This window comes from Acinetobacter higginsii (assembly GCF_000369845.1).
In the GTDB taxonomy this organism is placed as follows: domain Bacteria; phylum Pseudomonadota; class Gammaproteobacteria; order Pseudomonadales; family Moraxellaceae; genus Acinetobacter; species Acinetobacter higginsii.
The window spans coordinates 514,348-572,018 of sequence record NZ_KB850215.1 but is presented as its reverse complement, the minus strand read 5'-3'; the positions used below and the strand labels follow the sequence as shown (position 1 = coordinate 572,018).

Below are 57,671 nucleotides of genomic sequence, written 5' to 3'. Positions count from 1 at the left end.
AAGCACTTATCATCAATATCATGTAGTTTTATCATATTCTGTACTGACAAAATGTAGCAAATCATTGCACAATTTAGCTATCGTTTTTTTCACCAAATTTTTCATCAAAATTCTAACGGAATCCTTATGATCGGCGCGTTGATGCTAGATATTGCTGGCACAGAACTTACTCAAGAAGATATTGAACTATTACAAGCTCCGCAAGTCGGCGGCATGATTTTATTTGCACGAAATATTGAATCCCCTCAACAAGTCCGTGCCTTAACCGACCATATGCGTCAAATTCGTCCAGAGATTTTGATTGCCGTTGATCAGGAAGGTGGCCGAGTACAACGTTTAAGACAAGGTTTTACCTTACTTCCAGCGATGGGACGTCTAGGTGAACATTACCTGAGTCAGCCACAACAAGCGATTGAACTGGCTGAACAATGTGGCTGGTTAATGGCGATTGAAGTCCTCGCGGTCGGGATTGATTTTAGCTTTGCTCCTGTTTTGGATCTGAATGATGTCAGTGATGTGATCGGTGATCGTGGTTTTGCCAAAAATATGCAAGATATCGTGCCACTTGCCGATGCCTTTATGCGTGGTATGAAAAAAGCAGGTATGGCAACGACGGGCAAACATTTCCCTGGTCATGGTTCAGTCAAAGCGGATTCACATGTTGCAGCAGCAATTGACAGCCGCTCGTATCAAGAAATCTATGACAAAGACATGCAGAGCTTTATCAAGTTAATGCCTCAGCTTGATGCGCTCATGCCAGCCCATGTGATCTATGATCAAGTCGATCCAAATCCAGCAGGCTTCTCACCATTCTGGTTACAAAAAATCTTACGTCAGCAGCTTAAATTTGATGGCGTACTCTTCTCAGATGACTTGAGTATGCAAGCTGCGTGTGTTGCAGGTGGTGCGGACGCACGTATTCAAGCTGCTTTAAATGCGGGTTGTGATATGGGCTTAGTCTGTAATGACCGTGCAGCTGCGTGTACCGCATTAGATGGAATCCAAACGCTAGCATTACCAAACCAACAACGTTTAGAGCGTATGCGCGGTAAAATTCCGAATATTCAGGTTGGTACCACATTGACTTTAGACGATGAAAACTGGCACAGCGTCAGAAAAGTCATTGAAGAGTTTAAGAATTCGTTCTAACTTTACTTAGATTTTTGCATTATTTTATTAGCATGATGGAATCTTGCCGAGTGATCATCTGATTGAAGGATTTTGCCTTCGGCTCGACTTACTTTTCAGGGATGAAAAGTAAGCAAAAATCCTTTGTTAGGCTGAGGGTACATCCTTGTAACCCCAGCCCAACGGCGGCATCCATGCCGCCCCACGATAGTAAATAACAAACCTAAAATCGGATTTGGTGGAAAAATCTCAATTTAAAAAAAGAGATTAATTTTATATATCCCAATTAGGAAAAATAGAGTCTAGGACAGATGACACAACAACTTTCGAAACATCGCCACATTTCATTTACCGCACACTACACCGGCTACATCTGGTATCAAATGGGGATCTCACATCCAGCACTGGCAACAGCAAAAGGAAAAACGCTGGCAGCCTTAGTTCATCCAATTGAAAGCTGGGCAGAAAAATATGTCGGTGGCAGTATGCGCACCACACTAAAACAACGTCATAGTATGTTGGATAGCCATTTAAAAGAATTAATTGAACAACACCCTAATCTTCAAGTACTAGAAATTGCATGTGGCCTATCACCACGAGGCTGGTGGTTTAGACAACATTATCCAAATATCACTTACCGTGAATTGGATTTACCCGATATGGCAGCCACCAAACAAGCTGCACTACAACAAATTGAAAGCAACATAGATGAAGTTCTGTCTGTCGACTTATTTACCGATGCCTTTGCTGCTGCATTTGAGGTATTTGATCCGCAACGTCCCTTGGTGATTATTAGTGAAGGACTCATCAATTACTTTGAAAAACCAATGTTACAGCAACTCATTCAAGCCATTGCCAACTACGGTCAAAACTTTAAAGAGCTGCATTATTTAACAGACATCTATCCAGAACCTACCCAAAACAAACTGGCAACCATTATCTGGAACAGCAGCCGTTTACTAAAATGGATGTCACGCAGTGCATTTAGTTTTCATTTTAAAAACCCAGCCGAGGTCGAAAATTTCTTCCAAGAAGCAGGCTTTAATCAAGTTGAAGTCCTGCAGCCAAAGCAGTTTTTTGAACACACACATCTAGAAAACAAACAGCAACACTTAGGTGACTTGGTCTGGGTGATTCAGGCGAGCAATAAATAGGTAGCATAAAAAAAGGGAAATGGTCATTGACCACTTCCCTTTTCAAATCTTCGGTTCTCATTAAGCCTGTTTTTGACGCTCAATAAAACGCGTTAAACGATCAGCAATCTCAAAACTGCCATGTTTAAACAAGATGCGCAGTCCTTGCTCAGTTGCATCAAAGTTTAAACATTCAATTTTAAACTCACCTTCTTCATCAGCTAAATGTAGTGCTAAATCACGAGGATGTTGGCTAACAAAATCAAGCTGCTCAAGATCATTAAGTTTTAAATAAACGCCAAAGAAGGTGATATCGACAACGTTCACTGCTACTTCAGTCGCTAAATGACGGTGAGTCAATTTAGTCTGTGGTTGTAAAACAGCAATACGTTCCTCGCCCCGACGTTCAATTTTTTGCATTTGTTCACGCGTCATCGGGATAATACCATCCAGATTCTCGATAGATTCCCCTTTCAAAAATGAGGTAAACAAATTCATGGTTTCTTTACGGCGCTGCAATTGTGGCACATGATCTGCATTGGCAATTAAAGCAAACTGCATATCTTGGCATTGCAAAGCAAAATCAGCATTTTCGTGTGGCAAAGTAAAGCTGTCGTACTGCCCAGCAGCCACTAAAGTTTTACATTGTGGTACTGGTACGTCGCTTAAACGTAATAAACGATTGCAGTTAATTTCATAACGCTCACGTTCAGTTGCACTAAATTCTGCCATTTGCCTGAAGAATAAACGCTTTGCTGTTGGAGACATACGGGTTTTATCAAGCTTGGCATGATTCACTAAATATAGGATCACCGCTTGACCAAACTCATCCATGCGATCTTCGCGCATTAAATGCAATGATTCTTCTAGCAGCATCCGCCAGCTTTTACGCGTCTTCTGCATCACTCCCATCAATACCATACGGTCAATCAATTCGGGGCGTTGGTGTGCAAATGACGATGCAACCACCGATCCAAGTGACATCCCCATCATTGAAACTTTTTCAAGTCCAACAATATCGAGCCATTGACCAAGCATTTTAGACAGTTCAGGCAGTTCCAGGATTCCAGCAGATTCACCTGTATCAACATTACGAATCTGTTGATTCGCTCCCATTGACGGTAAATCAATGAGAATAACGGGACCACTCTCAAAGAGTTGCTCGACACAATACTTGTAAGAGTTAAAATTTTGAAATGCGCCCCCGACAATTACAATCGGCGTGTTGTAGATCGTTTTCGGATCTGCAATTGCCATATATTCAATTTTCCAACCATCGATCCACGTGGTACGCGCTGGCTGTTTAAAACTGTTTTTATTGTAAATGTCGAAAAAACCAAAGCCTGTGTAGGTATGATTTATATCCGAGTCCATTTGGATAATGGAATTCATGTCCTTCCTCCATCCTTGTTTATTTTTTTGTTGCAAGCATCTCATTTTCAGCGAATTCAACTTGCAAGTTAACAAATTTATAAAATTTGTATTACATTTATCCTATACTTTTTCATTCTATACATATGCACGTTTTATACGCAATCATTTCCTTAACCACTTATCTTGTTTAAAGCACTAATCTTTTGCAAAATATGTAATCTTGGCTTTATATTCAATATCTTCATCACACTAAAATAAAAACTTTTGTGCCAATTAACGCTTCATAATTTTTTGAATTGTCAGTTCAGCCTATTCATTGTTCAGCATTTGACTGTTACTATCTTTATAAATACATGCAAATATCAAAATGCTATGCAAGACTCTATTCAAGACTACATGCAACACGTTGGTACTCAAGCGCGTCAAGCGTCTCGTATTTTAACGAGTGCATCGACCCATTTGAAAAACCACGCCTTGTCTGCAATTTATACGGCTTTAGAAAATAATCAAGCACAAATTTTAGCAGCCAATCAAATCGATATGGACAGTGGCCGCCAACGTCAACTCGACAGTGCTTTACTCGATCGTTTAGAACTTACCCCTGCTCGTTTTAAAGGTATGCTGCAAGGTCTGAAAGATGTGATTGCCTTGGTTGATCCGATTGGAGAGATTACTGATCTTGCCTATCGCCCGTCAGGGATTCAACTTGGAAAAATGCGCGTGCCTTTAGGCGTGATTGGCATGATCTATGAATCAAGACCCAATGTGACTCTTGAAGCCGCATCATTGGCTTTAAAATCAGGCAACGCGATTATTTTACGTGGTGGATCAGAAGCACTTGAATCGAATAAAGCCATTGCTACAGCGATTCAGCATGGCCTACAAATTTCAGGCTTACCAGAACATGCAGTTCAAGTGATTGATACCCCTGATCGCGCCGCAGTGGGTCACCTGATTACCATGACTGAATTCGTGGATGTGATTGTGCCGCGTGGTGGTAAAAGCTTGATCGAACGAATCAGCAATGAAGCGCGTATTCCAGTTATTAAACATCTAGATGGCAACTGCCATGTATTTGTTGAAGCACAAGCGGATTTGCAAAAAGCTTTACCGATTGCACTTAATTCCAAAACGCATCGCTATGGTGTGTGTAATGCCATGGAAACGTTATTGGTCGATGAAGCGATTGCTGAGGAATTCTTGCCACGCATTGCCGAACTTTATGCTGAAAAACAGGTTGAATTGCGCGGTTGCGCGGAAACTCAACGTATTTTAGGTGTATCAGTGAAAACGGCGACAGAGGAAGATTGGTATACCGAATATCTCGGTCCAATTCTTGCGATTAAAGTAGTCACTGGCATGGATGAAGCGATTGAACATATCAATAAGTATGGTTCACACCACACTGATGCGATTATCACTGAAAACTTTAGTCTAGCCCGTGAATTTTTGGCGCGTGTGGATTCAAGTTCGGTGATGATCAATACTTCAACCCGCTTCGCTGATGGTTTTGAATATGGTTTAGGTGCAGAAATCGGTATTTCAACCGATAAAATCCATGCTCGTGGCCCAGTTGGCCTAGAAGGTTTAACTTCGCAAAAATGGATCGTTTTTGGTGACGGTCAAATCCGCCAATAACAAAATCGAGCATTCGAACACAGAAACACGATAAAGGCCATTCATTTGATCTTTATCGTGTTTTTATATATTTACATACAAAAAACAATGACAAAATCAACAGATCAATCAAAACAACTGCTTATTTCCTAACTATACTGAATAGGTTGATTTATAAACGGGTTGTATAGGCTAAAGTCTATCTTCGCCAAGATGACATCCCATGTTAAAACATTGCGCTTGATTCCACTGCCTCATGCGTTGCAGCAAGATCAAAGTGTTCATCATAAAATTTAAAATCTGTTAGGTGTTCAAACGTGGCTATATCTGTATTAGTAATTAACTGTGGTTCATCATCAATCAAGTACGCGCTTATCTCGGAACGCCGTGAAGACCGTATTTATGGTTTGGCAGAGAATTTAGGGGCAGCCGACGCCCGTATTAAAGGGGTCACACTGGGTGGCGAACCACTGGAACTTTCAATTCCGTATGCAGATCACGCCAAAGCACTTGAAACCTTGCTGGCACGTTTAGCTAATTATAACCCGCAAGCGATTGGACACCGTGTCGTTCACGGCGGCGACATCACCAAAGCAGAATTACTCACACCAGAGTTGGTTGAGCGTATTGAAGCCGCGACCCCTCTCGCCCCTCTACACAATCCAGCACATTTGATTGGGATCGAAGCAACCATGCGCTTGTTCCCACAATTACCACAAGTTGCTGTATTCGATACTGCCTTCCACCAAACCATGCCCGAACGCGCCTACCGTTATGCCTTGCCACAATTTTTATATACAGCACACCAAGTACGTCGCTATGGTTTTCATGGCACCAGCCATGCCTATGTGACCGAACGTGCTAGCGAATTGGCAGGTCATAAAAATGAAGGTGGCTGGCTTAGCGCACACTTGGGCAATGGTAGTTCGACTTGTGCAGTATGGAATGGTCATAGCGTCGATACGTCAATGGGCATGACGCCACTTGAAGGCGTGGTGATGGGAACCCGTAGTGGTGATGTCGATCCGAGTTTGCATTTATTCCTTGCCAGTAACCTCGGCTGGGATATCCAAAAAATTGACAGCATGTTAAATAAAGAAAGTGGCTTATTGGGCTTATCTGGTTTATCCAATGATATGCGCACCTTGGTTGAAGCTTCTGAAAATGGTCATGATGGTGCAACCCTTGCCATTGAAGTTTTCTGTTATCGCTTAGCCAAATCTTTATCGGCAATGAGTTGCGGTCTACCACGTCTGGATGGTTTAGTATTTACAGGTGGTATTGGTGAAAACTCGGCTTATGTCCGTGAAAAGACTTTAGGCTATCTGGCTCATTTCGGTTTTCAATTTAGCAAAGAGAAAAATGATGCCTTGGCTCGTGGCACAGAAGGTCGTATCGACGATGGTACAGGTCCTCAAATCTGGGTGATTCCGACTGATGAAGAAGGCCGTATTGCCAAAGAAACCCGTCAAGTACTTGAACCAACAGCTTAATCAACCTATTAAAAGAATTTAAGGTCACTATGAATACGATTTTACTCATTCCCACAGGTGAAGGTGTTGGCTTAACTTCAGCCTGCTTAGGTATGATCTACGCGCTGGATTGTAAAGGGATTAATGCGGGTTTCTTAAAACCTTATTCTCAAATTGCAGACACCACGGTTGACCGTACCACGACACTCTATCGCCATTTATTTCAGCATAAATCTGCCGAGCCAATCACCTATGAGCGACTGACACAACTGATTGCCTTGGGCGAAACAGATGAATTGCTTGAAGAAGCCGTTGCGCTACACCGTCAAATTTCAGCTGATCATGATGTGATTATCGTTGAAGGTTTGGTTCCGAATGGACAAGATCATTTTGTCAGTGAAATCAATGCCGCGCTTGCCCAAGCACTAGATGCGCAAGTGGTTTTGGTCAGCACCGCAGATTTAGCTGATCCACGTAAAACAGCAGAAAGAGTCGACGCGCATTTACGTCAATTTGGTGGCGCGGCCTCAGCACGCACGACAGGCGTGTTATTTATGCGAACCAAAGGCTTGCCTGAGGGCATGGCCGAAATCCCAGTCACACTTGATCCAAGTCTACGCCTAGACCAGCACATCGATGCGTTTGCCTTAGAGTTACAACGCTATAACCGCTTTATGGGAACTGATGAACTTCCGATTATTGGATTGGTGCCATTCAGCAATACCCTCAGTGTGCCACGTAGTTTAGATATCGCTTCGATCATCAATGGTACATGGTTGCATCAAGGTGAGGCTAAACAGCGTCGTATTCTGCATACCAGTTTAATTGCGTCCAATATCGAATCAGAATTGCATAAATTTGTTGCGGGCGAATTGATTATTAGCGCATCACAACGCACCGATGCTATCTTGGCAGCGAGCCTTGCCAGCAGCAATGGTACACCGCTGGCGGGTCTGGTTTTAACCGAACAAGCTGCGCCTGCAAGCAATGTACTCGAGTTTTGCCAAAGTGCGATTAAGCAAGGACTCCCGATCTTACACACGCCTTTAGATACCTTAGAAACGGCACAACTGCTGCATCGCTTTGGCAATGAAATTCCAATTGATGATACTGAGCGTGCCGAGCAAGTCACCCGTTTCGTATCCAGTCATTTGGATAGCAATTGGCTGGATCAACATACCCAGAACAACTTGCATCCTCGCCTGTCACCTTCAGCGTTCCGTTACGAGTTGGTACAGAAATCCATTGCTGCGAAAAAACGCATCGTCCTACCTGAGGGTGATGAGCCACGCACGGTACAAGCAGCTGTGATCTGTCAAACCCGTGGCATTGCACAGTGTATTTTATTGGCAAAACCTGAATCGGTTGCAGAAGTGGCTAAAGCACGCGGTATTCAGTTACCTGATGATTTACAAATCATTGATCCTGATACCATCCGTGATCAATACATCGAACCAATGGTGGAACTGCGTAAAGGTAAACTCGATGCACTACAAGCCAAAGCACAACTACAAGATACCGTAGTACTCGGCACCATGATGTTGGCACTCGATCAAGTTGATGGTCTGGTGTCAGGTGCGATTCATACCACTGCCAATACGGTACGCCCTGCATTTCAGTTGATTAAAACTGCACCGAACTATTCACTGGTATCATCAATCTTCTTTATGCTTTTGCCTGATGAAGTCTATGTTTACGGTGATTGTGCCATCAATCCAGATCCGAATGCAGAACAACTTGCCGAGATTGCGATTCAATCTGCCGATTCAGCCAAAGCCTTTGGTCTTGATCCACGCATCGCCATGATCAGTTATTCCACAGGAACTTCGGGCACGGGTGCAGATGTTGAGAAAGTGGCTGAAGCGACCAAAATCGCACAGCAGCGTCGTCCTGATTTATTGATTGATGGTCCATTGCAATACGATGCAGCTTCAGTTGAAAGCGTCGGTCGCCAAAAAGCGCCGGACTCGCAAGTGGCAGGACGTGCCAATGTATTTATTTTCCCTGATCTGAATACAGGTAATACTACCTATAAAGCGGTACAACGTGCTGCCAATGTGGTGAGTGTCGGCCCGATGCTACAAGGTTTAAATAAACCTGTGAATGACTTGTCTCGCGGCGCATTGGTGGATGATATTGTGTTTACTATTGCCTTAACCGCGATTCAGGCTAAGCAACAAGATTAAATCCACTATTCGATTGAAATTGAAAAAGCCCTTTACATTGAAAGGGCTTTTTCAATTGCAGTATTGAGCCAACCAGACCGTATGCCCCGTACATTCAACATCTTCAGCAATCATTTTAATCAGCTTAAACCCATTGTCTTGCAGCAAAGTCTGATATTCCTCCGCTGAGAGACTGGCATGGTAAAGTGGTTCTCCACATAACGAACCAATCGCCTCGCCCTGTGCAGGACCACTGCTAAACATTAAAGCTGTACCTGATTGTGCATATTCGGCAAAACATTTAAACATGTTTCTTTGATCATCTTGGGTTAAGTGGAAGAAACTATCCCACGCAATGATCCCCTGAAACTTTTGTTCAGGTAGATACTCCCGAAAATCCTGCTGTACCCAGACCTGTTCAGGGAAAGACTGCCGTGCCATTTCAATCATGTATTTCGAAGCATCTACCCCTGTTACCTGATATCCTTGAGCAATAAAATAGGCAGCAATAGGTTGAGCTGAACCACAACCTAAATCCAAAATGCCGGCCGAGCTTGGGAGCAACGTTAGAAAACGATCAAGCCAGACCTTCTCAGACAGAAGCTTTCCTCGTAATTCAATCCATTCACGCGCATGCTTCTGATAGAGTTCAATAATATGCTGTGCTAGATATTCCTGTACCATGTCATTGCCTATTATGAGTCATTGCTTTTTTAAAGCCATTGAGCAAAATCTTAACAAGATTCTGGCTTATTTAATGTCTGAATTTTCTTGGTTTGCGGCCCTTTTACAAAGAAAATCGCATTACCACATAGGATCAAAATCACCCCAATCACCGCATTCATTTGCCAGTGATAACCTTCCCATACAGTCGAAATCACTAAAGCGACCAAAGGAAATAACAAAGTACTATAGGCCGCCTTACCTGCACCAATACGTCCGACCAGATAGAAATAGGCAGTGAAACCAATCACCGAACCAAAGATCGCGAGATACAATAAAGCACTGATTGCACTGAATTGCATGCTCGGGAAAAAATTGTCCTGTTTAAACCATGAGATCACAGCCATCAATAATGAGCCATACAACATCCCGTAGGCATTGGTGGTAAAAATATCCAAGCCATGTTTTTGATGGCGCGTACTGATCATATTGCCCAAAGAGAAACCATAAGTGCCTAGGATACAGAGCCCAATACCAATCAATGTATTGCGATTTAAAGTGGTGCCCACCACGTCATGCCAAAACAAGGCAATAATCCCCAGTACACCTAATAATGCCGCAGGATAAAAGCGTGTTGATACTTGCTGTGCAAAGAAGAGTTTGGCATTGATGGTATTGAAAATCACCGCCATGGAGAAAATCACGGCCTCTAAACCACTACTGATATATTGCACTGCATAATAAAAACAGACAAAGTTAAAGCCAAAAATACAGCAGGCCTGCAACATACAAAACAGATGATCTTTACCAGCCAGCTTCTGTAACTTACGGCTCAAAGCAACAAAAGCAAATAACACCATTGCTGAAATAAAAAAACGCCAGAACACTGCAACACTGGCTGATATTCCACTTTGTTGTTGCAGACTAATTGCAATCCATGTGGTTCCCCAAGTCACCACAACCAAAGCATATAACAGCGCATTCATTTCTTAAAACCACATTCAACGATGATGGTTTATTTTGCTGCTTTTGCGGTCATGATTACTTGCACCATCTTGCGGTGATTGTCATGGATTTGCGTTTTTCTAGATTTTTTGACCAGATGACAAAACTGGTTGAAAGTTCTACACTAAACTGGATCATATTTGGCACTGCGTATAGAAGATGAAATATCAGATTCTAGATCAATTACAGCAATATAAAGCGCAATTGCTCGACTCGGTAGAACTGGGTTCGGGTATGCAGTTGGCCATGTGGCAAAATAACCAAGACCGTGTCAGCGTCTGTAGCAATCACCACACCTTGAGCATGTATATTCAGGGCGGTTATGAAAGCTATCAAAAAACCCAACAGGGCTGGCACAATGGCGGTGGTCCTGACCGTATGTGCCTGATGCCACAAGATTTCGAGTCGACTTGGGACCTCCGCGACCCACTCACCTTCGTACATCTTTACTATACTGAACAGCACTTACAACGTGTGGCCGAACAAGTCTGGGATCGCGAACCGAGTCAGATCATTTTAAATCCACAAATTTTTGTGGCTGACCCACAAATTTCGATGATCTATCGGCACTTTCTACTCAATGGTGCATGGCAAGAGCGTGAAAACCATTTGCAGATGAGTACCGCAACAACGCTATTACTCAACCATCTGATCAAAAATTATAGTCATGCCCGATGGCAAGCACCTGAAGTCAAAGGGGGGCTCTCGCCTTATGTGCTTAAGCAGTTATTGGAATGGATTGATCAACATCTCCATTTGAGTTTGACCTTGTCTGATCTGGCTCAACAAGCGCAACTCAGCGAGTATCATTTTGCGCATATGTTTAAACAATCGATGCAGATGCCACCGCATCAATATGTGATGCAACGCCGTCTTGAGCGTGCCCATCAAGCACTTGAGCAGACCACAGCAAATTTGACCGAGATCGCTGTGCAATATGGATTTAGCTCCAGCAGCCATTTTAGCCATCGCTTTAAGAAACAGTTTGGCTATAGTCCATCCCAACTGAGAAAAAACTAAAATCCACAGCGCATCTTTTGTTGATGCAATTTAGATCGAAGGATTAGCTTAGACCTTTAGCCAAATCTAAGCTAAAACTCCCACATTCATTCCTTTTTGTCATATAATTTAGCCCGCCAGCTAATCGCCCGCTCAAGAGAAATTTGATATGACAACGATCATCAAACAAGATGACTTGATTACATCAATCAAGGATGCCCTGCAGTTTATTTCTTACTATCACCCACAAGACTTCATCCAAGCGATGAGCCGTGCTTACGATCGTGAAGAAAACAAAGCTGCAAAAGATGCTATTGCCCAAATCCTGATCAACTCACGTATGTGTGCTGAAGGTCACCGACCAATCTGTCAGGATACAGGGATTGTTAACGTTTTCCTTGAAGTTGGCTTAGACGTTAAATTTGATTTAACCATGAGCTTGGATGATGCTGTAAACGAAGGTGTACGCCAAGGTTATCTAGAGAACTCAAACGTACTCCGTGCTTCTGTTTTAGCAGATCCAGCTTTTGGTCGTAAAAATACCAAAGACAATACCCCTGCCGTGATTCACTACAAACTCGTTCCTGGTAATAAAGTTGATATTACCGTTGCAGCGAAGGGTGGCGGTTCAGAAAATAAATCTAAACTTGCGATGCTCAATCCATCTGATTCAATCGTGGATTGGGTACTTAAAACTGTTCCAACTATGGGTGCAGGCTGGTGTCCACCGGGTATGCTCGGTATTGGTATCGGTGGTACTGCTGAAAAAGCCATGATGCTTGCAAAAGAAGCACTTATGGAAGAAATCAACATGGACGAATTACTTCGTCGTGGCCCACAAAGCAAAATGGAAGAACTCCGTATCGAGATCTTCGAGAAAGTGAATGCGTTGGGTATTGGCGCACAAGGTCTTGGTGGTTTAACCACAGTTCTTGATATTAAAATCAAGGATTACCCATGCCACGCAGCAGGTAAGCCAGTCGGTATGATTCCAAACTGTGCTGCGACTCGTCACGCACACTTCCAGTTAGATGGTACTGGTGTTGCACATATTCAAGCACCAAAACTTGAAGACTACCCTGCTGTAACATGGGATTCGTCTCAATCGAAGCGTGTCAACCTTGATACCATTACTCAAGAAGAAATGAATGCTTGGAAGCCAGGCGATACATTATTATTGAACGGTACGATTTATACAGGTCGTGATGCTGCACATAAGCGCATGGTCGACATGTTAAATAATGGTGAAGAACTTCCAGTCGATCTAAAAGGCAAATTCATTTACTACGTGGGTCCAGTCGATCCAGTTGGCGATGAAGTGGTTGGTCCTGCAGGCCCAACAACAGCAACCCGTATGGATAAGTTCACTCGTCAAGTTTTAGAAGCAACTGGCTTATTCGGTATGATTGGTAAAGCGGATCGTGGTCCTGCTGCAATTGAAGCGATCAAAGACAATCAAGCAACTTATTTGATGGCTGTTGGTGGTGCTGCTTACCTCGTGTCTAAAGCAGTTCGTGAAGCGGAAGTCGTAGCCTTCGCTGATTTAGGTATGGAAGCAATCTACAAATTCGTAGTTGAAGATATGCCTGTCTCTGTTGCAGTTGATGTGAATGGTACCTCAATCCATGCCACTGCACCAAAAATCTGGCAAGCAAAAATCGGTAAGATTCCAGTGGTAGATGCCGCTGCGTCATAAATAATACTCATACAATAATCATAGCCGAATCATCGTATTCGGCTATTTTTTTGCCTATGGCTTCTGCTAAATTATAAAAAAGACGAGAACAATAAGGCGGTCTATAGATGAATAAATACATGTTCAACATGGTGATTGGACTTTGCCTTCTCGTTGGCGTGCAAAATACCTTTGCATCCCCAGCCCAAACTAAGTCAGTCAAAGAACTAATCAAACTGAGCGAGCTCGAAAATGTTTTAAATACCTCACTCGATGAAATGCAACCGACACTCGATCTTGAAGCGGAAAATATTTTATTAAGAGTCTTAGGAAAAGAAGAACTGACCACCACACAAGAACACCTTGCTGTATTGGAACTGAGCCAATTACTTAAAGATACCAGTTCAAAAGTCTTTGCTCGTCCCGAAACTATTCGGGCAATAGAGAAGATTTATGCAGATACCTTGAGCGAAGAAGAAATACAAGCCTATTTGAAATTCTTAAAAACACCTGAAGGTAAATCCATTAATCAAAAAACATTGCAAATCAGTACTCATATTTTTCAATATATGAATAACTTAAGCCAAAAAACCTTAAATGATCCCGAGCAGAGCTCACAATTAAAAGAGCAGTTCCTCACCATCATCAAACCTTTAATTCAAGATGAGTAACTGCTCAAGCGAACCTACCAAGTCAATGGGTTCCAAAGCTTAAATGGCTTAACCAAATGCACTTCTGACTTTTCATCATACTTTGCTGGTTTTAATTCTTGAGGTTTTGAACGAACCTTGCCCGATGCATCTTGAGCGACAAAGTTATAGCTGGATGATTTTAACCGTGTGAATGCGATTTCCTGATGCGCCACCTTGTCAGGCGTAATCATAAATGGGCCTGTATGCTCACTACGTGAAATCTTATTTTCTTCATCGTATTTAATAAAATAAGTTTGTGCAGCATCCACAGTAAAATCGAGATATTTAGGCTTTTGGAAATGTAATCCTGCCAAAGGACGGCTTACACTCAAGCGATAAGTTCCAGCGGGTAATTCAACCCAGTAATAATGATTATGCAATAAGCTTGGAATACGATGACCATTGATAAATAAATTGGCCGCAGCAATTTCCTGACGGTTCCAACGTGTATCTGGACGATATAAATAAACCACCGCAGCTTGTTCATTTTGCGGTTTGATTGGGGCGTAATATTGGCCTAACTTTTGATTAACCCAACCACCAACAGAGAAGCCACCCACATGATATTGATCCAATAGACCTGGTTCTTTTTCAGTATCGACAGCTGGTAAGGTTGCAGTCAGTGCGGTTGGTTTTTCTTCAACTGTCTTATGACTTTGACAGCCAGCCAATACCCCAGCACAACATAATGACAATATTAAATAACGCATGACATCCCTCAAGGCGTTTTCTTGGATTTATTTTTAACAGCGCAAAACTATGCACATTTTTTCAATTTTTTAAGATTAACACCTCAACGCCTAATTGCAAATAAAAAAAGCATGAAAAGCCAAGCCTTTCATGCTTTTTTAGATGAATGAGAATTAGGCTGATTTAGAATCAATCACCTTCAAATCCTTCTTTTCAGTTGCTTCTGGCATACCCACTTGTGGTAAACGCTCTGCTTTGAATGTTGGCTTAGCCGTGCCATTAATGACAGCTTCATTCAAAATAACAGTACCAACATCCGTACGACTTGGTAAGTCATACATCGTTTCAAGTAATACGTTTTCCAGAATAGAACGTAAACCACGCGCACCGGTATTACGTTCAAGTGCTTTTTTCGCCACGGCACGTAATGCAGACTCTTCAAAGACCAGATCTACATTTTCCATGGTGAAGAGATATTGGTATTGGCGAGTTAATGCATTTTTAGGTTCTGTCAGAATTTGCATTAACGCTTCTTCATCCAGCTCTTCCAAAGTTGCAATCACTGGCAAACGACCGATAAATTCAGGAATCAAACCGAATTTAACTAGATCTGTTGCTTCTACTTGACGGAACAACTCAGAGACTTTTTTACTGTCATCTTTATTCTTCACATCTGCAGTGAAACCAATCCCACCTTTCTCTTGACGCTGCTGTACGATTTTTTCCAGACCAGAGAATGCACCACCACAGATGAACAGGATGTTGGCTGTATCAATCTGGATGAATTCTTGCTGTGGATGCTTACGACCACCTTGTGGTGGAATAGAAGCAACCGTACCTTCAATCATTTTTAACAATGCTTGTTGTACGCCTTCACCAGACACATCACGCGTAATTGAAGGATTTTCAGATTTACGGGTAATCTTATCAATCTCATCAATATAGATAATGCCTTTTTGCGCTTTTTCTACATCGTAATCCGCTTTCTGCAATAACTTCTGCACAATGTTTTCAACATCTTCCCCCACATAACCTGCTTCGGTTAAAGTGGTTGCATCTGCCATCGCAAATGGAACATCAAGCAAACGCGCAAGTGTTTGTGCAAGCAATGTTTTACCTGAACCTGTCGGTCCAATCAGCAAAATATTACTTTTTGCGATTTCAATCTCTTGATGCCCGTGCGTCGATTGACCTACTTTTAAACGCTTATAGTGGTTATAGACCGCAACAGATAAGGTTTTCTTCGCAACATCTTGTCCAATCACATATTGGTCCAAGGCAGCACGTATTTCGTGTGGTTTTGGCAGGGCTTTAGTTGCCCAATCGCCTGCTTCAACTTGTTGACTGGTTTGAACGAGATCTAAGCAGACATCTACACACTCATTACAAATATATGCGTCCTCACCAGCAATCAATTTTCCAACTTCAGATTGCGTCTTACCACAAAATGAACAATGTTTTTGTCCTTGAGGATGTTCGGACATATTTACTCCACAACTTAAATCTTAAACTTAGGTCCTAAAAAATCAGGGACGTTTGCTTAGCACTTCATCGACTAAACCATACTCTTTGGCTGCTTGTGCAGTCATGAAATTATCACGATCTGTATCACGTGCAACGGTCTCGTAATCTTGACCACTATGTTCAGCCATTAAGCGATTTAAACGCTCTTTAATAAACAGAATTTCACGTGCGTGAATTTCAATATCAGAAGCCTGACCACGGAAACCACCTAATGGTTGGTGGATCATCACACGAGCATTTTCAAGACAGTAACGTTTGCCTTTTGCACCAGCATTCAATAAGAATGCACCCATTGATGCTGCTTGTCCCATACAGTAGGTCACAACATCTGGTTTGATAAACTGCATGGTGTCGTAAATCGCCATACCAGCAGTTACTGAACCGCCTGGTGAATTGATATAAAGGTGAATATCTTTTTCTGGATTTTCTGCTTCAAGAAATAACATCTGCGCAACGATTAAGTTCGCCATGTTATCTTCAACTTCACCCGTTAAGAAAATAACACGCTCACGTAATAGACGTGAAAAAATATCGAATGAACGCTCACCGCGAGATGATTGTTCAACGACAACAGGAACTAAAGCATTTTCAATTGTTGGAACATACATACGTTTACTTATTCCTAAATTATTGTGACTCGATCTATGCCAACAATATGAGGGATAATCAATGAAATTGCAAAAGGTTCAATCTGAAATATTCGATTATTTAGACTAAAATCTGGCAATTTTTCGACAAATTAACACTTTGCTAACAGAGGGTTTGCAGACTTTACATCGATACTTTAAGCAAGGGAGATTTTCTGATGATGCACAGCATGGTTTATGGAATTTCACACCTATGCTTAAAGCTCTGCAAGCCAAAGTCTTACTGTTTTAAATCAGAATGAAATACAAAATTCTAAACCCTAAAGAAAAAGGCGCATTAAGCGCCTTTTTCTTGAATCAACTTTTTAAAAGATTAGCCACGGCGAGCTTGTTGTTCTTTCAATAAGTCTTCATAGCTAATCGCAACATCTTTCACTTTAGCTGCAGCTAAGATGTGATCAACAACTTGGTCTTCTAACACAACAGCTTCGATTTGAGCACGTTGTTGTTGGTCATTTTTGAAGTATTCAACAACTTCTGTTGGATCTTCATAAGAAGAAGCCATGTCATCGATATAAGCATTAACACGTGCTTGGTCAACTTCAAGTTTAGCGTCAGCCAATACTTTGCTTACCAATACGCCAAGCTTAACTGATTTTTCAGCTTGTTCTTTGAACAATTCATCAGGAAGCATGCTGCTGTCAAATGCGCCTGCACCTTGAGCACCAAACTGTTGAGTGAACTGTTGGATCATTTGTTGACGTTGACGGTCAATTTCTTGAGCAACCATTGAAGCAGGAACTTCAATTTCGTTTGCAGCAACAAGCGCATCAAATGCAGCTTGTTTAACTTGGTTACGAAGACCGTTGCGAACTTCACGTTCCATATTCTTACGAACGTCAGCTTTTAACTTGTCTAAGCCTTCTTCTTCAGTCAAACCAAAGATTTTTAAGAATTCAGCATCGATTTCTGGAAGTTTTGCTTTTTCAACTTGCTTCACAGTGATTTTGAATTGAGCCGCTTTACCCGCTAAGTTTTCAGCTTGGTAATCTTCAGGGAAAGTCACATCAATCACTTTCTCTTCGCCAGCTTTCATACCAACGATACCGTCTTCAAAGCCAGGAATCATACGACCTGAACCAAGTACAAGTTTAAAGTCTTCAGCAGCGCCGCCTTCAAACTTCTCACCGTCAACAGTACCTTCGAAGTCGAAAGTTACTTGCATATCTTTCTTCGCCATACCTTTAGTTACAGCCCAAGTTTGACGTTGTTTTTGCAAGTTTTCGATCATAACATCAACGTCTTTGTCGTTGATTTCTGATGCTTTACGTTCAACTTCCAAGTCAGCAAAAGCTTTCACTTCTACTTCAGGATAAACTTCAACAGTCGCTTCAAAAACTAAAGCATCATCTTTGTTTTCAACTTTTTCAATGTTCGGCATGCCGACCGCATTGATTTTTTCTTGTTGAATTGCTTCAAATACTGTGTCGCGAATGATGTCATTCACAACTTCTTGATAAATGCCCGCACCATATTCACGGCGAACAACATTCAAAGGCACTTTACCTGGACGGAAGCCGTTGATCTTCACAGTTTTGGCAGTGCGTTGTAAGCGAGCTTCAAACTGCTCGTTAACACGGCTCGTCGGTACAGAAACATTTAAACGACGGGCAACGCCCGAAACCGCTTCAGTCGTTACTTGCATGGCTTCCTCGATATTAGTTAGTAATAACAATTTTTAAAGTGCCACATTATATGACAACTTTCTGGATATACAAAATCGGATGCTAAAAAAGCAAATATATTTCTCATTTTAGCCAAAAACACAGTTTCCTTAAAACAATCTTAAAACAAATGTTATCTTTTGTTGTTAATGATAAGTATTATCACTATACTTTGTGCTGTTTTTAAGCATTTGTTCTTTTTTTCTCGTCCAGCTTTGGAACTCTAGTTATGAGTAAATTTAATTTGCACCCCCTTTCATTTGCACTCCTTGGGGCAATGACCACATCCGCTTTTGCAGATACAACGACAGCATCTGAAAATACCAACACACATCAACTTGCAACTATTGTGGTATCTGCTGCTGGATTTGAACAAGATATTAAAAATGCACCCGCTTCAATCAGCGTTGTCACAAAAGAAGATATTGAAAAGAAAAATGCAACCAGCATTGCTGATCTACTTGCAGATGTGCCTGGTATCGACATCCGAGATGGTATTGGGAAAACATCGGGTTTAAATATTAAGATGCGTGGCCTAGGGAGTGAATATAGCCTCATTCTAATTGATGGTCGTCGTCAAACCACCTCGTCAGATGTCACCCCAAATGGTTTTGGTGAGTCTGCGAATGGTTTCTTACCCCCATTAGCTTCAATCGAACGAATTGAAGTGATTCGTGGACCAATGGCAACACGTTATGGTTCAGAAGCGATGGGTGGTGTAATTAACATTATTACCAAGAAAATTAGTGATGAATGGAATGGCAATGTCACCGTTAGTGGCAATGTGATGGAACATGGCGGAGAAGCCGACTCATGGAAAACCAGTGTTGTGGTCAATGGTCCGATTATTCAGGATAAACTAGGCGTACAGTTGCGTGGTTCTTATTTAGATCGTCAAAAATCTGAACGCATTCCCGGGACTTCTGGCCGTGATCCACGCCCAAGTGAAGCAGACATCTATGATGTAGGTGGTAAATTATCATTTAAATTAAATGAGCAAAATAATTTCTGGGTCGATGGTTTCCACTCAAGCCAAACCTATAAGAATGATGATAACCGTCTAGGCACACTTGATACGCCAGCCCGTGCCAACGGTTATAAAGATGAATTAGAGTTTAAACGTGATCAAATTGCGGTCGGTCATAACGGTGATTATAGCTTTGGTCAATGGAACTCTTATGTCAGCCAAACTAAAACAGAGACCGTTGGGCGTACCATTCCGCGTAATACATTCCCGGGTAATGCTTCAGCTGGTCAGGATCGTACTTTAAAAAATACGGATTTCGTCGCCGACTCACATGTGGTGATGCCAATTGCAGATCATAAACTCACCGTTGGTGCTGAATATAAAGAGGCAAAAATTGCAGATGATATTGCAGGTATTGGCGCAACATTTAAAAAAGACTCTTTCTCTATCTATGCAGAAGATGAATGGCGCATCCTAGACAATCTCGGCTTTACGCTTGGTGGTCGCTATGAAGACCATTCTGGTTTTGGTGGTCAATTTAGCCCGCGCGCCTACCTCGTTTGGAATGCAACTGACGACCTTACGTTTAAAGGTGGAGTGAGCACAGGTTATAAAGCCCCCTCCGCAAAAGATCTTCACAATGGCATTGTGAGTATTAGTGGACAAGGCACCACTTTTAACGTTGGTTCTCCTAATCTAAAACCTGAGGAGTCAACCAACTATGAACTCGGCTTCAACTATAACAACGGCAATCTAGATCTGAGTACGACCACGTTTTTTACCAAAATTAAAAACCGGATTACTGAGGGTTCAGCCTTACAGAACTGTTTCTCCACAAATAATCCTAATCAGCCGGGTTGTGTGAGTTATGGTTCACATATCACTCAGGATGCTTTTGCACAAAAAATCAATGCCGATGAAGCTGAAACCAAAGGTGTTGAGCTCAGCTTGAAATACAGCATTATTCCTGAATGGGATATTAAAGCTGCATATACTTATATGGAAACCGAAATTACCAAGGGTAAGAATAAAGGTTCATATCTAAGTAATGTCCCTAAAAATGCCTTGAACATGACCTCAACTTGGCATATCAATGATGCCTTTGATGTGTGGTTACAGCATGAATATAAGTCAGAACGTAAACGCTATGATATCGCGCAAACTACAGGTGACGATGCTCTTATTTACAATGCGACTAACAATAAGTTGAAGGGTTATAACCTATTCAACTTAGGTGCAAGCTATAGTGTCAATGATCAATTGCGCTTCAATGGTGCAGTGAATAACCTGCTTGACAAAGATTTCACTAGCAATGGCTCTTATATTGATGCCAATGGAAATCCAGCCTCTTATTATGACTATATGGTGATTGGCTCTGGAATGTCAGGCACTTACCTTGCAGGTCGTAACTTCTGGTTATCTGTGTCATATGACTTCTAAGTGTTAACCAACCTAACAAGTATAAAAAACCTGCATTAATGCAGGTTTTTTTATTCACCACAATCACGCTATTCTTAGCAGTAAACACCTTGGTAACTATTTACTAGGTCTCTAAAGCATCCGAGCGTCAAGGATAGAAATTTTGGGTAATATTCTCCCTATTTTCTCTAGCAATACTTTTTTCTCTTTAGCTATTCAAAATAACGAACTGATATTCAAAAGTTTTCAAAAGTTAAATGAAGAAACTGCAACATCTAAATTAAAAGTCAAACCTTAAAAAACAATCGTTTTTTTAGATTAAATAAAAAAATCAACAAATTAACAACATTATTGAACAATTAAGGATGAAAAATTATTTAAGTTTCCATTGTAATAATTAGAAACAATTGAAAAAAACAATCCAAAACAAATGAATATAGAAATGACAATGATTATCCTTTGCATAAATTTTTACACTGTTAGGCGTGTCCCATGTCTTTTATTAAATCACGGAAGAAGCTCGTTTCTTCTGCAATTGCATCTTCACTCTCAGTAATTGCAGTACCAGCGATTGCACAAGATCAGGCAGTTCAGCTTCCAACAATTCATGCTCAAGCTGAAAAAGAACAAAGTCTAAAAGTAGATAAGTCTGCGAACAGCAAATTTGTTGCCCCTCTTCTGGACACACCAAAATCAGTTTCTGTGATTTCAAAACAACTGATTGAAGATACCAAGGTTACGACTTTAAGTGATGCCCTTCGTACAGTTCCTGGTATTACATTAGGCGCAGGTGAAGGTGGTAACCCAAACGGTGACCGTCCGTTTATTCGTGGTTATAGCTCTGAAAGCTCAATGTATGTAGATGGCATTCGTAACGCTTCTTCTCAAAACCGTGAAATGTTTGCGGTTGAACAAGTTGAAGTATCAAAAGGTTCTTCATCTTCTTTAGGTGGCGGTGGTTCTGTTGGCGGTAACGTCAACCTTATTTCTAAAGTTGCTAAAAAAGGTGACTCTTTAGAAGGGTCTGTACAAGGCGGTACAGATGACTACCAACGTATTACCCTTGACGGTAACAAAGATTTTGGTAATGGGATTGCTGCTCGTGTTGTTGTTATGGGACACCATAATAATAAAGCGGGTCAAGGCGATGACGGTGCAGAATATAAGCGTGCAGGTATCGCTCCAAGCATTACTTTTGGCCTAGATACAGCGACGCGTGCAACTTTAAGTTATTACTACTTAAAGACAGACGATACACCTGATGCTGGTGTTCCTTATAACAATCCAAATAACTTTGCTGCAGGTTCAGGAAAACCAATTGATGTTAAAAAAGGCATCTATTATGGTTGGAAAGATCGTGATTTCCAAAGACAAGAAAACCAAGTTGGTACTTTTAAGTTAGAACATGACTTAGCAGAAAACTTAACTTTAAGTAATACAGCTGTCTATAACAAATCTAAAAATGACTATGTATGGACTCAACCAGACGACAGTCAAGGTAACTTCCTTAACCCGACGACGGGTCAATTGAAGGATACTGGTATCTGGCGTCGTGCAAATACCCGTATTACCGACACAGATACATTCACTGATCAACTTGCGTTAACAGGTAAATTTAATACAGGTGCATTCAAACACAGCTTTAATGTTGGTGCTGAATATAGTAAAGCTGAATCAGATAAAGGTAGCTATACCATTACTGATCCAAATACCAAAGCAATTGGCGGTGCAGTTGCTAACGGCGCGTGTAGCTTAGGTTTAGCTGCATCTAATGGTTGGTGTACATCAACATTTAATCCAAATTCAAATGATCGTTTCTTAGGAACAGTGACTGCGAACAAGGCTGTTACAACCACGACATCTGAATCGACTTCCGTTTATGCGCTCGATAATATCGAAATTACACCACAATGGTTACTCGACTTAGGTGTGCGTTGGGATAAATTTGATACTGAGCTAAAAACCAATGCGACTGGTGTTAAATTAGAAAATAATACGGACTTCTTTAGTTACCAAGCTGGCTTAACATTTAAACCTGCTGAAAACGGCAGTATTTATGCAAGCTTTGCGACTTCTGCAAACCCAGTCGGTATTGATGCAGGTGATGGCTCTGAAACTGCGGTGAATGCAAACAACCGTGATCTAGATCCAGAAAAAGCACGTACTTTTGAAATTGGTACAAAATGGGATTTATTCAACAATAAACTCAATGCAACTGCTGCAATTTTCCGTACAGAGAAGCAAAACACGCGTATCCAACTTGATCCAACTACGTATACCAACGGTGGTGATAGTAAAGTTGACGGTATTGAGCTTGGCTTAAATGGTTATATCACTGATAAATGGGCTGTTAGCGCAGGTTATACGTATTTAGACAGTGAAAATACCAACCCAGGTCCTAGCTGTAGCCGTGCTGGTGTTTGTACTCCTGAAAATGCAGCGAAAGGTAAGCAATTACCAAACGTTCCAAAGAACTCTGCTACTTTATGGACAACTTATAAAGTATTACCACAAGTTACCCTTGGTGCTGGTGCAGTTGCGATGGACAAAGTCTATGGGAATGCAACTAATACTAAATGGGTTCCAGGCTATGTACGCTACGATGCCATGGCAAAATATGACGTAAATAAAAACGTGAACTTACAGCTTAATGTAAATAACTTGTCTGATACACGTTACTTTACCAAGGCGTATGCCTCTCACTATGCATCAGAAGCGGAAGGTCGTAGTGCGGTATTGTCTGTAAACTTTAAGTACTAATCCCATCAATAAAACCCATAATATATTTATGGATTTTATTTGAAAAATAGCCTCATAATGAGGCTATTTTTTATCATTCATTGTTTTCACAAAGGTAGTTATCGTGATCCATCATATTCCTAATGTATTAAGCAAAGAACAAGTTCAGTACTTTCGCGAAGAAATGGATAAAATCGAATGGGCCAATGGAAAAGTTACGGCAGGTACTCTGTCTGCTACCGTGAAAAATAATCAGCAACTGCCTGAAGACCATCCTTTAACTCACCATCTCAGTAACATCATTTTAGAAGAACTGGGTAAACACCCTCTTTTTCTTTCGGCAGCTTTACCACTGGATATTATCCCCCCGCTTTTCAATCGTTATGAAAATCAGGAATCTTTTGGATTCCATGTTGATAATTCAATCCGTCGAATTCGTGGCACGAAAGAACGCTTACGCACCGATTTATCTTGCACTTTGTTTTTATCAGAACCTGATGAATATGAAGGTGGTGAGTTGGTCATCGAAGATACCTATGGTTATCACGAAGCCAAATTACCCGCGGGCGATATGGTGCTCTACCCTTCATCTAGTCTGCATGAAGTGACCGCGATCAGCAGTGGGTGTCGAACGGCTTCATTCTTTTGGGTACAAAGCATGATCCGTGATGATGCTGAACGTAATATGTTATTTACACTGGATCAGACGATCCAAAACCTGCGTATGCAGCTTGGTGATACTCATCAAGAAGTAATTAAAATGACCAATCTTTATCACAACCTCATGCGAAAATGGGCTGAACTATAATTCATACACTTTTCAAAGCTTAGAGATAAAAACAATCTTTTTATCTCTAATTGATAAAATTACGGGAAATTTTTCCCATTAAAATTTAAATAGTGCAAAAAACAGGGAAATATTTCCCATTCATTCAAATTAAAATGTTTTATAGACCTTTGCAGTCGTCTGTATTTTCGCCTAGACTGAATATCGTTAGATGATTAATATAACTGCAAAATTAAATACCCAATATGAATGGTAGATGATGAAAACAAATCGCGGCTTTACCCACCCGTCTCATACAACACATCTCGCGGCACTTCTCCTGATGCTGCGCCTCGCGCGCGTATAAATTTTTCGCCTACATTTTTAGGCGCTCGATCCCCGAATTCGCTTTAAATTAATTCTTATAGACACCATATATATCTGTAGCACGTTGCCTTTTATTTGACTCAGCAACCATGCTACGACAAGGAGTTTTCTCATGATGTTGGCTGACCCAAGCAAAAAATACCGCCGTATGTATCAACGAGTGGATTTACCAGATCGTCAATGGCCGAATAATGAAATCAATCAAGCGCCGATTTGGATGAGTACCGACCTTCGTGACGGTAACCAAGCGATTTTTGAACCGATGGATATGGATCAAAAATTAAAAATGTTCCACATGTTGGTTAAAATCGGCTTTAAGCACATCGAAATTGGCTTTCCATCAGCATCTCAAATTGACTTCGATTTTACTCGTAAATTGATTGAAGAAAATTTGATTCCTGACGATGTGTATATCGAAGTTTTGGTGCAAGCACGTGATCATTTGATTGAACGTACCTTCGAAGCGTTGGTTGATGCAAAGCGTGCCATTGTGCATATCTATAATTCAAACTCTCCAACCTTCCGTCAGAAAGTCTTGAATGTCGATGCCAATGGCTCAAAACAACTTGCTATTAATGCGGCAAGCAAAGTCAAAGAATATGCAGCGCAATACCCTGCTACAGACTGGATTTTCCAGTACAGCCCAGAATGTTTCTCTGCAACAGAATTAGAAGTTGCCAAAGATGTCTGCGATGCTGTGACTGAAATCTGGGAAGCTTCACCAACCAATAAAGTCATCTTAAACTTACCTGCAACCGTGGAAGTGTCTACACCGAATGTCTATGCCGATCAAATCGAATGGATGCACCGTAACTTGGCGCGTCGTGATGGTGTGATTATCTCAGTACATTGTCACAATGACCGTGGTTGTGGTATCGCAGCCTCTGAATTGGCAATTATGGCGGGTGCTGACCGTGTTGAAGGTTGTGTGTTTGGTAATGGTGAACGTACTGGTAATGTGGACGTTGCTGCGATTGCCTTGAACATGTATACCCAAGGCGTTGCACCAAACTTAGACTTCTCAAATATCAATGAAATCATTGCAACAGTTGAAGAATGTACAGGTTTACCTGTTCATCCTCGCCATCCATATGCAGGTGATTTAGTCTTTACCGCGTTCTCTGGTTCCCACCAAGATGCGATTAAAAAAGGCTTTGAATTCCAGAAAAACGAAGAAATCTGGGATATGCCATACTTGCCAATCGATCCGAAAGACTTGGGTCGTGACTACGACGCAGTAATTCGTGTCAACAGCCAATCAGGTAAAGGCGGTATCGCTTACTTATTGGAATCGAACTACAACGTTGCCTTGCCACGTCGTGTTCAAATCGAATTCAGTCAGATCGTACAGCAACATACCGATGAAAATGGTACAGAAATCAGTGCGCATGAAATCTGGAGCTTATTTGAAAACACCTATGTCGATGTGAAGAACAGCCATTATCAAACCAAACATTATCAATTGTCGGATATCAATGGTACACAAATCATTGAATTAGACGTTGAAATTGACGGTGAAATTCAGCGTCTCCGCGGAGAAGGTAATGGTCCGATCTCAGCCATGTTGAATGCCTTGCAGTTACCAATTGATGTGGTGAACTATGAAGAGCGCAGTATCAGTTCAGGTGCCAATGCCAAAGCACTTGCCTTGATTGAGCTTCAAGTGAAAGGCACAGGTAAGAGCGCATTTGGTGCGGGTGTACATGACAACATTGTAACTTCATCAATCGAAGCCATCATTGCATGTACCAATCGTTTAATTGAACAAGGGGTATTAACCACCGATCAAGTGGCTGCAGCAGCCGTTTAGATAAGTGAAATATCACATAATCGTCAGTAAAGCTGAGTTGTAATATCAGAAAAAATGACTTTTGAAAGGATACCTGAATTGGTATCCTTTTATTATTAATGATTTATTATAGGGCGAATCATTCCAGTGTCTTTTCCATCGGATTCAGTGGGTTTAGTCACACCACAAAAGTTTCAATTTGAACAACCCTTAGAACTTGAATGTGGCCGTGTATTGCCACGTTTCGATTTAATGGTTGAAACCTATGGAACCCTCAATGCAGATCAATCCAATGCCATTCTGATTTGCCATGCGCTGTCAGGACATCACCATGCTGCAGGCTATCATCATGAAGATGATAAGAAGGCAGGCTGGTGGGACAGCTGTATTGGCCCTGGAAAAGCGATTGATACCAATCACTTCTTTGTTGTTTCCTTAAATAATATCGGTGGATGCAGTGGTTCAACTGGCCCGACTTCACCGAATCCAGAAAATGAAAATCGCCCCTATGGTCCTGACTTTCCATTAGTCACGGTGCGTGACTGGGTCAAAACTCAAGCCATGTTATCTGACCGTTTAGGCGTTAAAGTTTGGTATTCTGTGATTGGCGGCTCTCTGGGCGGCATGCAAGCCTTACAATGGTCTTTGGATTATCCAGACCGATTACAAAAATGCGCCATCATCGCCAGCGCACCAAAATTATCAGCCCAAAATATTGCCTTCAACGAAGTTGCACGCCAATCAATTCTATCTGATCCTGATTTCCATCATGGACGTTATCTAGAAAATGACAGTTATCCAAAACGTGGTTTGATTTTGGCGCGTATGGTGGGTCATATCACCTACTTGTCAGAAGAAGCCATGAAACAGAAATTTGGTCGCGATTTAAAATCGGGCAAATTTATGTATGGTTTTGATGTCGAATTCCAAGTGGAAAGCTATTTGCGTTACCAAGGTGAACAATTTAGCCGCAATTTCGATGCAAATACTTACTTGATTATGACCAAGGCCTTGGATTATTTTGACCCTTCGCGTGAATATGAACATTCTTTGACGAAGGCAATGAGTCAACCGAAGTGCCAATTTTTGGTGATTTCATTTACTACAGACTGGCGCTTTAGTCCAAGCCGTTCTCAAGAACTGGTGGATGCTTTGATTGATAATCATAAGCCTGTCAGCTACTTAGATATTGATGCTGAACAAGGTCATGACTCGTTCTTATTTCCTATTCCACTGTATGTAAAAACGCTACGCGCATTTTTAGGTGGAGAACAACAGTTGCAATCGACATCGCAGGAGCAGCACTAATGCGTATAGATCAACGACTCGCCGAAAAATGGATTAACCCGAACTCTAGCGTGCTAGACTTAGGCTGTGGTGATGGTGAATTGCTGGCTCATATGAGCAAACAGCACAATATTCGTGCCTATGGTCTAGAAATTGATCAAGAAAAGATTGCAATTGCCATCAGTCGGGGGTTAAATATTATCCAACAGGACTTAAACCTCGGTTTAAGCCGTTTTGCCGACCAGTCTTTTGACTCTGTGGTTATGGCACAAGCTTTGCAAGCTGTAGATGCACCAGATGTATTACTTCGTGATATGGTGCGTGTCGGCAAACAGGCCATTATTACTTTTCCAAATTTTGCATATTGGAAGACACGTTCTTTTCTTGCATTGAAAGGGAAAATGCCTGTTTCGGAAGCTTTACCGTATATGTGGTATAACACCCCGAATATTCATTTATGTACTTTCCGTGACTTTGAAGCCTTATGTGCTGAGAATCGGATTAAAATTATTAATCGACTTGCCGTTAATGGTGACCAACAAGGTAGTGTGCTCAGTAAGCATATGCCGAACCTATTTGGTGAAGTCGCAATTTATCGAGTGAGCGCTCTATGAAAAAGACATTAATCAGCACATTTTTATTTGGTCTGATCAGTATACAAGCGCACGCTGACTATGTTGCTCAACCTCAATCGGTTGCAACACAGGCAGCGCGATATTCAGTGATGGGTATCAATGAACTACAAAGCGCAGCAAAATCTGGTCAAGCTGGGGCACAGTTTTACTTAGCAACCCGTTACCAGTTTGGTAAAGATGTTGCTAAAGATGAAAAACAAGCATTTTCTTTATTCAAAGCAGCAGCAGATCAAGGTTTATCTGCAGCACAATTGAATGTTGGCCGTATGTATGCCGATGGTATTGGTGTAAAGAAAGACGATGCTTTAGCGCGTAAATATTTCGAGAAAGCAGCAAGCAATGGTGACAACCGTGCCAGCTTCAATCTTGCGATGATGGAAGAGCAGAAGAAAAACTTTGTTGGTGCTTATCAGTGGTATGAGCTTTCAACCCGTGATGGTATGTTAGATACCAAAGTGATCAGTCTTTCTGAAGGTAAGAAAACAGCATTGGCTGCAAACTTAACTCAAGATCAGATTCGTACTGCACGTGACCGTGCTGATAAATGGATTCAAGCACAATAATCTTGTTTAGATCTATTGAGTGATATAAAAACCGACTTGTGAAAGTCGGTTTTTTATTATATTGATAACATTCATATTTAATTAAGTTTATTCAATGAGCGATATAGAAAAGGCGATATTCAAAGCAAAACTAGAATTGGAAACAATAACACTAGAAGAAATCCAAAGGTGGGCAATTGAGACATTAGAAAAAGATTCATCGAATGATTTAGCTTTAGAAATATGCTTTCTATCAACACCAGAACAAGTTAGAACCTATTTTAATCAATTATCCCGAAGTCTATTTAATACAGATTTAACAAAGGAATCAGTCAATAACCTCTTAAAAGATTATATTGAAAAACATCTAGAGTTAGTCAAAAGCCAAGAGCTCCTATTTCCTTTTCTTCAGAAGCTCTTGGCTTTATCTAAGGCTGTAGAGAATGAAGATCTTTTTGAGTTATTAAATTACTATGATGACCAGTTCTACTTAAGTTTTGAAGGATATACGCCTTCTGAACCAGATACTGTATTTAAAGATTTCATAAACGATTTAAAAGATTTCTTATCTACACAGAGTTAAAGATATGGAAAAAAGCAATTCCTCTTAACTTTTAGAATACGATAATTCAGCACTACCTAATTCAATAAAAACCCCCTAAAATTCCACTCAATCTAAACTGATCTGAAACTGATATGTCTACCCAACCATGGCTCAACCAAGGCAGCCTTGTCCTTGCAAGTAATAACAAAGGCAAAGTAGTCGAATTTGAACATCTGTTTCAACAACTTGATCTTCCTGTCGAGATTATTCCTCAAGGTAAACTCGATATTGAAGATGCGATTGAAGACGGTCTCAGCTTTGTTGAAAATGCCATTATCAAAGCACGTCATGCATCTAAGCTTTCAGGTAAACCTGCGCTAGCAGATGACTCTGGACTATGTGTTCCGATCTTAGGTGGTGCACCAGGCATCTACTCGGCACGCTATGCAGGTGAACATGGTCATGATGCTGCCAACAATCAGAAACTATTGGCTGATCTTGCGCCTTTGCGTAAGAAAGGTGAAATCATTGAAGGGATGTTTGTGTGTGTACTCGCACTGGTCACGCATGCAGAAGATCCTCTCCCACAAATTTTCCAAGGCATCTGGAAAGGTGCGATTTTAGAAGCAGCTCGTGGTGAAAATGGTTTCGGTTATGACCCTTTATTCTGGCTGCCTGAACTCAATGTTTCGAGTGCTGAACTGAGCAAAGCTGAGAAAAATAAAATTAGCCATCGTGGTCAAGCGATGCAGCTGTTTAAAGCCAGTCTGGTTTAAAACATAAAAATGCCCTCCTAGATGAGGGCATTTTTTATATGCAGCAATAGACCATAGATCACAATCACCACACAGCTCATGATGGTTCCCGCAGCAATATAGCGGGCTGACACACCTGTACCTTGATAATGGGTTTCCAAAGCAACAATATTGGCAGCAGGAGGTAAACAAAATAAGAAAAACAGTACAGGAAGCAATGATTCAATCTTCGGAATCGTAATAAAATAATAGGTTGATGTACAGATCACCACACCACACAAGAGCTTGAACATTAAAGTGCGAGTACTCAGCCACAAATCAGCCATATGTACACGGGTATGTCTCAGCCACATTCCCAAAATACACATGCCCGCAAAGCTCATCCCAAATTTGGCAATATCATACAGCCCTTCTACAACCCCATTACCCTGCAAATGATGAGCCCCCAATAACCATAGAATCAAGGCTGCAAACAAGGCCAAGACCGGTGGTGACTTGAGAACTTTATGCAGTGTTGCAACGTAATTAGTCTGCCCTTCTGAAACCGCAGCAACTGCCCAAATATTGCCAAACAGTGAACCCCCGATATATAGCGCGATCATAGCCCCACTGACCTGCTCTCCAAATAAGGCGATGGCAAATGGAAAACCTAACCAACCAATATTGCTATAACTCATACAGAGCGCTTGTAGGCGATCCTTTGAGAAGTGGAAAAAACCATAAAATAAAATAATCGATGTAATAAAACTAAATCCCATCAATGCAAAGCTACCTGCCTGATAAAACACCATGTTGTAGATGATCACCACAGGAATAAATAAGCGTGCCAATAATGAAGATAAGATTTTCTTCGCCTGTTCCGCGACTTTGAATTGAGCAAGCAACAGCCCGAAAATAAAGGCACTGATGGGGAGAATAAAGGTCATGTCGATCTGTTTTTATCATGTCTTGATATGCTGCATATGCTAGCACTATTTACCATTGGGTAAATGCGCTGTCTTAAAACTGCAATATAAGTGTCACATCTTTGTCATGCCAAGCTGTTGAGATATATCCAAAGTTTTATAGGAATAGAATGATGGCTGGTTTATCAATTTGGCATGTACTGATTTTTGCAATTGTGGTGATTCTACTGTTTGGTACATCGAAGCTAAAAAACCTCGGTAAAGATGTTGGCGGTGCAGTCAAAGACTTCAAAAAATCAATGAAAGAAGAAGAAGCTGCGACACCTTTAAATGAACCTCGTACCATTGATGCTCAAGTTAAAAATACTGAAAGCTCAGTAAAAAGCTAAGCGAGCACGATTATGCTGAATTTGGGAATGACCGAGATCTTTTGCTTTGCCGTGATTGCATTGCTGGTGCTCGGTCCTGATAAATTGCCAGAAGCTGCACGATTCGTAGCGAAATGGTATGGAAAAATTAAAAAGTTTATCAACAACATTCAGAACGAAATTGATCGAGAATTACGCCTTTCTGAGTTCCGCGAAGAAATGCAAAAAGAAATTGATAAAATCACTGAACTTGAACGCAGGATGCAACAACAGTTAGACGCGCTTAAAAATACACAAACGTCTTCTGAAGTTGAAGAAGCAAAAACTGAGACTAAAGCCCCAATCATCTATACGCTTTTTTCTCAGCAAACGACCATTCCTTTCAGTCTTGAATATCAAAAGCAGTTACCTTTCAAACCTGAGCCGAAGCTACCGACTCAACAGTTTGATACAGAATTAAAGATTGCCGTATGAGCCAATTACCATCGACTTCAGTCACTACTGATGAACCCTTACAGCAAATGCCTGTGATGCAGCATTTGATTGTGCTGCGCCAATATCTATTTAAGATTGTTGGGGTAACGATTTTTCTTTTCTTCTGCTTATTGCCTTTTAGAAATACCACCTATCAATGGCTGTCTGAGCCATTAAGACAACAGCTGCCTGCAACCTCGACCATGATTGCAACCGATGTCACTGCAACATTTATGGCACCGTTTAAGCTGAATTTATTTGTCGCGTTTATGCTGGCAATGCCCTATATCATTTATCAGATCTGGTCATTCATCAAACCAGCACTTTATGAAAAAGAACGTCATTTGGCCATTCCCCTCTTATTAGGCAGTATTGTGCTGTTCTATTTAGGGGTAGCATTTGCTTATTTCATTACCTTACCTGCGATTTTACATTTCTTTATTAGTGTTTCCCCAGAAACAGTTGCACCAATGACAGACATCAACAGCTATCTAAGCTTCTGTCTAAAATTATTCTTGGTGTTCGGTTTTACCTTTGAAATCCCAATTATTACTTTAGTTTTGATTTTAATTGGCGTGGTCAGCACCCAAACACTGATCGAAAAGCGTCGCTTCATCGTAGTCGGGTGTTTCTTTGTCGCGATGTTTGTGACGCCACCCGATGCCTTATCGATGATCATGCTGGCAGTTCCGATGTGGATGTTATTTGAGCTCGGCCTGCTATTTGGAAAAATACTGGAAAAAAGAAAAGCATCTACTTAACTTGAATACTTGACAAATCTCCGAAAACTACCGGGGATTTTTTTATTACAACCCTATATTTATTAATTAGTTATAAAATCAAATTTGTCTTTAAACTGCCTTCAAACTGTCAGAAAACTGTCATCTCCGCTACATAGAATCTATCAGGATTTATTTATCATATATTACAGATACGGATTTACTATGACAGCCAATACCAATCAGCCAAGTCGTCGTGATATTTTAAAATGGTTCGCGGGTGTTCCGTTTTTACCACTAGGGGCAATGGGCACAGCAGCAGCTTTAACGGGTTGCAATGATGACAACGATAATAACGTTGTTACACCACCAGCAAAACTGGTTAAATTTAAAAATGCCAAATTTACACCTATGGCTGCTCCATCAACCACAGCAGAAATGGCCACTACTTCTGTTAAATCAAGTTTAACAGTGACTTGGGAAGACAATACCAGCACTGAATATAAATTAGGTTATCAAGAATTTTTCCGCACAGGTATGGAAGTTGACAATATCAACGGCGGCAAAATTATCGCAGGTAGCTATTACGACATTAATAACAAAGCGATCAGAGATACATCGGTGGCAGGTCAAGAACGTCAATTCTTCTCTGACTGTCCAGATGGCTCTTCAATGATTCATCTCAAAGATGCAAAAGTTGACGGCGTCAATAACCCTGTGTTCCATGTGGTTCAGTTCGAATACACCACACAAAACTTGGCCAAACAAAGTATGTATGGTCAGTTGCCATCTCCTATTGCCGTATTGACTTTAGATCAAGATCAGAAAACCGGACATCTTGCATTGAAAAAATACTTCAATGTCGACATGTCTAAAGTTCATGGCCTATGGATTACTTGTGGTGCTAGCCTTTCACCTTGGAATACACACCTTTCAAGTGAAGAATATGAACCAGATGCCTTTGATCAAATCGGTAGTACCTTAGCAACATTAAGAGCCTACAGTAAAAATCTATATGGCAATGAAAATACGGCCAATGTCTATAACTATGGTCATTTACCAGAAATCATTCTGGATGGTAAAGGTCGTGGTACTGCAGTTAAGCACTATTGCTTAGGCCGTATTTCACATGAGCTGATTCAAGTGATGCCAGACAACCGTAGCGTGATCATGGGTGATGACTATACCAACGGTGGTTTCTTTATGTTTGTTGCAGATAAAGAAAAAGATTTATCTGCGGGAACACTATACGTTGCAAAGTACACTGCTGAGTTGAATGAAACTTCTACAGCACCAATTAAATGGATCAAACTGGGTCATACCGATAGTAAAACCATTGAAGACTTAGTCAATGTTCGCGGCATTAAAGCTGAAAATATTATGGAGAGCTTAACCACGGCACCTGCAGACTTAACGGGTTATACGCAGATTGTATTGGATAAGAAAACACTCTGGATCAAGTTAAAAGAAGCCAATAATGGTTTCAGCAAAGCAGAAATCGAATTAGCTGCTGCCTTCCTCGAAACGCACCGTTATGCAGCCCTTAAAGGCGGTAGTATGGCATTCACCAAGATGGAAGGAACTACCGTTAATATTAAGGATAAGGTTGCTTATTCTGCACTTGCCAATATTCAAGACTCGATGATCGAAGGTAAATCAGGTTGGGTTGCTGCACACAATGTTAAATTCAAGAGCACATTGAAAGCTGGTGGTGTACTTGCGCATGACTTGAAAGGCAGTCAAGTTGACCACTTAAACAATGTGATCAATAGTGAGTGGACGCCTTACCAAAGCCATATGGTTCTTATGGGCAAAGACATTCCAGTAGATAGCTTGGGCAATACGGCTGATCCAAATAACATTGCAAGCCCAGACAACCTAAAATTCTCTGAAACTTTACGTACTTTGTTCATCGGTGAAGATAGTGGTAACCATACCAATAACTTCCTTTGGGCTTATAACGTTGAGACCAAGTCTTTAGACCGAATTCTGTCTACACCAGCAGGTGCAGAATCTACTGGTCTACATGCAGTTGACTCAGTGAATGGTTGGACCTATATCATGAGCAACTTCCAACATGCGGGTGATAGCTCAAGCCTTCCAGCTGAATTAAAAGCAAAAGTATTAGCCAACTACAATGGTGGTTATAGTGCAAGTGTCGGCTATATCACCGCTGACCCAGTCGGACCATCGATTGAGAAGAAAGCTTAAATTTAAGCGTTCAGCTTAAAAAGCAAATGCCGACATCATGTCGGCATTTGCTTATCTCAATCCATCACAATCCAATCATTCGGCTAGCGCTGGTGTTGATGTAAAAATAATAGAAAAGTAGGCTCATTGTGTTCAAAGATTGAAATAGCAACGGTCACAGAGCAGATCTATTTTTCTGATAAAAAAGCCCCTTTAAAAAAAGGAGCTCAATTCAGCCAATCCAACTTTATGCAATTAATCACCAAAGTCTGAATAATCTTTGCTGGTAAATTTACTGTAGCTTTTCCAAGGTTCTGCAATATTGACCTGTTGGATATTGGCTTTCAGAATGTCATAGCGCAAACCATCTAGACTGCGCACTTCAACCCGTTTGGCAATGTTATTGCGATTATCCCATTCAATATTCATTTTATTTTTCTTATTCTGGCTTTCATACCAAGTGCTGTTGCTGTCTTTTTTCTTGACGGTCATTCCCTTTAAACTTTTAGGGTCTATCAAAAAATAGACACAGTTCCAACAGTTGCTGAGCCCTAACATATCGACATCCGCATCTTGCAAATGGACGACAGTTTTATCTTCCATCAGCACCAAATTGAGTTTGGGCTGTTTTTTCTGATCAATAAAATAATGCTGGGCTGCTTCAGCCAAATCTAAATGTTTATGTCCACCCTTTTCATGTCCATGTTGGTGATGTTTAGGCAGTACACGTTCAATCCAAATATTCTGAGTATTACGATACATGCGTTCCTGAAACACACTGGTACGTGTCACTCCATCATTGCCAATGGTTTGGGTCTCACGGGTAATATTGGCACTTAATACTGGAGCCGCATGCAAAGACGTCATTCCCAAGCTCAGTAATACCGCACTCATCACTAGACGCATGTTATTTCCTACATAAAAAAACCTCAGTCATAGTGACTGAGGTTGTTTGCAATATGATGAAAATCTTCAATAAAGCGTTTATTTAAAACCAAAGACTTCTTTTAATTTACTGAATACCCATGCATTTTCACGTGTACCTTTAAACACTTGTGAACCTGCACCCTCAGCAAATAACAGCACATCACCACCACCATGTGTTTCAGAACCAGGATTACCGAGTTTAACGCCGACTTGTTGCAAATAATCATCTGCCGCCGCTTCATCATCAGTAATATCAATACGTGACGTTGGACGTGGTCCACCACCATTACCAAACACCAAAGTGGTTGAGGTTCTACCATTGACATCCAGATTCGGTGCATGCTTTTTACCATCAGCCAATACACGCGTGCGAGCATCGGTCGCTTTGGCTTCTTGATAACTATAACTCAAACCTAAAATACCTGGATTAGTAGTCGTCGTTTTTCCAGTACGCGCGGTATAGCCATTAAAGGTCATGGTATGGTCGTGGTCAGCCGTAACAACGATCAGGGTATTCTTTAATTCAGGATCGGTTTTCTTGATTTTATCCAATGCCGTCTTAATCGCATTATCAAAAGCAATGGTGTCTTGCAATGCGCGTTTGGCATTGGTGCCGTGTAAAGCATGGTCAATACGTCCACCTTCCACCATCAAGAAAAAGCCTTTGCCCGCAGTATCTTGTGCTTGTAGCAGGTCAATTGATTTCGCGGTCATTTCAGCCAAACTTGGTTGGTTTGGCGCTGTTCTCGTGCGATCCAAATCATATTCCAGATGTGAAGTGGCAGAGTAAAGACCGATGTATTTTTTATTCAATGGTGCTGCATCCATCTCTGCTTTGGTCGCACCAACAGTGTAGTTTTTGGCTTTTAATTCATTCAATAGGTTACGCCCATCAATACGCCCCTTCTTGTTATCAACTGCATTATAAGGGGTGAAATGATTGCGCCCGCCACCCATCAATACATCAACGCCATCTAACAGTTTAGTGTTATAACCTGCTCCGCCAGGAATGATCTGACGTGCAATCTCAAACTGTGCATTACGATTACATACATGAGAGAAGGTCGCAGCAGGTGTTGCGTGAGTCAATTCTGTGGTGGTAATCGCGCCCACTTTTTTGCCATTGGCTTTAGCAAGTTCTAGAATCGTTTCTGCAGGGCTGCCCGCAGCGACACTCGAACCTGGTGTTGGGCAATTATTAATGGCATTGGATATCGTGTTTTTTCCATCTGTCCACGTACCTGGTTCAACCGCGACCGTTCCCGGTGTCATTCCAATCACTTCATTACGGGTTTTCTTGCCCGTCATATAAGCCGCCATTGACGGCGCGCTATCGGTAGTTTGACCATCTTCTGAATAAGTCTTGATGCGTACGGTACGGCGTAAAGTGTCCATGGTTAACTTACCAGATTCGCCATAACCATAAATACGGCTGGCCGTGACGGTGGTTGGCCCCATACCATCGCCTAGAAAGAAAATGATATTTTTGGCTTCACCCGCTGCCTGTACACCCGTACTTGCCGCAACTAATGCAACAGTTAAAGCAGAAGCTTTCATAGCGAACTGACCTAATTTAAATTGTTTTAACATCATCGTTCTCCAGTCTGTTGTTATTTATCTAGGCCAATGGCTTTACGAACTAAGTTAAATACTTCGATATTTTCGAGGCTGCCATGGAAATTGTCTGAGCCGACACCAATTGCACCCAAGAAGACATCGGTACCGCCATGTGTTTCACTATCCGCCAAACCAGTTTGCACCACGGCTTCCTGTTGGAAATCATCTGCAGCCGTACCTGTACACCAACCTTCTTTATCAATGTCCGTTCCACGACTATCGGTATATTTACCTGCTGGGCCTGCGACTGGATTACAGGTATCGTTATCCACTAACTTACCACGTGCTTCAAGACGGTTATCATCTAGGCGCTTTTTACCAGTACCAAAGCCAATAATTGGATACGGTGTTCCATTTTCATCAGTCGCATAGCCAGCTTTGTTATAATTTTTAACCAAGCCTAGTACACTTGTCTCTGCACCTTTTACATATTTACCGGTACGTTTCGCATAACCATTCAAGACCATGGTGTGGTCATGGTCAGCAGTCACCACGATCAAAGTATTCTTAAGCTCTGGATCTGTTTTTTTGACTTTATCAATCGCTGCTTTGATCGCATTATCAAAAGCAACGGTATCTTGTAAGGCACGTTTTGCATTGGTGTCATGCAAAGCATGGTCAATACGTCCGCCTTCAACCATCAAGAAGAAGCTTTTGTTTTTCGCTTGTAAGACATCAATCGCCTTGGTGGTCATATCAGCAAGACTTGGCTCATCAATTTTCTTATTGGTACGATCCAAGTCATAGTTCATATGGCTGGCATTGAATAAGCCCAATAATTTCTTGGTTTTGCTTGGATCAATTTTGATTAAATCACTTCCGCTTGAAACAAAGCTATAGCCCTGATCTTGCATTTCTTTGACCAGATCACGACCATCAGCCCGTTTACCACCCGATACCGTCGTTGGTTTAAACTGGCGCAAGCCACCACCCAAGACCACATCCACACCATCGTTTAATTTAGTGTTATACGCACCCCATCCTGTTCCCTTACCTGCTGGAACCAATTGTGCTGCAATATCGTTCTCAGCATCACGATGGCACACATGCGCATAGGTCGTAGCAGGTGTTGCATGGGTAATACGGGTTGTGGTGACAAGCCCAGTGCCCATGCCTTGCGCTTTAGCAAGTTCAAGCAATGTTTCTGCTGGTTTCTTGCCTTTATTGGCTGCAACATCGTCACAGGTACTGGTACCATCTGCTTTCGGTGGGGATGCGATGGTGCCTGTCTGCATGGAAATGACTTCATTATTCATTTTCACGCCTGTCATATAGGCTGCCATAGATGGCGCACTGTCTGTCACTTGACCATCTTCTGAAAAGGTACGAACAAATGCGGTTTCTGGCAGCGTATCAATGGTCAAATCACCATCCTCGCCAACAGAGTAAATACGCGATGCAGTTAAGGTGGTAATCCCCATACCATCGCCTAAAAAGAAAATTACATTTTTTGCAGTTGGTGTTTTTGGTACTTCTGTTTCGTCATTATTATCACTATTGTTACAAGCAGTCATTCCAGCTGATAAGACTGCCATTAAACTGACCGCCAATAGCTTTTTGGAAAAGCTCGTCTTCGATAAGAACATAGAATATCCCCAGATGTATTGTTTGGACGTAACTTGATTGGCTACACCATAACAATGCTGGGTGACCCTTTTATGTCACCTTGATGACAGTATTATTTCATCTTGTTGTTTTATATAGATAATTATGTTATAACATATCAACTTAAAGATTCAAATTGACGTGTAGATCAATCACCTGTCCCTGCTGTTCTCCCTGTTGAGATTTCTCTAGCCATTGCCATTCGGCGTCCGTCAATCTTAAAAAATTAGAGCATCGTGTCCCATAAATTGGACTTTGAATAAAGGTGGACGACAATAAGGCTTCCATCTCTGGATTGATTCCCGTATCGGGTAACAGATTGGCGATGACTTTACGCTCATCTTCCAAAATATCCCAAGCGGCGGCATCGATTGCGGATTCTGCAATTTGTGGTTGCTGCAACATCGGTAAAAACTCTTGAGTAAAGCGTTTACGCAAATGTCTGGTTTTCTGCCAATCTTCTGACATTAATCCATTTGAGACCACATAAACGCCATTGGCAAGCACTTGTGGGGCTTCACCTCGGTTACTCATATAAACGGCTTGCTCAGTATCTCCAACAAACAAATTAAAGCCCGCATACTCCTGTTGCTGTTGTTCCAATTGCTGAGCAAAACGAATCGGGGCTAAATCACTTTCCAAAAAAGATTGAATCAGATGCCCGCGAGAAGTCGTATAACTTTTTTGATCGCGGCCATTACGGAAATTGGTGACAATCGCCCAACGTCCTGATGCTGTCACGCCCATCCACGTCCCGCCAGACTGCAAGTCCTGTCCTGCCACAATGCTGCTGTTTTGCCATGCATGCAAGGCAGCACTTGGTCGATGATAAAACTCATCCCGATTTGAAATTAAACACAGCGGCATTTCATCCAACACCTGCCATGCAAAAGCGACAATACACATAAGCCCTTTTTCTCCCACGTTTTGGGACATTGATCTTTCACATTGAATGTACAACATTTTTCACATCATTCCGCTACAATCTGCTCAAAATATAAAATTGAGGAGCAGCGATGCTGACCTATCCAAATATTGATCCAGTTGCGCTGAGCTTAGGACCAGTGAAAGTGCACTGGTACGGGCTGATGTATCTTCTGGCTTTTCTATGCGCATGGGGTTTAGCATCGTATCGCGCTAAACAACGTGATGGCTGGACAGGCGACATGGTGTCAGATCTGGTCTTCTACGGCGCGTTAGGTGTTGTGCTCGGTGGTCGTGTCGGCTATGTGTTGTTCTACGAATTTGGTAAATTTTTAGAAAATCCATTGTGGTTATTCCAAGTCTGGACTGGTGGCATGAGCTTCCACGGCGGCTTCCTTGGTGTGATGATTGCGATGCTGTTTTGGTGTAAAAAATACCAAAAAACATGGTTCCAAACCTTGGACTTTATTGCACCCTGCGTACCAACAGGCTTAATGTTTGGCCGCTTTGGTAACTTTATTGGCGGTGAACTATATGGCCGCCCAGTACAAGACCCAAGCTATCCTTTTGGAATGATTTTCCCAACAGATCCACTCGGTTTGGTGCGCCATCCCTCACAAATCTATCAAGCCCTCTGTGAAGGTTTGATCCTCTTTATCGTATTGTGGTGGTTTAGTTCTAAACCTCGTCCGCGTATGGCCGTTTCAGCTCTATTCCTTGTCGGCTATGGTATTGCTCGCTTCTTTATGGAATTCTTCCGCGAACCCGATGCAGACCAAGGCTACATTTTATTTGGCTGGATGACCAAAGGTCAGATTCTCAGCTTCCCAATGATTATTATTGGTCTGTGGATGATCTGGTACGCTTACCGTAAAAATATCTATGACTGGCAGTTAAAGAAATAATAAAAATGGGAGCGAATGCTCCCTTTTTTAGGCCAATAATTTAAGCTATTTATCAATCTTTCAGAAACAGCGTATATTGATTCTATTCCATTCAGGAGAGAGTCAATGCAGCAACAACGTCAGCATCTCGCCCATTTTAAAGTGCATGAGCTGGTTCTTAGCCTCTCTCCCCTACAGTTCAATCAGCAGCTGGTCAGCCAAATCGAAAAATCACTTGGACTCAGTTTCATCAACGACAATGAGCTACATCGGGTGTGTTTCGCCAACCAAAACAACGAATTACAAGATGCTTATAAACAGGTGTTTAGCCCCGTTGATCTACTGGATTATCTCTATGCAAGTTTAATCGCAGATCAGCAACGTGCAGAAAAACTACAGCTCCTGAATCCTGCTTTAGCCCCGATTCCCTACCCAACTGACAATCTTACTTTCTGGAGAATGGTTGCAACTGGGCAGCAATATCGACTTTCGCTGAGTTAAAATTTTCCAGCCAACGCTTTCACCACTTCCCCTAAACGCTTGCCTTGTGCTTCACACAAGATTTTCTCATCTTGACTTAAGCTCTGATCATGACGTGGGCCACTGACATGACTGGCACCATACGGTGTTCCACCGGTTTTGGTATTGGACAAGGCTGGAATCGAATTGGGTAGTCCCATAATTAGCATGCCATGATGAAACAACGGCGGTAACATCGTTAGCAATGTACTTTCCTGCCCACCATGCATGGAACCAGAAGATGTAAACACACAAGCAGGCTTATGATGCAAAGCACCATTCAGCCATAGGCTGGTGGTTTGATCCCAAAAGTATTTCATCTCACTGGCCATATTGCCGAAACGCGTTGGCGAACCCAAGGCCAAACCCGAACAATGGCTAAGATCTTCTAAAGTGCAATAAATGTCGCCATCTGCTGGAATACTTGGTGCCGCTTCAGTCACAACAGTGGCTAAATTCGGCACGGTACGAATGCGTGCCGTCACACCTACAGCTTCAATTCCATCGGCAATCAGATGCGCCATTTGCTTGGTTGAACCGTATTTACTGTAATAAAGAACAAGAACGTAAGGTTGCATCACTTTCAAGAATTTTGTTAAAAAGGACACTATACGACATTTTTTACTTTTTGAGCTGTAGTAAATCCTGTGATTAGACAGGATTTTTATTAAAAATAACTAGGATAGAACCCATGATCTTAAATCGTTATCTAAAAAAACTGCCTTTTTTAGAGGAAACATGGTTTCAATTTATTGTATTTGTGTTACGACGTTTTGAAGCAGATCGCTGTCGGGAACAAGCAGGTGGTTTAACCTACACCACCCTGTTTGCAGTGGTGCCGATGCTGACGGTTTTTTTAGTAATTATCTCCTCGATTAAAGCTTTAGAACCCGCTAGACAGCAACTACAACAGTTGATCTATAGTAACTTTCTACCGAAAAGCACCATTGCTTTTGACAAGGCCCTCAATGCCTTTACCGAAAAATCCAGTAACCTGACCATCATTGGTGTGCTGTTTCTATTTGTCACCACCGTGCTGATGCTGACCTCGATTGAAAATGTATTTAACCGAATTTGGCGGGTGAAAGAAACCCGAACAGGCTTGGTCGGTTTTATGCGTTACTGGACCATTATTTCATTGGGGCCAATTGTTTTGGGCAGTGCCTTTGTCCTGTCTTCGACCGTCGCATCAATCAATGTACTCAGTAATAACTTTGCGGGTTATCAACTCGATGGTTCTTTTATTCTGTGGTTGATTTCATTTTTATTAACCATTGTCGGTTTCTTTATTTTATATTGGACCATTCCCAATCGTATTGTTCCTGTTTTTTCTGCCTTCATTGCAGCCTGCTTTAGTGCCACCATCTTTGAAATTTTGAAGCGTTTTTTTGGTTGGGTAATGAGTAACTTTACCAGCTATGAAATCGTGTATGGCGCCTTTGCAGCGGTACCGATTTTCCTGCTATGGATTTATTTATCTTGGAACATTATCTTATTGGGAGTCGAAATCAGTTATGCACTCACCGCCTTCCATTCAGGTAAAGAACAAAAGCGTCATCCGATATTAATGATGCTGGATATTCTGGAATTATTTTATAAAAAACAGCAAATCGGACAGAGTGTCAGTGAAAAAGAGCTGTTAAATATTATTGGTCGAGGTGAACTCGGTCGCTTACCGTCTTTTATCTTGCAACTGGAAGCCCAAAACCTGATTATGCGCACGGATAAAGACGAATATGTGTTGGTCCGTAATCTGGCTCAGGTGGATTTCTGGAGCTTCTTCACTGCTCTGCCTTATCCACTACCGTTACGTCCCGATGTTGAGCATATCCATCAGGATGATGAATGGATGGAGCGACTCGGGCCTTCGTTGGTTGAAAGTAATGATTACTTAGCAGCCAAGCTTTCCATTCCACTGTCCACCCTGTTTGAACAGAAGTAAGCAAAAAGACCTCTTTCGAGGTCTTTTTTATTTCCTTAACCAGCCCTGTAAACTCACCACTACAATGCCAAGCAAAACTAATGCAGAACCAATCACAAAATTCAGTTCAATTTTTTCACCCAATAACCACACCCCAAAAGCCATCCCGAATAAAGGAGTCAGGAAGGAAAAGACGCCTAGGCGGGAAGCTAAATAATTTCGTAGCAACCAGAACCATGCCAAGAAACTAGCAAAAGAAACCACCAAGGTATGAAAGGCTAAACTACCCATCACCAATGGAGTGAAATGAATCGTGGCCTGCCCAAGAACCAGAGCCGCGCCAAACAACAGCACAAAACTACCCGCCAATTGATAAAACAGCGTTTGAGTCACCGCAGCTTGCGCCAGTGAGGATAAACGTACGGTAATGGTAGTTGCAGCCCAAGCAATACTTCCCGCCAAAGCCAGTAAATCCCCCCACAACATCTGTCGATCCGCAATCGATGCTCCTGAGGTCGTACGTAAGAACGTCACCACGATCCCTAAAAAGGCAATCCCGATGCCGCTCCATTGCAGCAGACTGAGACGCTCTGAAGGGAGCTTCCAATGTAAGCCCAAGGCGACAAAAATCGGTGCGGTGTACAGCAGCACCACAGCATGTGAAGCCGAAGTTAGCTGTAAAGCTTGTGCCAATAAAAAGAATTCCAGAGAAAATAGAAAAGCAACCAGTGCACCCGCTTTTAAATTCTGGCGATTAAAAAGCTGACTGGTTTTATCAAAGTAAAGTAAGGGTAAAAGCAGTATGGCGGCAAGGCCCGAACGCAACGCGATTTGCATTAAGGGCGAAATATCAGGAGCTGCCATTTTTAAAATGACTTGTTGTAGTCCCCAGATCATACACAGTACGATCATCAGACCCGATGCCGTTGCATCTAATGCTTTACGCTCATCCATTGCGCGCTCCTGATTTTGTGGTTTGAGCACCAATATAAGACTGTCGTATTTTCATGATATAGTGAAAATACGACAATAGATGCGTATTTTCAGGCAATTCTCATGTTATGAAAAAATCAGCACAACGGATTCAAGATTTTCAGCCAATCCCGACCTACAATGAAATTCCTGCGCCATTATGGCTACAGATTCGGGATGCACCTGCAGAGACGTTTTACCCGAAACACGCGCATGCTTGGGGAGAATTTATCTATGCTTTTGACGGTGTTTTAGAGGTCAATATTGAGCAAATTCATTATTTAACTCCACCACCTTATGGGATTTGGCTGCCGCCACATTTACAACACAGCGGCATCAATCGTAACGAGGTCACGCATTGCACCTTGTACGTGCATGAATCACTCTGCCTAAACATGCCTCAACAAGCAGGTATCTTATTGTCAGCACCCTTGGTTTCTGCACTGCTCGAACATATCCGCAAACATCCCTTTTCTGAACAAGATCCAGAATATTTACGCTTACTTCAAGTTTTGCTCGATTCACTAACTCATGCGGAGTTGGTTGGTAGTTATTTACCTACAACACAACATCCCGCGCTGGCTAAAATATTGACCCATTTACATGAGTTTCCTGCGGATAACAGTACCTTGCAGCAGCTGGCACAAATGATCAATATGACCGAACGTACCCTTGCCCGCTATAGTCAAAAAGAATTGGGGATGTCGTTACATGAATGGCGGCAACGTTTAAAAGTGATGAAAGCGATGTCGATGTTAAATCAGGGTAAAACCATTGAAAACATTGCCTTGGACTTAGGTTATGCCAGCTCATCGGCTTTTATTTATATGTTTAAACGTTGGATGCATTTCACCCCAGATCAATTTCGTAAACTGTATCAAGGGCGCTAAACCTTTCGTTTGCTCACCCAACTAAATGAACAACTAAAAAGAAAATCACTTTTTTCAGGCATAAAAAATGGCGCTGATATCAATCACAGCGCCACCCTTTTATTTCATTGCAACTTAGGCTTTGACAAAGGTATCCCAGTCATACTCTCCAGACTGAGTAATCAATTTCATGGTCAATTGATCATTGGCACGTAATGCGCCAACACCAGCAGGTGTACCCGTCATAATGACATCACCAACTTCCAGACTAAACGATTTGTTAATCTCAACAAGTAGAGTCCCAATATCAAAGATCATATCTTTGGTAAAACCGTGCTGACGGTCTACACCATTGATATTCAAAATCAGCTCTAGCTCTTGCAAGTCACCAATTTCGTCTGCTTCAATCCAGTCCGCCAAAATACAGGCACCATCAAAGGCTTTAGCACGTTCCCAAGGCTCGCCTTTGGATTTTAAATCACCCTGCAAATCGCGTAGGGTCAAATCCAGACCTAAAGTGATTGCACCAATGGCTTCCAAGGCTTTGGCTGGATCGGTTTCTTGCGATAAAGGATGTGCGATTTGCAAGCAAATTTCGCATTCATAGTGACACTCACCCAGTTCTTGATTCCAGCTTACACCTTGCGTCAAAGAACCAAGACTGCTGGGTGGTTTGATAAAAAGCAAGGCACGCTCAGGAATGGCATTACCTAATTCCTTGGCATGTTCGGCATAATTTCGACCCACACACACAATTTTTGAAGGACGTGTACTCATGAAAACTCCTTGTTCTTTCAACCGTCGATAAACTTACTTCTTGAAACTATTTTCAAATTTTGTTTGCTCTGCTGAATCGCTAAATGCGCGTTTAGGTACGATTACCACAGTGTGGCTTTTCAGCTCTAACATATAAGTCAACTTGCCAACCGCAAATGATTGGACTTCGGCATATTGTGCACTTTGTTTTTTGCCTGCAGCATACAGTTCAAAGTGATCTTGATAAAGGTCAATCCCCTGTTCACTTTTACCAAACTGATAGCGTACAAATTGGCGCTTAAACAACATTGGCAACAACCAATAGCGCATAACGGCTTGCATCACCAGAAAAAAAGCGCCCAGTGCAACGTAATAACGTCCAACACCAGAAAAACCTAAATAGATTCCCCACAAAATAATCGCAATACTGATCACTGGGGTTAAAAAGCGGCTAAAGGTTTTTTTGCCAAAAGTGACCAAAGCAAAACCATCTTGTGATTCTTCTAAATTCAAATAATAGCGCACCGATACACTTGGACGTTGTTCAGACATTTTTAGATTTCTAACATTTGAAAAAAAACTGACCTATTAGAACATAAATGATTTAATGGGAAATCACATTTATCGCGATTTAATACAAAATTTAAATGTGATGTTTTTTCTCTTTTGGGTGCGCCCTTTTATATCAATTTAATTTTATAGATGAATTTAACAGTATGAAAATGATGAAGATGCAACAACAGTTCAAATCGTTACTGTTTATTTTAGGTCTTTTGATCACACTCAGTGCCTGTAGCCAACAATCCTTTCTCGAAAAGATTGTACCGCCACAAGAAAAGGCTTTTGCTGAAGATATGTTTAATCAACTCAGCAACAAAAACTATGCAGCCGTTGAGAAATATCTCAGCCCAGAACTCCAAGATGAATCAACCCATAGCACCTTGATTCAAATGGCAGGCTTATTTCCAGATGAACCCGTTAAAAATATCAAGTTAATTGCAGCCAACAAAAGCTTATTTAAAGATATTGTCACTTATCAATTAAGCTTTGAATATGAATTTGCGGATCATTGGCTGATAAATAAAATCGTACTCAGTAAACAGGCAGATCAAATCCGTATTATTGGCATTCATGTTGAACCGATTGACCATTCTGTCCAAGCCATGCATGGCTTTACATTTGCAGGAAAAAGCCTACTGCATTATGTCGTGTTTATCCTTGCCATTACGATTCCGCTGTTTTGTATATATGCCTTTATCCTATGCATAAGAACCCCCATGCAAAAACGGAAATGGGTGTGGTTAATTTTTATTTGCTTTGGCTTTATGCAATTTTCACTGAATTGGACCGATGGCAGTTACGCTTTTCAAATGCTGAGCTTCCTCATCTTAGGTGCGGGTTACTTCCAGCAAACGGTCTATAGTCCAATTATCTTGCAAATTGCATTGCCACTGGGTGCCATCTTGTTTGTTTATCGCCGTAAAAGCTTAATGGCTGAACAATAAACTTTTCCTAGCCCCGCTCCAGACATCCACTTGAGCGGGTTTTACACAATACGACTATTTTTCATGCATAAAAAAAATTATTAATAAGCAATATTGATCGCTCAAGTCAGGAGATCAAGTCATTGGATGAAATCACGGATAAAAATCAAAGGAATGTGATGTCTTATTTAAATCGTTTAATCTTGCCCTGTATTTTATTGGGGCTTACACAAACATGTTTTGCACAAATCCTACCATGGACAGACAATATCCCGAGTGCCCTACAACCTTTTCAAAATAATCCACAACTGTTGGCCAATTATACCCAAAACAATATTTTTATTTACGGGCATCCCGCAACTAAAACAGCCGTACCCACACTGAAAAGCAATCCTCAACCCAATGTCAGTTTTAACTCGGCCGCGATCATTGTTCCCGTCAATGCACAACAAGTGGCCAAAACACTGACCGATTTCAACCACTATGTCGGATTATTCCCAACGCTCAAATCGGCGAAGACATTAGAGCAATCAGGTAATACGGTACAAATGAAATATCGGGTCTCGATTCCGACCCCAATTCCCGTACTTAACTTTAATGAAGACGTCACCCTACAACATCAGATCAAACCCAATAGCATTGCCAGTTTGGTGATTGATGCACCGATTCCCTACGGTGTCGGTAAATTTGAATGGTTTGCACTGGACGAGAACCGCACCTTAATCACCTTGACTCAATGGGGCGATTTGAATCAACCCAAAGGATTTATTTTTAAGAAAATTCTCAATGCCATTCCTGAGGTCAAACTCGGAATTCCAAGTAGTAGTAATGCGTTTATTTTAGAATCCTTAAGAACCCGCTTTATTCAATCCGACCTTAAGCCACTCAATGCAGGACAAATGCCGAATCCGCAGTTGAATGCAGCACAACTGAATAAAATCACACAATTGATTCAATCTGCTCAGCAACCTGTCAGTATCCTGCATGCACCGACCAGTATGCTGTATACCCATGGCCGAGAATCCATGCGTTTTACCACCACCTATCAATTTTATAAACAACCGACTCAACCCTTACAAAAATGGCTGAGTCCATTGGCCTACCAAGAGTTATTTCCTCGGCAGATTAAAAAAGTAATTGCCTCTCCGATTCAAAATCAAGGGCAGGATGCAGATATTCAAGTCAATGTTGGCCTTGGAGTCATCAATATACCGTTCGCATTTAAATTACGTTTTAATTATCCGCAGACAGATGAAAATAATTTTTATGCCAATGGTGGTGACCTACGTTTTATTAAAGGAAAAATGCAGTTGAGTTCACTTAATCAAGGAACCTTATTGAGCATGACCAGCGCGATGAAAATCGATGAGAAGGCCCCATTCTTATTAAGAGCCATGCGCAGCCTGCCTTATCATGATGTACTTCCTGCTGTGGGTGGCAATGCCGTATTTGTACAAAAAATTAAAGCAAAAACTTAAGACACAAAAAAACCGCAATTAAGCGGTTTATTTATTCAAATTGGTGCGCTCAGAGAGATTCGAACTCCCGACCCCTTAGTTCGTAGCCAAGTGCTCTATCCAGCTGAGCTATGAGCGCATATTTGATGGGGGCATTATACGCACTTTTCCCCAAATGATAAGACCTTTTTCACAAGATCATGATCAACTGTCTATAGATTCAGCAGTGATTGGTCATTTCAGCATGCTTCAACCCACAACAACAGTGAGATAAGTGGTTCATATCAACTGCCAACTCTGTATAACCCTCAATCAGACACAAACATTTATTATTCGCTAAGTGAATGATTAAACTTTAAATAAACAATATTTAAGTCATTTTATATTTTTATCGATTATCAATTTTTGATAAAGAATTAAAAAAATCGCATTCCAAATTAGAACGATAAACCAGTGATCACTAGAAAATACATCTCTTTGTTTTATCGTATTTTTATAGCTGTTTAAAAATATGATACAAAGCACAATATTGACTTTAAATAGATAAGCAATAAATACTAATAAACACATTATGAGACAGGAGTCACATAATTATTAAGGCTTATTAAAAATAAAACTCCAATAATTATAGGTATATCGACATGTTATTTAAAAATATTTTATCACCAATTACGGGTATTCTTTCTCATTCGAGTAGTAATAGCCAAGCAGCAGTACCGACTGCTGTAAATACGGTATCAACCACAAACCATGTTGTGGTCGAGAGTACTAATGTCACCAACAACAATAATGGCTCAAATAATGGTTTATTCAGTGCAATAACAGGAAATGGCAATCAAAATTATGGTGTCGGTGTTGGCAATGGCCAAGATCTTAACGTCCCTCTTCCTTTCACTACGGCTTTTCATGCATTAGGAAACTCTTTTCCTTGGCTTGGAGGTTCGTCACCCATTAGCTCAATCAATACGGCCACAACAACGTCTTCGACTCACATCCAAGACAATGACAGCATCAACAATAGTAATACTGGTACTGCTGCAGGTAATGGTAGCAATGGCGGTTTATTAAGTGGTGTTGCCGCAGGCAATGGCGATCACAACTATGGTGTGGGTAATGGAAATGGAGATGACGCAAATCTCACCACACCAGTTACGGTACCTTTTGATGCTTTAGGTAACTCAATCGGTGCATTGGGTGATGGTACTGTTCACTCTATCAATAGCACACCAACCAGTTCAACTACCCTCATTCAAGATAATGACAGCACCAATAATAGCAACACAGGTACTGGAGCTGCGGGTAATGGCGATGCAGGTGGTCTACTCAATGGTGTTGCAGCCGGCAATGGAGAGCATAATTACGGAATTGGCAATGGTAACGGTAATGATGTCAGTATTACTGTGCCATGGACCACACCTGTTCAAGCGGCTGGTAATGCAATTATTGGTTTAGGCGGTGCTGATGTTAACACTATAAATACAGCAGCAACGACATCGACTACACAAATTCAAGACAACGACGCTGTTAACAATAGCAACAACGGCACTGCTGCAGCAGGCAATGGCAGTGGTGGTGGATGGCTCAATGGGATTGGTTCAGGAAATGGTGAACAAAACTATGGCATCGGTAATGGTAACGGTGATGATGCCAGTGTCACTATCCCTGTGACAGCCCCCTTCCAAGCCTTAGGCAACTCAGTTGTAGGCATCGGTGGTGGAGATGTAAACTCAATCAATACTGCTCCAACCTCGACCTCCAATGTCATTCAAGATAATGACAGCACCAATAATAGTAACAATGGAACAGGCGTTGGAGGTGCGGGTAATGGCCTCGGCGGCTTACTGAATGGTGTTAGCGCAGGAAATGACGAACACAATTACGGAATTGGCAATGGCAACGGTGATGACGCCAGTGCCACGGTTCCTTGGACAACGCCAGTACATGTACTCGGTAACTCAGTTGCGGGTTTAGGCGGTGGCGATGTTAACTCCACCAATACCGCACCAACAACAACGTCAAATATTATTCAGGATAACGATACAACCAACAACAGTAATAATGGCACAGGTCTAGGTGATGTTGGCAATGGTGTCGGTGGTTGGGGCAATGGCCCTGCTGCAGGTAATGGCGAACAAAACTACGGCATCGGAAATGGTAACGGCGATGATGTCGATGTTACTGTTCCATGGACCACACCATTCAATGTATTAGGCAATTCATTTGGTGGAGGAAGTGATAATTCATCTAGCAACTCTGCGCCAACCACAACACTCAATCATGTTCAAGACAATGATACAACCGACAATAGCAATAGCGGAACGACTACGACTGGCAGTTCAGGTAACGGTATCGGTGGTTTGCTCAATGGAGTGAGTGCGGGCAATGGCGAACATAACTATGGCATCGGCAATGGCAACGGTGATGATGCCGACTGGACCTCACCTATAGTTACCCCAATCAATGCGATGGGTAACAATGTCTCTTGGTTTGGCAGTAATGATCCAACCCATACAGGCAATACATCTGTGAATAACGGCTCAACCAATACGACCAATATCGTCGAAGACAATGACCATATCGACCATAGTAATCATGGTACTGGAGTAGGCGGTGTAGGCAATGGCATTGGTGGTCTACTCAGTGGTATTGGTTCTGGTAATGGTGAACAAAACTACGGTATTGGCAATGGCAACGGTGATGATGTCGGTATAACCACACCCATCACGATGCCAGTCAATAGCTTAGGAAATGAATTCAGCTTCTTGGGCGATGCCAATAACTCATCTCATAACAATGCTTCGACCACCACTACCAATATTGTGCGTGACAATGACAGTACGGACAATAGCAATAGCGGCACAGGTATAGGCGGCAGCTCAGGTAATGGCATTGGCGGTCTGCTCAATGGCGTAGGGTCAGGCAACGGCGAACATAATTACGGCATTGGTAATGGCAACGGTGATGATGTCGGTGTGGTGATGCCGATTACAACGCCACTCAGTGGTTTAGGTAACTCCTTCTCCGTATTTGGGGACTCAACCACAAGTTCAGTCAACAACTCATCAACCACAGCTGTCAATCATTATGAAGATAATGACAGTACGGACAATAGTAATAGTGGCACAGGTCTACTCGGTGGTTCTGCTGGTAATGGCGTGGGTGGCTGGGCTAATGGTCCTGCTGCAGGTAATGGTGATCACAGCTATGGTATTGGTAATGGCATCGGTAATGATTCCAGTGTGGTTGCACCGATTACAACCCCAATCAGTGGTTCAGGTAATGCCTTCTCAATTTTTGGGAATGCCACTTCAAATTCAGTCAATGATTCCTCAACCAAAACCACCAACATCTTCCAAGACAACGATAGTACCAATAATAGCAACAGCAGTACGGGCGTCGGCGGCACAACAGGTAATGGTGTCGGGGGTGGTTTATTAAATGGAGTCGCTGCAGGTAATGGTGAACACAATTATGGTATAGGCAATGGGATTGCGGATGATGCCAGTGTTGTTGCACCGATTACGACACCAATCAATGCATCCGGAAATGCCTTCTCCATCTTTGGCAACGCCACTTCAAATTCAGTCAACAATTCATCTACAACCACTTCAAACTATTTCCAAGACAATGACACCATCAACAACAGCAATACTGGTGCTAATGGAACGGGTTCAGGTAATGCGGCCGGTGGTGGGCTATTAAATGGTATAGCCGCAGGTAATGGCGAACACAATTACGGTATTGGTAATGGGGTTGCGGATGATGCCAGCGTGGTTATGCCAATCACGGTTCCTGTAAATGCATCAGGAAATGCCTTCTCTATCTTTGGCAATGCAACAGCAAACTCAACCAACAACTCATCCACCACAACCAATAACTTTGTTCAGGACAACGACTCCACTGACAATAGTAATAGCGGTGGCAATGGTACAGGTGGTGCTGGTGGAGGCCTCCTTGGTCTTGGCGGTTTACTCAATGGCGTAGGTGCCGGTAATGGTGAACACAATTATGGTATAGGCAATGGAATTGGTGACAATGCCAGCATAGTAGCGCCGATTGCAATTCCTATTAATTTATCTGGCAATGCAATTTCTTTATTTGGCAGCGCAACAGCAAACTCACACAATAATTCATCCACCACAACCAACAACTATGTTCAAGACAATGACACCACGAACAATGGCAATGGTACCGGCAATGGCTCTGGTGGCCTACTGGGTGGTATTGGTTCTGGTAATGGCGACCATAATTTCGGTATCGGCAATGGTAACGGCGACGATGCAAGCATCGTGACACCCATTACGATTCCAATTAACTTCTCAGGCAATGCCATCTCAGTGCTTGATTTAAGTGGTCTAAATGGTGAAGGTGAGTTCAATCCATTGAGCCCTGTGACCAATCTTATTCATATTGTGGCAGGTGATGGTGAAGGTGCAACAGGCTTATTAGGGACTGTGACAGGTATTGTTGCTGGCGTCACAGGAGGTGTTGGTGGTGAAGGTGGTCCTCTAGGCGCAATCACTGGCATCATCGGTGGTATTGGTGGCGGTGAAGGTGGCCCTCTTGGCGCGATCACAGGCATCATTGGTGGCATTACTGGCGGTGATCTAGGCAATAACCCTGTCACAGGTGTCATCCAAACAAGTATCGATGTGCTTCAAGGTGTTGAAAGCCTAAAAACAGATATTATCAACACAGGTATTACTACAGTAGGTGGTGCAATTAGCGGTGTACTTCCTGGCGTTCATCCAGTCACAGATCTCACCAATTTAGGTACCCTCACCTTTGAAACTTCGCGCGATACAGTAAACGGCACACTAGAAGCGATCTCTGATTTAGCGGGCGCGGATATCGGTGGTGCTGCGGGTTCTCTTACAGGTGTAGTTGGTACATTAATTACCAACGGTTCAACTGCTTCTGGTTTGGTTCAACATATTGCAGGTGATCTCACTGATGTGGGTGGCCTAATCGCTGGTGGTGAAGGCGGCCCTCTTGGCACGATCACTGGCATTACGGGAGGTATTAGTGGCGGCGGTGAAGGTGGTCCTTTAGGTTCAATCACAAACATCATTGGCAGCATTACGGGGGGTATTAGTGGAGATGGTATTCTTTCTGGTATTGCCCAACCGATCGACATGGTGATTGGTAGTGGTAGTTCAGCAATCAGTAATCTACAAGATAGTCTCGGCGATCTCGCGAGTGGTAATATTATGGAAGGTCTCAACAACCTTATCCATATTAACTATGACAATAGTGGTAGCAGTAACAGTCTAGATAGTCTGCTCACCATAATTACTGGCACACTTTCGACTTCTTCCGGCATTGCTGTCGGTGAACCAAATCCAAATGGGGGAAGCATTACCGATCTCATTTCAGTTTCTTCACCATTAACAAACCTAACCGATCACCTATTCGGTTCACTTCATCATTTTTAAAATATAGCAATACCAAGAAAAGTCACTGTAATCAGTGGCTTTTCTTTTGCAGCATAATAAAGTTCATCAGGCTAAGATGAGAATATTTCAAAAAGGCTACATTTGATTGGTAAGTTTTTTTAAATAACACGTCAATAACAGCATAAACAATACGATTTTATATTTATTATAATTTTAAAAAAATTAATTAAGAAAAAATTTAAAATATTGATCTTTATTGATTAAATAAAACCGAGAAACACTGGAAATATTTTTTTGCAAACGAGTAACAAATTTTAAAACTTTCTTTCCAGCATCTTCTTCACAAGACATAGATTGTACTCAAATAACACTTTAATTATATGATAAATAAAACTTATCTCACTATGATTAAAATCCCCTTACCCTTTCAAATAAAATACAAGTGTAAATTTAGTTAAAATTAACAACCAATAAATATATTAAAATTCAACATTTTAAATCCACATTTAACAATCATATTCTAGCCCGTTACAGATTGACAAAATAACTGCCACATATAACACTAAATATGATTAATGTGACTTTAATCACAAAAAAATCATAGCAATTTAATAATTACTCAAAACAACACAACTTTAAAAATATAGGTATCGTTATGCTTTTCAAAAGTCTTTTGTCACCCATTAAAAGTATTACTTCAAGCTTAGTTGATAGTAGTACATCTACATCACACGTTGGCGGTTCAATCCTTGCTCCTTTGTCCTTGTCTACAATTACAAATATCGTTTCAACAAATACCGTAACTCACACGGTAAGCAATCTTACAGGTGGAGCAGCCAACAATCCTATAAGTTCAATTACTAGCGTTCTGGGAAATGTAACAGGTAGTAGTAGCCCAATTTCTACAGTCACAAATATTTTAGGCGGTGTTACTGGCGGGGCAAGTGGTAATCCACTTGGTGCAGTAACAGGCATTCTTGGAGGAATTACAGGCGGAACCGAGGGTGGTCCGCTTGGTTCAGTCACAGGCATTATTGGTGGTATTACGGGTGGAACAAATGGTGGTCCACTTGGTGCAGTGACTGGAATCATTGGCGGTATTACCGGTGGAACTGAGGGCGGCCCACTTGGTACAGTCACAGGAATTATCGGAGGTATTACGGGTGGAACAAATGGTGGTCCACTTGGTGCAGTGACTGGAATCATTGGCGGTATTACCGGTGGAACTGAGGGCGGCCCACTTGGTGCAGTCACGGGAATCATTGGCGGTATCACGGGTGGAGCTGAAGGCGGTCCACTTGGTGCAGTGACTGGAATTATTGGTGGCATCACGGGTGGTGACCTAGCGAACAACCCAGTCACAGGTATTGTTCAAAGTGGTATTGATGTCCTTCAAGGGCTTGAGAGTTTAAAAACCGATATCATCAATACAGGAATTAATACTGTTGCTGGCACGGTCATTAATGCAGTGCATCAATCTGAACACCCAATTGGAGACCTAGCTCATTTAGGTACCCTCACCTTTGAAACTTCACGGGATACGGTAAACGGTACACTAGAAACCGTCTCCCACCTTGCTGGTGCAGATATTGGCGGGGCAATTGGTTCTGCAACAGGTGTCATTGGTACACTGGTGAATAATGGGTCTACTGCATCAGGTCTGGTTCAACATATTATAGGGGATGTAACCAACATTGGTAGCACAGGTCCATTAGGTTCTATCACAGGTATCATCGGTGGGATTACTGGTGGTATCGGCGGTGGTGAAGGCGGTCCTCTTGGCGCAATTACAGGTATCATCGGCGGCATTACTGGCGGTATCGGTGGTGGTGAAGGTGGTCCTCTTGGCTCAATCACTGGCATCATCGGTAGCATCACTGGCGGTATTGGCGGTGGTGAAGGTGGTCCATTAGGCGCAATTACTGGCATTATCGGTGGGATTACAGGTGGTGATCTTGGTAATAACCCTGTCACAGGTGTGATCCAAACAGGTATTGATGTCCTTCAAGGTGTTGAAAGCCTAAAAACAGATATTATCAACACTGGTATCTCTACGGTAGGTGGCGCAATTAGCGGTGTTCTTCCAGGCGTTCATCCAGTCACAGATCTCACCAATTTAGGTACCCTCACCTTTGAAACTTCACGGGATACAGTAAATGGCACATTAGAAGCAATTTCTGATTTAGCGGGTGCGGATATCGGTGGTGCTGCGGGTTCTCTCACAGGTGTTGTCGGCACATTGATTAATAACGGTTCAACTGCTTCTGGTCTGGTTCAGCATATTGCTGGTGACCTCACTGATGTTGGTGGCCTCATCGGTGGTGTGACTGGTGGAATCGGTGGCGGTGAAGGTGGTCCTCTTGGTGCAATCACAGGTATCATCGGCGGCATTACTGGCGGTATCGGCGGTGGTGAAGGCGGTCCTCTTGGTGCAATCACTGGCATCATTGGCGGCATTACTGGCGGTATCGGTGGTGGTGAAGGTGGCCCTCTTGGTGCGATCACTGGCATCATCGGCGGAATTACTGGCGGTGAAGGTGGCCCTCTTGGCGCGATCACTGGCATCATTGGCGGAATTACTGGCGGTGATCTTGGCAATAACCCTGTCACAGGTGTGATCCAAACAGGTATCGATGTGCTTCAAGGTGTTGAAAGCCTAAAAACAGATATTATCAACACAGGCATCTCTACGGTAGGTGGTGCAATTAGCGGTGTTCTTCCGGGTGTTCATCCAGTCACAGATCTCACCAATTTAGGCACCCTCACCTTTGAAACTTCGCGCGATACGGTAAACGGTACATTGGAAGCTATTTCTGATTTAGCAGGTGCGGATATTGGTGGTGCTGCGGGTTCTCTCACAGGTGTAGTTGGTACATTAATTAGCAACAGTTCAACTGCTTCTGGTCTGGTTCAGCATATTGCAGGCGATCTCACTGATGTTGGTGGCCTCATCGGCGGTGTGACTGGTGGTATCGGTGGTGGTGAAGGCGGTCCTTTAGGTGCAATCACAGGAATCATTGGCGGCATTACTGGCGGAATCGGTGGTGGTGAAGGTGGTCCTCTTGGTGCAATCACTGGCATTATCGGTGGCATCACTGGCGGTATTGGCGGTGGTGAAGGCGGTCCATTAGGTGCGATCACTGGCATTATCGGTGGGATTACTGGCGGTGATCTTGGCAACAACCCTGTCACAGGTGTAATCCAAACAGGCATCGATGTCCTTCAAGGCGTTGAAAGCCTAAAAACAGATATTATCAACACTGGTATCACTACAGTAGGTGGCGCAATTAGCGGTGTTCTTCCGGGTGTTCATCCTGTTACCGATCTAACTAATCTAGGTACCCTCACCTTTGAAACTTCTCGCGATACCGTTAACGGTACATTGGAAGCTATTTCTGATTTAGCA

45 protein-coding genes and 1 tRNA gene are annotated in these 57,671 nt (G+C 42.0%); 29 read left to right on the top strand and 17 right to left on the bottom strand.

The features are described from left to right. Positions 1-126 precede the first annotated feature (126 nt). Complete coding sequence (gene nagZ / locus F885_RS06945) at positions 127-1,149, top strand: beta-N-acetylhexosaminidase (protein ID WP_005318118.1); 1,023 nt, start codon at positions 127-129, stop codon at positions 1,147-1,149. 290 nt (positions 1,150-1,439) lie between these two features. Continuing rightward, positions 1,440-2,282 (top strand): class I SAM-dependent methyltransferase, encoded by an 843-nt coding sequence (locus F885_RS06950; protein WP_005318115.1) that lies wholly within the window; start codon positions 1,440-1,442, stop codon positions 2,280-2,282. A 60-nt stretch (positions 2,283-2,342) separates the two neighbouring features. On the opposite strand, the gene F885_RS06955 is transcribed toward F885_RS06950, so the two are convergent. Continuing rightward, positions 2,343-3,653, bottom strand: coding sequence for an alpha/beta fold hydrolase (locus F885_RS06955; RefSeq protein WP_005201098.1), 1,311 nt, complete (start codon positions 3,651-3,653; stop codon positions 2,343-2,345). 354 nt (positions 3,654-4,007) lie between these two features. Between F885_RS06955 and F885_RS06960 the strand changes: the two genes are divergently transcribed. The 3 genes from F885_RS06960 (at position 4,008) to pta (ending at position 8,910) form a co-directional block, all read left to right on the top strand. Beyond that, positions 4,008-5,273 carry a glutamate-5-semialdehyde dehydrogenase gene (locus F885_RS06960; protein ID WP_005318112.1) on the top strand — a complete coding sequence of 422 codons (1,266 nt, stop codon included), beginning with the start codon at positions 4,008-4,010 and terminating at the stop codon, positions 5,271-5,273. A 296-nt stretch (positions 5,274-5,569) separates the two neighbouring features. After that, a complete protein-coding gene (locus F885_RS06965) occupies positions 5,570-6,745 on the top strand; it encodes an acetate/propionate family kinase (protein ID WP_005318110.1) in 1,176 nt (391 codons plus the stop codon). A gap of 29 nt (positions 6,746-6,774) precedes the next feature. Beyond that, a complete protein-coding gene (gene pta, locus F885_RS06970; RefSeq protein WP_005318107.1) occupies positions 6,775-8,910 on the top strand; it encodes a phosphate acetyltransferase in 2,136 nt (711 codons plus the stop codon). A gap of 51 nt (positions 8,911-8,961) precedes the next feature. Here the strand turns inward: pta and F885_RS06975 are convergent, their stop codons facing one another. Then, on the bottom strand, positions 8,962-9,573 hold the full coding sequence (locus F885_RS06975; protein WP_005318104.1) for a class I SAM-dependent DNA methyltransferase: 612 nt from the start codon (positions 9,571-9,573) through the stop codon (positions 8,962-8,964). 50 nt (positions 9,574-9,623) lie between these two features. Further along, positions 9,624-10,538 (bottom strand): DMT family transporter, encoded by a 915-nt coding sequence (locus tag F885_RS06980; protein ID WP_005318101.1) that lies wholly within the window; start codon positions 10,536-10,538, stop codon positions 9,624-9,626. A 178-nt stretch (positions 10,539-10,716) separates the two neighbouring features. Between F885_RS06980 and F885_RS06985 the strand changes: the two genes are divergently transcribed. The 3 genes from F885_RS06985 (at position 10,717) to F885_RS06995 (ending at position 13,902) form a co-directional block, all read left to right on the top strand. After that, entirely contained in the window at positions 10,717-11,577 is an 861-nt protein-coding gene (locus tag F885_RS06985; RefSeq protein WP_005318098.1) for an AraC family transcriptional regulator, read from the top strand. A gap of 148 nt (positions 11,578-11,725) precedes the next feature. Next, the gene (locus F885_RS06990) at positions 11,726-13,252 is read left to right on the top strand and encodes a fumarate hydratase (RefSeq protein WP_004657827.1); all 1,527 of its coding nucleotides are present in this window, start codon (positions 11,726-11,728) and stop codon (positions 13,250-13,252) included. A gap of 107 nt (positions 13,253-13,359) precedes the next feature. After that, positions 13,360-13,902 carry a DUF2059 domain-containing protein gene (locus tag F885_RS06995; RefSeq protein ID WP_005318095.1) on the top strand — a complete coding sequence of 181 codons (543 nt, stop codon included), beginning with the start codon at positions 13,360-13,362 and terminating at the stop codon, positions 13,900-13,902. 14 nt (positions 13,903-13,916) lie between these two features. On the opposite strand, the gene F885_RS07000 is transcribed toward F885_RS06995, so the two are convergent. The 4 genes from F885_RS07000 to tig all read right to left on the bottom strand — a co-directional run bounded on the left by F885_RS07000 (position 13,917) and on the right by tig (position 18,429). Continuing rightward, entirely contained in the window at positions 13,917-14,633 is a 717-nt protein-coding gene (locus F885_RS07000; RefSeq protein ID WP_004804226.1) for a DUF2846 domain-containing protein, read from the bottom strand. 153 nt (positions 14,634-14,786) lie between these two features. Further along, on the bottom strand, positions 14,787-16,097 hold the full coding sequence (gene clpX, locus F885_RS07005; RefSeq protein ID WP_005318092.1) for an ATP-dependent Clp protease ATP-binding subunit ClpX: 1,311 nt from the start codon (positions 16,095-16,097) through the stop codon (positions 14,787-14,789). Positions 16,098-16,139: 42 nt separating this feature from the next. After that, positions 16,140-16,745 (bottom strand): ATP-dependent Clp endopeptidase proteolytic subunit ClpP, encoded by a 606-nt coding sequence (gene clpP / locus F885_RS07010; protein ID WP_004775790.1) that lies wholly within the window; start codon positions 16,743-16,745, stop codon positions 16,140-16,142. Between the two features lie 352 nt (positions 16,746-17,097). Then, positions 17,098-18,429, bottom strand: coding sequence for a trigger factor (tig, locus tag F885_RS07015; protein WP_005318089.1), 1,332 nt, complete (start codon positions 18,427-18,429; stop codon positions 17,098-17,100). Positions 18,430-18,677: 248 nt separating this feature from the next. Here tig and F885_RS07020 point away from each other — a divergent pair, with 248 nt between their 5' ends. The 9 genes from F885_RS07020 (at position 18,678) to rdgB (ending at position 30,299) form a co-directional block, all read left to right on the top strand. Then, a complete protein-coding gene (locus tag F885_RS07020; RefSeq protein WP_005318085.1) occupies positions 18,678-20,855 on the top strand; it encodes a TonB-dependent receptor domain-containing protein in 2,178 nt (725 codons plus the stop codon). Positions 20,856-21,326: 471 nt separating this feature from the next. Next, positions 21,327-23,594 (top strand): TonB-dependent receptor, encoded by a 2,268-nt coding sequence (locus F885_RS07025; RefSeq protein WP_005318082.1) that lies wholly within the window; start codon positions 21,327-21,329, stop codon positions 23,592-23,594. 103 nt (positions 23,595-23,697) lie between these two features. Continuing rightward, positions 23,698-24,381, top strand: coding sequence for a Fe2+-dependent dioxygenase (locus F885_RS07030; protein ID WP_005185091.1), 684 nt, complete (start codon positions 23,698-23,700; stop codon positions 24,379-24,381). Positions 24,382-24,838: 457 nt separating this feature from the next. Beyond that, positions 24,839-26,536: a 2-isopropylmalate synthase gene (gene leuA / locus F885_RS07035; protein ID WP_005318079.1), complete on the top strand. Its 1,698-nt coding sequence runs from the start codon at positions 24,839-24,841 to the stop codon at positions 26,534-26,536. A 126-nt stretch (positions 26,537-26,662) separates the two neighbouring features. Then, positions 26,663-27,823 (top strand): homoserine O-succinyltransferase MetX, encoded by a 1,161-nt coding sequence (metX, locus tag F885_RS07040; protein WP_004804212.1) that lies wholly within the window; start codon positions 26,663-26,665, stop codon positions 27,821-27,823. Further along, positions 27,823-28,416 carry a methionine biosynthesis protein MetW gene (gene metW / locus F885_RS07045; protein ID WP_004804210.1) on the top strand — a complete coding sequence of 198 codons (594 nt, stop codon included), beginning with the start codon at positions 27,823-27,825 and terminating at the stop codon, positions 28,414-28,416. The genes metX and metW overlap by 1 nt, the downstream gene beginning before the upstream one ends. Further along, on the top strand, positions 28,413-29,000 hold the full coding sequence (locus tag F885_RS07050) for a tetratricopeptide repeat protein (protein ID WP_004804208.1): 588 nt from the start codon (positions 28,413-28,415) through the stop codon (positions 28,998-29,000). Before metW ends, F885_RS07050 begins: the two co-directional genes overlap by 4 nt. Before the next feature lie 94 nt (positions 29,001-29,094). Next, complete coding sequence (locus F885_RS07055; protein ID WP_005318076.1) at positions 29,095-29,562, top strand: hypothetical protein; 468 nt, start codon at positions 29,095-29,097, stop codon at positions 29,560-29,562. 113 nt (positions 29,563-29,675) lie between these two features. Then, a complete protein-coding gene (rdgB, locus tag F885_RS07060) occupies positions 29,676-30,299 on the top strand; it encodes an RdgB/HAM1 family non-canonical purine NTP pyrophosphatase (protein ID WP_005318072.1) in 624 nt (207 codons plus the stop codon). Between the two features lie 17 nt (positions 30,300-30,316). Here the strand turns inward: rdgB and F885_RS07065 are convergent, their stop codons facing one another. After that, entirely contained in the window at positions 30,317-31,204 is an 888-nt protein-coding gene (locus tag F885_RS07065) for an AEC family transporter (RefSeq protein ID WP_005318070.1), read from the bottom strand. A gap of 152 nt (positions 31,205-31,356) precedes the next feature. On the opposite strand from F885_RS07065, the gene tatA reads away from it, so the two are divergent. The 4 genes from tatA to F885_RS07085 all read left to right on the top strand — a co-directional run bounded on the left by tatA (position 31,357) and on the right by F885_RS07085 (position 34,955). Next, complete coding sequence (gene tatA, locus F885_RS07070; RefSeq protein ID WP_004678519.1) at positions 31,357-31,572, top strand: Sec-independent protein translocase subunit TatA; 216 nt, start codon at positions 31,357-31,359, stop codon at positions 31,570-31,572. Between the two features lie 12 nt (positions 31,573-31,584). Beyond that, complete coding sequence (gene tatB, locus F885_RS07075) at positions 31,585-32,025, top strand: Sec-independent protein translocase protein TatB (RefSeq protein WP_005201127.1); 441 nt, start codon at positions 31,585-31,587, stop codon at positions 32,023-32,025. Further along, the gene (gene tatC, locus F885_RS07080) at positions 32,022-32,786 is read left to right on the top strand and encodes a twin-arginine translocase subunit TatC (RefSeq protein WP_005318067.1); all 765 of its coding nucleotides are present in this window, start codon (positions 32,022-32,024) and stop codon (positions 32,784-32,786) included. The genes tatB and tatC overlap by 4 nt, the downstream gene beginning before the upstream one ends. Before the next feature lie 183 nt (positions 32,787-32,969). After that, entirely contained in the window at positions 32,970-34,955 is a 1,986-nt protein-coding gene (locus F885_RS07085) for a PhoX family protein (protein ID WP_005318065.1), read from the top strand. A 234-nt stretch (positions 34,956-35,189) separates the two neighbouring features. Here the strand turns inward: F885_RS07085 and F885_RS07090 are convergent, their stop codons facing one another. The 4 genes from F885_RS07090 to F885_RS07105 form a co-directional block, all read right to left on the bottom strand. Continuing rightward, on the bottom strand, positions 35,190-35,840 hold the full coding sequence (locus F885_RS07090; RefSeq protein ID WP_004657793.1) for a hypothetical protein: 651 nt from the start codon (positions 35,838-35,840) through the stop codon (positions 35,190-35,192). Between the two features lie 78 nt (positions 35,841-35,918). After that, positions 35,919-37,451 (bottom strand): alkaline phosphatase, encoded by a 1,533-nt coding sequence (locus F885_RS07095; protein WP_005318061.1) that lies wholly within the window; start codon positions 37,449-37,451, stop codon positions 35,919-35,921. A 20-nt stretch (positions 37,452-37,471) separates the two neighbouring features. Then, a complete protein-coding gene (locus tag F885_RS07100; protein ID WP_005318055.1) occupies positions 37,472-39,064 on the bottom strand; it encodes an alkaline phosphatase in 1,593 nt (530 codons plus the stop codon). Between the two features lie 142 nt (positions 39,065-39,206). Then, positions 39,207-39,989, bottom strand: a complete 783-nt coding sequence (locus F885_RS07105; protein ID WP_005318053.1) for an NRDE family protein — start codon at positions 39,987-39,989, stop codon at positions 39,207-39,209. 110 nt (positions 39,990-40,099) lie between these two features. On the opposite strand from F885_RS07105, the gene lgt reads away from it, so the two are divergent. Both lgt and F885_RS07115 read left to right on the top strand, forming a co-directional pair. Next, positions 40,100-40,912 carry a prolipoprotein diacylglyceryl transferase gene (gene lgt / locus F885_RS07110; RefSeq protein ID WP_004657788.1) on the top strand — a complete coding sequence of 271 codons (813 nt, stop codon included), beginning with the start codon at positions 40,100-40,102 and terminating at the stop codon, positions 40,910-40,912. Positions 40,913-41,017: 105 nt separating this feature from the next. After that, complete coding sequence (locus F885_RS07115; RefSeq protein ID WP_005318050.1) at positions 41,018-41,392, top strand: hypothetical protein; 375 nt, start codon at positions 41,018-41,020, stop codon at positions 41,390-41,392. On the opposite strand, the gene wrbA is transcribed toward F885_RS07115, so the two are convergent. Next, positions 41,389-41,988, bottom strand: coding sequence for an NAD(P)H:quinone oxidoreductase (gene wrbA / locus F885_RS07120; protein WP_004804181.1), 600 nt, complete (start codon positions 41,986-41,988; stop codon positions 41,389-41,391). The genes F885_RS07115 and wrbA overlap by 4 nt on opposite strands. 113 nt (positions 41,989-42,101) lie before the next feature. Here wrbA and F885_RS07125 point away from each other — a divergent pair, with 113 nt between their 5' ends. Further along, positions 42,102-43,352 carry a YihY family inner membrane protein gene (locus F885_RS07125; RefSeq protein WP_004804178.1) on the top strand — a complete coding sequence of 417 codons (1,251 nt, stop codon included), beginning with the start codon at positions 42,102-42,104 and terminating at the stop codon, positions 43,350-43,352. Between the two features lie 27 nt (positions 43,353-43,379). On the opposite strand, the gene F885_RS07130 is transcribed toward F885_RS07125, so the two are convergent. Beyond that, a complete protein-coding gene (locus F885_RS07130) occupies positions 43,380-44,285 on the bottom strand; it encodes a DMT family transporter (RefSeq protein ID WP_004804176.1) in 906 nt (301 codons plus the stop codon). 107 nt (positions 44,286-44,392) lie between these two features. Here F885_RS07130 and F885_RS07135 point away from each other — a divergent pair, with 107 nt between their 5' ends. Continuing rightward, a complete protein-coding gene (locus F885_RS07135; RefSeq protein WP_005318048.1) occupies positions 44,393-45,193 on the top strand; it encodes an AraC family transcriptional regulator in 801 nt (266 codons plus the stop codon). A 114-nt stretch (positions 45,194-45,307) separates the two neighbouring features. Here F885_RS07135 and F885_RS07140 read toward each other — a convergent pair whose 3' ends face one another. Together F885_RS07140 and F885_RS07145 are read right to left on the bottom strand one after the other, a co-directional pair. Then, positions 45,308-45,949 carry a fumarylacetoacetate hydrolase family protein gene (locus tag F885_RS07140; protein WP_005318046.1) on the bottom strand — a complete coding sequence of 214 codons (642 nt, stop codon included), beginning with the start codon at positions 45,947-45,949 and terminating at the stop codon, positions 45,308-45,310. Positions 45,950-45,982: 33 nt separating this feature from the next. Continuing rightward, complete coding sequence (locus F885_RS07145; RefSeq protein WP_004804171.1) at positions 45,983-46,480, bottom strand: YcxB family protein; 498 nt, start codon at positions 46,478-46,480, stop codon at positions 45,983-45,985. Positions 46,481-46,644: 164 nt separating this feature from the next. Here F885_RS07145 and F885_RS07150 point away from each other — a divergent pair, with 164 nt between their 5' ends. Both F885_RS07150 and F885_RS07155 read left to right on the top strand, forming a co-directional pair. Continuing rightward, positions 46,645-47,433: a hypothetical protein gene (locus tag F885_RS07150; RefSeq protein WP_225761734.1), complete on the top strand. Its 789-nt coding sequence runs from the start codon at positions 46,645-46,647 to the stop codon at positions 47,431-47,433. A gap of 158 nt (positions 47,434-47,591) precedes the next feature. Then, positions 47,592-48,890: an SRPBCC family protein gene (locus F885_RS07155; protein ID WP_005318041.1), complete on the top strand. Its 1,299-nt coding sequence runs from the start codon at positions 47,592-47,594 to the stop codon at positions 48,888-48,890. A 41-nt stretch (positions 48,891-48,931) separates the two neighbouring features. Here F885_RS07155 and F885_RS07160 read toward each other — a convergent pair. Further along, a tRNA-Arg gene (locus tag F885_RS07160) sits at positions 48,932-49,008 on the bottom strand. A gap of 502 nt (positions 49,009-49,510) precedes the next feature. On the opposite strand from F885_RS07160, the gene F885_RS07165 reads away from it, so the two are divergent. Both F885_RS07165 and F885_RS21120 read left to right on the top strand, forming a co-directional pair. Beyond that, the gene (locus tag F885_RS07165; RefSeq protein ID WP_005318039.1) at positions 49,511-54,304 is read left to right on the top strand and encodes a beta strand repeat-containing protein; all 4,794 of its coding nucleotides are present in this window, start codon (positions 49,511-49,513) and stop codon (positions 54,302-54,304) included. Between the two features lie 616 nt (positions 54,305-54,920). Beyond that, positions 54,921-57,671 (top strand): hypothetical protein (locus tag F885_RS21120; RefSeq protein WP_005318035.1); only part of this gene is annotated, 2,751 nt, incomplete at its 3' end.

Coding starts and splice junctions, on each gene's coding strand:
- F885_RS07130 (WP_004804176.1), bottom strand. CDS start 44,285: ATGGATGAGCGTAAAGCATTAGATGCAACGGCATCGGGTCTGATGATC.
- F885_RS07105 (WP_005318053.1), bottom strand. CDS start 39,989: ATGTGTATTGTCGCTTTTGCATGGCAGGTGTTGGATGAAATGCCGCTG.
- F885_RS06980 (WP_005318101.1), bottom strand. CDS start 10,538: ATGAATGCGCTGTTATATGCTTTGGTTGTGGTGACTTGGGGAACCACA.
- F885_RS07085 (WP_005318065.1), top strand. CDS start 32,970: ATGACAGCCAATACCAATCAGCCAAGTCGTCGTGATATTTTAAAATGG.
- clpP (WP_004775790.1), bottom strand. CDS start 16,745: ATGTATGTTCCAACAATTGAAAATGCTTTAGTTCCTGTTGTCGTTGAA.
- tig (WP_005318089.1), bottom strand. CDS start 18,429: ATGCAAGTAACGACTGAAGCGGTTTCGGGCGTTGCCCGTCGTTTAAAT.
- wrbA (WP_004804181.1), bottom strand. CDS start 41,988: ATGCAACCTTACGTTCTTGTTCTTTATTACAGTAAATACGGTTCAACC.
- F885_RS07135 (WP_005318048.1), top strand. CDS start 44,393: ATGAAAAAATCAGCACAACGGATTCAAGATTTTCAGCCAATCCCGACC.
- F885_RS06995 (WP_005318095.1), top strand. CDS start 13,360: ATGAATAAATACATGTTCAACATGGTGATTGGACTTTGCCTTCTCGTT.
- F885_RS07020 (WP_005318085.1), top strand. CDS start 18,678: ATGAGTAAATTTAATTTGCACCCCCTTTCATTTGCACTCCTTGGGGCA.
- F885_RS07100 (WP_005318055.1), bottom strand. CDS start 39,064: ATGTTCTTATCGAAGACGAGCTTTTCCAAAAAGCTATTGGCGGTCAGT.
- tatC (WP_005318067.1), top strand. CDS start 32,022: ATGAGCCAATTACCATCGACTTCAGTCACTACTGATGAACCCTTACAG.
- F885_RS06990 (WP_004657827.1), top strand. CDS start 11,726: ATGACAACGATCATCAAACAAGATGACTTGATTACATCAATCAAGGAT.
- rdgB (WP_005318072.1), top strand. CDS start 29,676: ATGTCTACCCAACCATGGCTCAACCAAGGCAGCCTTGTCCTTGCAAGT.
- F885_RS07155 (WP_005318041.1), top strand. CDS start 47,592: ATGTCTTATTTAAATCGTTTAATCTTGCCCTGTATTTTATTGGGGCTT.
- F885_RS06950 (WP_005318115.1), top strand. CDS start 1,440: ATGACACAACAACTTTCGAAACATCGCCACATTTCATTTACCGCACAC.
- F885_RS07115 (WP_005318050.1), top strand. CDS start 41,018: ATGCAGCAACAACGTCAGCATCTCGCCCATTTTAAAGTGCATGAGCTG.
- F885_RS07140 (WP_005318046.1), bottom strand. CDS start 45,949: ATGAGTACACGTCCTTCAAAAATTGTGTGTGTGGGTCGAAATTATGCC.
- F885_RS07090 (WP_004657793.1), bottom strand. CDS start 35,840: ATGCGTCTAGTGATGAGTGCGGTATTACTGAGCTTGGGAATGACGTCT.
- F885_RS07000 (WP_004804226.1), bottom strand. CDS start 14,633: ATGCGTTATTTAATATTGTCATTATGTTGTGCTGGGGTATTGGCTGGC.
- F885_RS06975 (WP_005318104.1), bottom strand. CDS start 9,573: ATGGTACAGGAATATCTAGCACAGCATATTATTGAACTCTATCAGAAG.
- F885_RS07150 (WP_225761734.1), top strand. CDS start 46,645: ATGAAAATGATGAAGATGCAACAACAGTTCAAATCGTTACTGTTTATT.
- F885_RS06955 (WP_005201098.1), bottom strand. CDS start 3,653: ATGAATTCCATTATCCAAATGGACTCGGATATAAATCATACCTACACA.
- F885_RS07055 (WP_005318076.1), top strand. CDS start 29,095: ATGAGCGATATAGAAAAGGCGATATTCAAAGCAAAACTAGAATTGGAA.
- F885_RS07025 (WP_005318082.1), top strand. CDS start 21,327: ATGTCTTTTATTAAATCACGGAAGAAGCTCGTTTCTTCTGCAATTGCA.
- tatB (WP_005201127.1), top strand. CDS start 31,585: ATGCTGAATTTGGGAATGACCGAGATCTTTTGCTTTGCCGTGATTGCA.
- F885_RS07145 (WP_004804171.1), bottom strand. CDS start 46,480: ATGTCTGAACAACGTCCAAGTGTATCGGTGCGCTATTATTTGAATTTA.
- nagZ (WP_005318118.1), top strand. CDS start 127: ATGATCGGCGCGTTGATGCTAGATATTGCTGGCACAGAACTTACTCAA.
- metW (WP_004804210.1), top strand. CDS start 27,823: ATGCGTATAGATCAACGACTCGCCGAAAAATGGATTAACCCGAACTCT.
- tatA (WP_004678519.1), top strand. CDS start 31,357: ATGGCTGGTTTATCAATTTGGCATGTACTGATTTTTGCAATTGTGGTG.
- F885_RS06960 (WP_005318112.1), top strand. CDS start 4,008: ATGCAAGACTCTATTCAAGACTACATGCAACACGTTGGTACTCAAGCG.
- clpX (WP_005318092.1), bottom strand. CDS start 16,097: ATGTCCGAACATCCTCAAGGACAAAAACATTGTTCATTTTGTGGTAAG.
- F885_RS07095 (WP_005318061.1), bottom strand. CDS start 37,451: ATGTTAAAACAATTTAAATTAGGTCAGTTCGCTATGAAAGCTTCTGCT.
- F885_RS06985 (WP_005318098.1), top strand. CDS start 10,717: ATGAAATATCAGATTCTAGATCAATTACAGCAATATAAAGCGCAATTG.
- lgt (WP_004657788.1), top strand. CDS start 40,100: ATGCTGACCTATCCAAATATTGATCCAGTTGCGCTGAGCTTAGGACCA.
- pta (WP_005318107.1), top strand. CDS start 6,775: ATGAATACGATTTTACTCATTCCCACAGGTGAAGGTGTTGGCTTAACT.
- F885_RS07125 (WP_004804178.1), top strand. CDS start 42,102: ATGATCTTAAATCGTTATCTAAAAAAACTGCCTTTTTTAGAGGAAACA.
- leuA (WP_005318079.1), top strand. CDS start 24,839: ATGATGTTGGCTGACCCAAGCAAAAAATACCGCCGTATGTATCAACGA.
- F885_RS07165 (WP_005318039.1), top strand. CDS start 49,511: ATGTTATTTAAAAATATTTTATCACCAATTACGGGTATTCTTTCTCAT.
- F885_RS07065 (WP_005318070.1), bottom strand. CDS start 31,204: ATGACCTTTATTCTCCCCATCAGTGCCTTTATTTTCGGGCTGTTGCTT.
- F885_RS07050 (WP_004804208.1), top strand. CDS start 28,413: ATGAAAAAGACATTAATCAGCACATTTTTATTTGGTCTGATCAGTATA.